50 protein-coding genes and 1 other RNA gene (1 of these 51 running past the window's edge) are annotated in these 55,280 nt (G+C 69.9%); 28 read left to right on the forward strand and 23 right to left on the reverse strand.

The features are described 5' to 3' along the window. An RNA gene (gene rnpB, locus ACJ8AT_RS02395) (RNase P RNA component class A) lies at positions 1-144 on the reverse strand; the annotation flags it as partial. Between the two features lie 220 nt (positions 145-364). Between rnpB and ACJ8AT_RS02400 the strand changes: the two genes are divergently transcribed. After that, a complete protein-coding gene (locus ACJ8AT_RS02400; RefSeq protein ID WP_407735893.1) occupies positions 365-2,218 on the forward strand; it encodes an ATP-binding protein in 1,854 nt (617 codons plus the stop codon). After that, positions 2,215-3,834, forward strand: coding sequence for an ATP-binding protein (locus ACJ8AT_RS02405; protein ID WP_407735894.1), 1,620 nt, complete (start codon positions 2,215-2,217; stop codon positions 3,832-3,834). Before ACJ8AT_RS02400 ends, ACJ8AT_RS02405 begins: the two co-directional genes overlap by 4 nt. A 15-nt stretch (positions 3,835-3,849) precedes the next feature. Here the strand turns inward: ACJ8AT_RS02405 and ACJ8AT_RS02410 are convergent, their stop codons facing one another. The 6 genes from ACJ8AT_RS02410 to ACJ8AT_RS02435 form a co-directional block, all read right to left on the reverse strand. Continuing rightward, on the reverse strand, positions 3,850-7,413 hold the full coding sequence (locus tag ACJ8AT_RS02410) for an efflux RND transporter permease subunit (RefSeq protein ID WP_407735895.1): 3,564 nt from the start codon (positions 7,411-7,413) through the stop codon (positions 3,850-3,852). Continuing rightward, a complete protein-coding gene (locus ACJ8AT_RS02415) occupies positions 7,410-8,747 on the reverse strand; it encodes an efflux RND transporter periplasmic adaptor subunit (RefSeq protein ID WP_407735896.1) in 1,338 nt (445 codons plus the stop codon). The genes ACJ8AT_RS02410 and ACJ8AT_RS02415 overlap by 4 nt, the downstream gene beginning before the upstream one ends. Continuing rightward, a complete protein-coding gene (locus ACJ8AT_RS02420) occupies positions 8,744-9,970 on the reverse strand; it encodes a TolC family protein (protein ID WP_407735897.1) in 1,227 nt (408 codons plus the stop codon). The genes ACJ8AT_RS02415 and ACJ8AT_RS02420 overlap by 4 nt, the downstream gene beginning before the upstream one ends. Positions 9,971-10,128: 158 nt before the next feature. Further along, positions 10,129-10,497, reverse strand: coding sequence for a hypothetical protein (locus tag ACJ8AT_RS02425; RefSeq protein ID WP_407735898.1), 369 nt, complete (start codon positions 10,495-10,497; stop codon positions 10,129-10,131). Positions 10,498-10,557: 60 nt separating this feature from the next. After that, positions 10,558-11,181 (reverse strand): ribonuclease HI family protein, encoded by a 624-nt coding sequence (locus ACJ8AT_RS02430; RefSeq protein WP_407735899.1) that lies wholly within the window; start codon positions 11,179-11,181, stop codon positions 10,558-10,560. 21 nt (positions 11,182-11,202) lie between these two features. Further along, entirely contained in the window at positions 11,203-11,928 is a 726-nt protein-coding gene (locus tag ACJ8AT_RS02435; RefSeq protein ID WP_407735900.1) for a zinc ribbon domain-containing protein, read from the reverse strand. A 157-nt stretch (positions 11,929-12,085) separates the two neighbouring features. Between ACJ8AT_RS02435 and ACJ8AT_RS02440 the strand changes: the two genes are divergently transcribed. Both ACJ8AT_RS02440 and ACJ8AT_RS02445 read left to right on the forward strand, forming a co-directional pair. Beyond that, positions 12,086-12,865 (forward strand): hypothetical protein, encoded by a 780-nt coding sequence (locus ACJ8AT_RS02440; protein WP_407735901.1) that lies wholly within the window; start codon positions 12,086-12,088, stop codon positions 12,863-12,865. Positions 12,866-13,059: 194 nt separating this feature from the next. Then, the gene (locus ACJ8AT_RS02445; protein ID WP_407735902.1) at positions 13,060-13,212 is read left to right on the forward strand and encodes a hypothetical protein; all 153 of its coding nucleotides are present in this window, start codon (positions 13,060-13,062) and stop codon (positions 13,210-13,212) included. A gap of 128 nt (positions 13,213-13,340) precedes the next feature. Here ACJ8AT_RS02445 and ACJ8AT_RS02450 read toward each other — a convergent pair whose 3' ends face one another. Continuing rightward, the gene (locus ACJ8AT_RS02450; RefSeq protein ID WP_407735903.1) at positions 13,341-13,622 is read right to left on the reverse strand and encodes an FYDLN acid domain-containing protein; all 282 of its coding nucleotides are present in this window, start codon (positions 13,620-13,622) and stop codon (positions 13,341-13,343) included. 148 nt (positions 13,623-13,770) lie between these two features. On the opposite strand from ACJ8AT_RS02450, the gene ACJ8AT_RS02455 reads away from it, so the two are divergent. From ACJ8AT_RS02455 to ACJ8AT_RS02480, 6 genes are read left to right on the forward strand one after another with little or no spacing between them, the layout of a single operon-like run. Then, positions 13,771-15,603 carry an AgmX/PglI C-terminal domain-containing protein gene (locus ACJ8AT_RS02455; protein WP_407735904.1) on the forward strand — a complete coding sequence of 611 codons (1,833 nt, stop codon included), beginning with the start codon at positions 13,771-13,773 and terminating at the stop codon, positions 15,601-15,603. A gap of 9 nt (positions 15,604-15,612) precedes the next feature. Next, complete coding sequence (locus tag ACJ8AT_RS02460) at positions 15,613-15,876, forward strand: EutN/CcmL family microcompartment protein (RefSeq protein ID WP_407735905.1); 264 nt, start codon at positions 15,613-15,615, stop codon at positions 15,874-15,876. After that, a complete protein-coding gene (locus tag ACJ8AT_RS02465; RefSeq protein WP_407735906.1) occupies positions 15,873-16,142 on the forward strand; it encodes a EutN/CcmL family microcompartment protein in 270 nt (89 codons plus the stop codon). Before ACJ8AT_RS02460 ends, ACJ8AT_RS02465 begins: the two co-directional genes overlap by 4 nt. Then, positions 16,139-16,807: a class II aldolase/adducin family protein gene (locus ACJ8AT_RS02470; RefSeq protein WP_407735907.1), complete on the forward strand. Its 669-nt coding sequence runs from the start codon at positions 16,139-16,141 to the stop codon at positions 16,805-16,807. Before ACJ8AT_RS02465 ends, ACJ8AT_RS02470 begins: the two co-directional genes overlap by 4 nt. Further along, a complete protein-coding gene (locus ACJ8AT_RS02475) occupies positions 16,791-17,981 on the forward strand; it encodes an MFS transporter (RefSeq protein ID WP_407735908.1) in 1,191 nt (396 codons plus the stop codon). Before ACJ8AT_RS02470 ends, ACJ8AT_RS02475 begins: the two co-directional genes overlap by 17 nt. A gap of 13 nt (positions 17,982-17,994) precedes the next feature. Further along, positions 17,995-19,368, forward strand: coding sequence for a hypothetical protein (locus ACJ8AT_RS02480; protein WP_407735909.1), 1,374 nt, complete (start codon positions 17,995-17,997; stop codon positions 19,366-19,368). Between the two features lie 39 nt (positions 19,369-19,407). On the opposite strand, the gene ACJ8AT_RS02485 is transcribed toward ACJ8AT_RS02480, so the two are convergent. The 5 genes from ACJ8AT_RS02485 to ACJ8AT_RS02505 form a co-directional block, all read right to left on the reverse strand. Continuing rightward, positions 19,408-20,754 (reverse strand): hypothetical protein, encoded by a 1,347-nt coding sequence (locus tag ACJ8AT_RS02485; RefSeq protein WP_407735910.1) that lies wholly within the window; start codon positions 20,752-20,754, stop codon positions 19,408-19,410. After that, positions 20,738-22,165, reverse strand: coding sequence for a hypothetical protein (locus ACJ8AT_RS02490; protein WP_407735911.1), 1,428 nt, complete (start codon positions 22,163-22,165; stop codon positions 20,738-20,740). Before ACJ8AT_RS02490 ends, ACJ8AT_RS02485 begins: the two co-directional genes overlap by 17 nt. Positions 22,166-22,301: 136 nt before the next feature. Then, positions 22,302-22,538 carry a DUF3006 domain-containing protein gene (locus ACJ8AT_RS02495; RefSeq protein ID WP_407735912.1) on the reverse strand — a complete coding sequence of 79 codons (237 nt, stop codon included), beginning with the start codon at positions 22,536-22,538 and terminating at the stop codon, positions 22,302-22,304. Positions 22,539-22,548: 10 nt separating this feature from the next. Beyond that, positions 22,549-23,877, reverse strand: coding sequence for a ComEC/Rec2 family competence protein (locus ACJ8AT_RS02500; RefSeq protein WP_407735913.1), 1,329 nt, complete (start codon positions 23,875-23,877; stop codon positions 22,549-22,551). Beyond that, entirely contained in the window at positions 23,874-25,109 is a 1,236-nt protein-coding gene (locus ACJ8AT_RS02505) for a ComEC/Rec2 family competence protein (RefSeq protein WP_407735914.1), read from the reverse strand. The genes ACJ8AT_RS02500 and ACJ8AT_RS02505 overlap by 4 nt, the downstream gene beginning before the upstream one ends. Before the next feature lie 110 nt (positions 25,110-25,219). Between ACJ8AT_RS02505 and deoC the strand changes: the two genes are divergently transcribed. From deoC to ACJ8AT_RS02525, 4 genes are all read left to right on the forward strand, one after another. Continuing rightward, positions 25,220-26,179: a deoxyribose-phosphate aldolase gene (deoC, locus tag ACJ8AT_RS02510; protein ID WP_407735915.1), complete on the forward strand. Its 960-nt coding sequence runs from the start codon at positions 25,220-25,222 to the stop codon at positions 26,177-26,179. Between the two features lie 24 nt (positions 26,180-26,203). After that, on the forward strand, positions 26,204-26,596 hold the full coding sequence (locus tag ACJ8AT_RS02515; protein WP_407735916.1) for a TraR/DksA family transcriptional regulator: 393 nt from the start codon (positions 26,204-26,206) through the stop codon (positions 26,594-26,596). Positions 26,597-26,641: 45 nt separating this feature from the next. Continuing rightward, positions 26,642-28,396: a phospho-sugar mutase gene (locus tag ACJ8AT_RS02520; protein ID WP_407735917.1), complete on the forward strand. Its 1,755-nt coding sequence runs from the start codon at positions 26,642-26,644 to the stop codon at positions 28,394-28,396. A gap of 70 nt (positions 28,397-28,466) precedes the next feature. Then, a complete protein-coding gene (locus ACJ8AT_RS02525; protein ID WP_407735918.1) occupies positions 28,467-29,141 on the forward strand; it encodes a hypothetical protein in 675 nt (224 codons plus the stop codon). A gap of 7 nt (positions 29,142-29,148) precedes the next feature. Here ACJ8AT_RS02525 and ACJ8AT_RS02530 read toward each other — a convergent pair whose 3' ends face one another. The 5 genes from ACJ8AT_RS02530 to ACJ8AT_RS02550 form a co-directional block, all read right to left on the reverse strand. Further along, on the reverse strand, positions 29,149-29,712 hold the full coding sequence (locus ACJ8AT_RS02530) for an ATP-binding protein (protein WP_407735919.1): 564 nt from the start codon (positions 29,710-29,712) through the stop codon (positions 29,149-29,151). Between the two features lie 283 nt (positions 29,713-29,995). Continuing rightward, positions 29,996-30,925: an ABC transporter permease gene (locus ACJ8AT_RS02535; RefSeq protein ID WP_407735920.1), complete on the reverse strand. Its 930-nt coding sequence runs from the start codon at positions 30,923-30,925 to the stop codon at positions 29,996-29,998. Beyond that, positions 30,918-32,030, reverse strand: a complete 1,113-nt coding sequence (locus ACJ8AT_RS02540; protein ID WP_407735921.1) for an ABC transporter permease — start codon at positions 32,028-32,030, stop codon at positions 30,918-30,920. Before ACJ8AT_RS02540 ends, ACJ8AT_RS02535 begins: the two co-directional genes overlap by 8 nt. After that, on the reverse strand, positions 32,023-33,480 hold the full coding sequence (locus ACJ8AT_RS02545) for an ABC transporter ATP-binding protein (RefSeq protein WP_407735922.1): 1,458 nt from the start codon (positions 33,478-33,480) through the stop codon (positions 32,023-32,025). Before ACJ8AT_RS02545 ends, ACJ8AT_RS02540 begins: the two co-directional genes overlap by 8 nt. A gap of 53 nt (positions 33,481-33,533) precedes the next feature. After that, positions 33,534-34,739 carry a BMP family protein gene (locus tag ACJ8AT_RS02550; protein WP_407735923.1) on the reverse strand — a complete coding sequence of 402 codons (1,206 nt, stop codon included), beginning with the start codon at positions 34,737-34,739 and terminating at the stop codon, positions 33,534-33,536. A 59-nt stretch (positions 34,740-34,798) separates the two neighbouring features. Between ACJ8AT_RS02550 and ACJ8AT_RS02555 the strand changes: the two genes are divergently transcribed. Then, positions 34,799-36,103, forward strand: a complete 1,305-nt coding sequence (locus ACJ8AT_RS02555) for a thymidine phosphorylase (RefSeq protein ID WP_407735924.1) — start codon at positions 34,799-34,801, stop codon at positions 36,101-36,103. Positions 36,104-36,243: 140 nt separating this feature from the next. Next, a complete protein-coding gene (locus tag ACJ8AT_RS02560; protein ID WP_407735925.1) occupies positions 36,244-37,131 on the forward strand; it encodes a hypothetical protein in 888 nt (295 codons plus the stop codon). Between the two features lie 25 nt (positions 37,132-37,156). Here ACJ8AT_RS02560 and ACJ8AT_RS02565 read toward each other — a convergent pair whose 3' ends face one another. Together ACJ8AT_RS02565 and ACJ8AT_RS02570 are read right to left on the reverse strand one after the other, a co-directional pair. Then, complete coding sequence (locus tag ACJ8AT_RS02565; protein ID WP_407735926.1) at positions 37,157-38,224, reverse strand: hypothetical protein; 1,068 nt, start codon at positions 38,222-38,224, stop codon at positions 37,157-37,159. Next, positions 38,221-39,120, reverse strand: coding sequence for a VanW family protein (locus ACJ8AT_RS02570; RefSeq protein WP_407735927.1), 900 nt, complete (start codon positions 39,118-39,120; stop codon positions 38,221-38,223). The genes ACJ8AT_RS02565 and ACJ8AT_RS02570 overlap by 4 nt, the downstream gene beginning before the upstream one ends. Before the next feature lie 152 nt (positions 39,121-39,272). Between ACJ8AT_RS02570 and ACJ8AT_RS02575 the strand changes: the two genes are divergently transcribed. From ACJ8AT_RS02575 to ACJ8AT_RS02605, 7 genes are all read left to right on the forward strand, one after another. Next, a complete protein-coding gene (locus tag ACJ8AT_RS02575; RefSeq protein WP_407735928.1) occupies positions 39,273-41,396 on the forward strand; it encodes an ATP-binding protein in 2,124 nt (707 codons plus the stop codon). Positions 41,397-41,648: 252 nt separating this feature from the next. Continuing rightward, the gene (locus ACJ8AT_RS02580) at positions 41,649-43,616 is read left to right on the forward strand and encodes an ATP-binding protein (protein ID WP_407735929.1); all 1,968 of its coding nucleotides are present in this window, start codon (positions 41,649-41,651) and stop codon (positions 43,614-43,616) included. A gap of 100 nt (positions 43,617-43,716) precedes the next feature. Beyond that, a complete protein-coding gene (locus ACJ8AT_RS02585) occupies positions 43,717-43,992 on the forward strand; it encodes a type II toxin-antitoxin system RelE family toxin (protein ID WP_407735930.1) in 276 nt (91 codons plus the stop codon). A 67-nt stretch (positions 43,993-44,059) separates the two neighbouring features. Next, the gene (locus ACJ8AT_RS02590) at positions 44,060-44,890 is read left to right on the forward strand and encodes a purine-nucleoside phosphorylase (protein WP_407735931.1); all 831 of its coding nucleotides are present in this window, start codon (positions 44,060-44,062) and stop codon (positions 44,888-44,890) included. 17 nt (positions 44,891-44,907) lie between these two features. Further along, positions 44,908-45,264, forward strand: a complete 357-nt coding sequence (locus ACJ8AT_RS02595) for a PilZ domain-containing protein (protein ID WP_407735932.1) — start codon at positions 44,908-44,910, stop codon at positions 45,262-45,264. A 14-nt stretch (positions 45,265-45,278) separates the two neighbouring features. Further along, positions 45,279-45,683, forward strand: a complete 405-nt coding sequence (locus tag ACJ8AT_RS02600) for a cytidine deaminase (protein ID WP_407735933.1) — start codon at positions 45,279-45,281, stop codon at positions 45,681-45,683. 34 nt (positions 45,684-45,717) lie between these two features. Then, positions 45,718-47,049, forward strand: coding sequence for a 5'-deoxyadenosine deaminase (locus ACJ8AT_RS02605; protein WP_407735934.1), 1,332 nt, complete (start codon positions 45,718-45,720; stop codon positions 47,047-47,049). Between the two features lie 12 nt (positions 47,050-47,061). Here ACJ8AT_RS02605 and ACJ8AT_RS02610 read toward each other — a convergent pair whose 3' ends face one another. Continuing rightward, entirely contained in the window at positions 47,062-48,453 is a 1,392-nt protein-coding gene (locus ACJ8AT_RS02610) for a sensor histidine kinase (RefSeq protein ID WP_407735935.1), read from the reverse strand. 239 nt (positions 48,454-48,692) lie between these two features. Between ACJ8AT_RS02610 and ACJ8AT_RS02615 the strand changes: the two genes are divergently transcribed. Genes ACJ8AT_RS02615 through ACJ8AT_RS02625 form a run of 3 tightly spaced genes read left to right on the forward strand, consistent with a single transcriptional unit; the run spans position 48,693 to position 51,479 of the window. Beyond that, entirely contained in the window at positions 48,693-49,427 is a 735-nt protein-coding gene (locus ACJ8AT_RS02615; RefSeq protein ID WP_407735936.1) for a PspA/IM30 family protein, read from the forward strand. Between the two features lie 27 nt (positions 49,428-49,454). Then, positions 49,455-50,642: an ABC transporter substrate-binding protein gene (locus ACJ8AT_RS02620; protein ID WP_407735937.1), complete on the forward strand. Its 1,188-nt coding sequence runs from the start codon at positions 49,455-49,457 to the stop codon at positions 50,640-50,642. Positions 50,643-50,672: 30 nt separating this feature from the next. Further along, positions 50,673-51,479: a hypothetical protein gene (locus ACJ8AT_RS02625; RefSeq protein WP_407735938.1), complete on the forward strand. Its 807-nt coding sequence runs from the start codon at positions 50,673-50,675 to the stop codon at positions 51,477-51,479. 21 nt (positions 51,480-51,500) lie between these two features. Here the strand turns inward: ACJ8AT_RS02625 and ACJ8AT_RS02630 are convergent, their stop codons facing one another. Further along, positions 51,501-51,647 carry a hypothetical protein gene (locus tag ACJ8AT_RS02630; protein ID WP_407735939.1) on the reverse strand — a complete coding sequence of 49 codons (147 nt, stop codon included), beginning with the start codon at positions 51,645-51,647 and terminating at the stop codon, positions 51,501-51,503. Between the two features lie 216 nt (positions 51,648-51,863). Here ACJ8AT_RS02630 and ACJ8AT_RS02635 point away from each other — a divergent pair, with 216 nt between their 5' ends. Then, positions 51,864-52,565 carry a Uma2 family endonuclease gene (locus tag ACJ8AT_RS02635; protein WP_407735940.1) on the forward strand — a complete coding sequence of 234 codons (702 nt, stop codon included), beginning with the start codon at positions 51,864-51,866 and terminating at the stop codon, positions 52,563-52,565. Positions 52,566-52,622: 57 nt separating this feature from the next. On the opposite strand, the gene ACJ8AT_RS02640 is transcribed toward ACJ8AT_RS02635, so the two are convergent. After that, positions 52,623-53,726: an alpha/beta hydrolase gene (locus ACJ8AT_RS02640; RefSeq protein ID WP_407735941.1), complete on the reverse strand. Its 1,104-nt coding sequence runs from the start codon at positions 53,724-53,726 to the stop codon at positions 52,623-52,625. Between the two features lie 178 nt (positions 53,727-53,904). Here ACJ8AT_RS02640 and ACJ8AT_RS02645 point away from each other — a divergent pair, with 178 nt between their 5' ends. Beyond that, on the forward strand, positions 53,905-55,280 hold the 5' portion of the coding sequence (locus ACJ8AT_RS02645) for a hypothetical protein (protein ID WP_407735942.1). It continues 334 nt past the right edge of the window; the window shows 1,376 of its 1,710 coding nt (coding positions 1-1,376); the start codon lies at positions 53,905-53,907; its stop codon lies beyond the right edge, outside the window.

Genomic DNA, 55,280 nt, shown 5'->3' on the forward strand with positions numbered 1-55,280 from the left:
CTTTCGGAACGGGCGGTTTGTTTTCTGTGGCACTGTCCTGCGAGTCACCTCGACTGGCCGTTAGCCAGCACCCTGCCCTCTGGAGCTCGGACTTTCCTCCCGCCACCCATTCCTGCGGTGGCCGGCGTTCACCCGGGCCGCTCCGGCACCTGCCTCTTACAACAGGTGGGGGGCCGGGGCCACTCCGTCCGAGACGGAGCGTGCCAGAGGCCCGCCCTCTCCGCTCTGTAACGACTCCAGTCTGCCCGCCTGCCCTCCCCGAGCAAGCATTCACGGGCGGAGGGTGGTACGTACTCTCCCGAAGAGCGCCTGGTGTGCCGCCTCCGGCTGTTCAGCTCGTCCCGTAACCCTCTCGTACCGGATCATGTGGCTCTCGCGTCTCGGCTCTCGCCGCCCCCGAACCCTGCGCTGGCACCTTACCCTGCTGATCGCCGGGGCCATGCTCCCAGTGGTGGTGTTCTCCGCGCTGGTGGTGCTGCAGCTGGCCAGCCAGATGCAGAGCGCCATTGAGCTGCGGCTGCAGCGCTCGGCGCAGATGATGACGCTGACGTTCGATCGCGAGATCTCCGCGAGCATCCGCACGCTGCAGGCGCTGGCCGAGTCCGCCTCGCTCGACACGGGAGAGCTCGAGCACTTCCGCGCCGAGGCCGAGCGCGTCTGGAAGTCGCAGCCGTCCTGGCTCACGGTCATCCTGCTGACGCCGGAGGGACAGCAGCTCGTCAACCTGCGCCGCCCGAGAGAGGCGCCGCAGGTGCGCGTCACCGAGCCGGAGAGCCTGCGCCGCACCGTCGAGACGCTCCAGCCCATCGTGGGAGATTTCACGCGCAGCCCCGCCACCGGCGAATGGGCCTTTCCCATCCGGGTTCCCGTGCTGCGAGACGGCCAGCTGCGGTACGTGCTCACGGCGGTCATCCCCGCGGAGGCCCTGGCGGACATCGTGGCGCACCAGCAGTCGGTGGAGAGCGGAGAGCTCACCCGCACCCTCGTGGACAGCCAGGGCACGGTGGCCTTCCGCACGCTCAACCCCGAGCGCTTCGTCGGCAGGCCCGCCACGCTCCTGCTCCGCGAGCACATGGAGGCCGCCCCCGAGGGGGTGTTCCGCGGCATCACCCTGGAGGGCCTCTCCTCGTACGTGGCCTACCGCCGCTCGGCCCTCTCGGGGTGGACTTCCTCGGTGGGGATTCCCGTGGAGACCATTGACGCGCCCTTCCGCCGCTCGCTGCTGGCCATCGCCTCCTCCGGGGTGCTGACGCTCCTGGTGAGCGCGGCGGGCGCGTTCTTCTTCTCCCGGCGCTTTGCCCGGGGCATCCGCTCCCTGGCGTCCGCGGCGCAGGCCCTGGCCCACGGCGAGCAGCCCCTCGTGGCAGCCTCGGCCATCTCGGAGGTGGATCGGGTGGGCAGCTCCCTGGAGCTGTCCGCCCAGCGCTTGCACCAGCACGCCCAGGAGGAGCAGCGCGCCCGGGAGGGGCTGGAGCAGGCCGTCCGCGCCCGGGATGAGTTCCTCTCGCTCGCCTCGCACGAGCTGAAGACGCCGCTCACCTCGCTGATGCTCCAGACGCAGCTGCTCCAGCGCAGGCTCGAGCGCGGCGAGCCCCTGCCGCCCGCGGCGGCCCGCAAGCTCCTGGATCAGACGGCCCGGCAGACCCAGCGCCTGGCGCGCCTGGTGAATGACATGCTCGATATCTCGCGCATCTCCGCCGGTAAGCTCTCCCTGGAGAGAGAGACGTTTGATCTGGTGGCGCTCGCGAGCGAGGTGGTGGTGAAGCTGGGGCCTCAGCTGAGCGAGGCCCACTGCCAGGTGTCGATCCGAGCCGAGGGGCCCGTGGTGGGAGTGTGGGATCAGTACCGGCTCGAGCAGGTGCTCACCAACCTCCTGACGAACGCGGCGCGGTATGGCGCGGGCACGCCGGTGGAGCTCTCCGTGCGCCGCCTGGAGGGCCAGGCCGAGCTGCGGGTGAGCGACCAGGGGCGAGGCATCGCCCAGGCGGATCAGGAGCGCATCTTCCGCAAGTTCGAGCGGGCCGTGGGAGGCCATGAGGTGAGCGGGCTGGGCCTGGGGCTCTTCATCGTGCAGGAGATCGTCCAGATGCACGGGGGCACCGTCCGCATCCAGAGCGAGCTGGGGCAGGGGGCCACCTTCATCGTCCTGCTGCCCACCGCGGAGGGCTCCGGAGAGGGCTCGGCCCAGGCGGGCGTGTCCGAGGAGACGCCTGGATGAAGCTCACCACCAGCGTTCTGCTGGTCGCGGGCCAACCGCCCGACCCCGTGCTCCTGTCCACCGTCCAGCAGGTCCTGGGCGGCAGGGCCGTGCACGCCACCTCGGGGGCCGAGGCGCTCTGGTGGGCCCAGCAGGAGGACTTCGCCGCCATCCTCATCGAGGCCTCCGGGGCGTCCGCGCGGCGTGTCTTCGAGCTGGCCCGGCAGCTCTATCAGCAGGAGCGCTCCCGGCTCACGCCGCTGCTGCTGCTGACGGACGCGCCCCAAGACACCCTGCAGCCCTTCGAGGGGCAGGAGCTGGGGATGGTGGATTTTCTGGCCCGCCCGGTGGCGCCCGAGCTGCTGCGCGCGAAGGTGGCGGTGTTCGCGGAGCTGTTCCGGGCTCGCGAGGAGCTGAGGCAGCAGGCGGTGCGGCTCCGGGAGGAGGAGCAGGCGCGGCGGCAGTCGCTGGCGGAGGAGCGGCAGCGCTTCTTCGCCCTGGTGGAGAACTCGCCGGACTTCATCGGCATCGCCGACGTGGCGGGAGTGCCGGTGTACGTCAACCCGGCGGGCCGCCGCATGGTGGGGCTGCTCCCGGACGAGGACGTGGGCCGCACCCGCCTCGTCGACTACTACGCGCCCGAGGCCCAGGCCCAGGCCCAGGAGGTCATCATCCCGGCGATGGTGCGGGAGGGCCGCTGGGAGGGGGAGACGCGCCTGCGGAACTTCCAGACGGGGGCCTCCCTGCCGGTGTCCGACACCCACTTCAGCATCCAGGATCCGGGCACGGGGCGGGTGCTGGGCTATGGCACCATCACCCGGGACATCTCCCAGCAGCGGCAGGGAGAAGCGGAGCGCGAGCGCATCCTCAACGAGCTGAACGAGGCGGTGCGGCTGAGGGATGAGTTCCTCACGGTGGCCAGCCACGAGCTGAAGACGCCGCTGACGCCGCTGAGCCTGAAGCTGCAGGCCCTGGAGCTCGCGGCGAAGGCGGAGCCGGGCTCGCGGCTGGCGCAGCGGCTGGGCAAGGAGCTCGAGGTGATGCGCCGCCAGGTGCGGCGCCTGGCGGAGCTGGTGAATGATCTGCTGGACGTGGCGCGCATCACCACCGGGCGGATGACGCTGAGCTACGAGCCGGTGGATCTGCCGGCGCTGGTGCAAGAGGTGGTGTCCCGGTTCGATTCCCAGGCGGAGAAGGCGGGGTGCCGGGTGGTGCTGACGAGCGAGAGCACCATTGTCGGCGAGTGGGATCGGCTCCGGCTGGAGCAGGTGCTGACGAACCTGCTGTCCAACGCGCTCAAGTACGGGGCGGGCAAGCCGGTGCACGTGCAGGTGCGCTCGGGCGCCCGCCGGGCCTGGGTGGTGATCCGGGACGAGGGGATGGGCATCGAGAGCGAGGCGCTCGAGCGCATCTTCCAGAAGTTCGAGCGGGCCGTGCCCGCGCAGCAGTACGGCGGGCTGGGGCTGGGGCTGTATGTCACCCGGCAGATCGTCGAGGCGATGGGCGGCGAGGTGCGAGCCGCGAGCACCCTGGGGCAGGGCGCCACCTTCACGGTGGAGCTGCCGCGGCACCCTGGGCGCGAGCAGCGCAACCGGAGGGAAGGCCCCCCGGGCGGCGGCGGCTTCGAGCCCGCGTAGCGGGGCCGACCGAGCTCAAGGCGGGGGCGGGGCTGCGTGGGCCAGCCGGCCATGCCGGAGCTGCCACAGCCGCCAGTAGGTGTAGACCACGGGGATGATCTCCAGCGTGAGGAACGCCGAGGACAGCAGGCCCCCGACCATGGGCGCGGCGATGCGCTTCATCACGTCCGCGCCGGTGCCGTGGCTCCATAGCAGCGGCACCAAACCGAAGAGCATGGTGGACACGGTCATCAGCTTGGGGCGCACGCGCTGGACGGTGCCCTCCAGGTGCGCCCAGATGATGTCGTTCAAGTCACGCACCTTGCCCGCGCGCAGGCGCCGCTCGAAGGCCGCGTCCAGGTAGACGATCATCACGATGCCCGTCTCGGCGGCCAGCCCCACCATGGCGATGAGCCCCACGTAGCTCGCGGTGGACAGCCGGTAGTCGAGCAGCCACATCAGCCACACGCTGCCCACGAGCGCGAAGGGCACCGAGAGCAGGACGATGAGCGACTCGGTGAGGTTGCGGAAGTGGGCGGCGAGCAGCAGCACCACGAGGAGCACCGTGAGCGGCACCACCCACTGCATGCGCGCGAGCATCTTCTCCAGCAGCTCGTATTGCCCCGTCCACTGGAGGTAGCCGCCCCTGGGCAGGTGCAAGCGCCCCTCCTGCACCCCACGCTCCACGGCCTCCTTGGCGTCCCGGACATATCCGCCGATGTCGCGCGAGCCCGTGTCCACGTCCACGTAGAGGTAGCCCACGAGCAGCCCCGCCTCGTCCCTCAGCATGGGAGGCCCCTGCACCACCTTCACCTCCGCCAGCTCGGACAGCGGCACGAAGCTCCGCCCGGGTGGCGCACGGGTGGCGGGGCTCTGCGCCGAGGACCGAGCGCTCGGCATCGTCTCTCCCGTCGGCACCATGGCTCCACCCAGCGGCATCGGGCGCATCTCCATGCCGCTGTCGGAGGCCACCTGGGCAGGGCGCTCCGGTAGCCGCAACTCCGAGCCCCCCGGCATTCCCCGGGAGCCAGCGCGGTCCATGCCGCCCATCTCCGCCTGCGCCAGCGCGTAGGGGCCGGAGAGCAGGCGGCGCATGTCCATCCCGGTCTCGCCCATGCCCCCCATCCCCGGAGCGCCCGCCGCCCCAGGCCCCAAGCGGATGGGGACGAGCACGCCGCGCAGCGCCTCCACATCGCCGCGCACATCGCGCGGGTAGCGGACGCTGATGCTGAAGCGGCTGCGGCCCTCCACCGTCATCGTCACGGGCTCGCCGCCGATGGCGCCCTCGATGATGTCGTTGAGATCTCCCACCGTGAGGCCATAGCGCGCGAGCGCATCGCGGTGGGGCAGGATGTCCACGTACAGCCCGCCCTGGGAGCGCTCGTAGAAGGCGCTGCGCGTGCCCGGGACGGAGGAGAGCAGCCGCTCCAGCTCCTCGCCCGCGCGCTCGAGCTCCGAGAGCTCCGTGCCGAAGATCTTCACGCCCACGGGAGTGCGGATCCCCGTGGTGAGCATGTCCAGCCGGTTCTTGATGGGCATGGTGAAGGCGTTGGTCCAGCCGGGCAGTTGGAGGGCGGTGTTCATCTCGGCGAACAGCTCCTCGGTCGTCTTCGGGCGGCTGTCGGGGAAGAGCGGGCGCAAGGGCGCCTGGAGCCACGAGGGCCAGCGCTGGTAGAAGCGGTCCACGGGCACCGCGCGCCACTCGGAGGGGGGCTTGAGACGCACCACCGTCTCGACCATGGAGAGGGGAGCGGGATCGGTGGCGGTCTCGGACCGGCCCACCTTGCCGAAGACGGACAGCACCTCGGGGAAGCCGCGGAGGATGCGGTCCTGCACCTGGAGCGCGCGCCGGGCCTCCTCGATGGAGACGTTGGGCATCGTCACCGGCATGAAGAGCAGATCTCCCTCATCGAGCGCGGGCATGAACTCGCTGCCGAGCCTGGGGATGAGCGGCAGCGCGGAGAGGACGGCCAGGGCGCCGATGGCGAGCGTCGTCCGAGGCTTGCGCAGCGCGACGAAGACGAAGGGCTTGTAGAGGCCGATGAGGAAGCGGCTGACGGGGTGGCGGTGCTCGGGGACGACGCGGCCGCGGATGAAGAGCGCCATCAGCGCGGGCGCGAGCGTGACGGACAGCAGCGCGGCGAAGCCCATGCTGAACGTCTTGGTGAACGCCAGCGGGTGGAACAGCCGCCCGGCCTGCCCGTTGAGCGCGAAGATGGGCAGGAAGGCCGCGGTGATGATGAGCAGCGAGAAGAAGATGGGAGGCCCCACCTCCCGGCTCGCGGCGGTGATGGCCTGGAGGCGCTCGCGGGGAGGCGCGTCCTCGGGCAGGTGCTCCAGGTGCTTGTGCGCGTTCTCCACCAGCACGATGGCCGCGTCCACCATGGCCCCGAGAGCGATGGCGATGCCGCCCAGGGACATGATGTTGGTGGACAGGCCGAGCGCGTGCATCGGCACGAAGGCCAGCAGCACCGCCACCGGCAGCGTGAGGATGGCCACCAGCGCGCTGCGCGCATGCAGCAGGAAGGCGAAGATGACCAGGGAGACGACGAGCGCCTCTTCGATCAGCGTGCGGTTCAGCGTGCCCACCGCGCGGTCAATGAGCCCGGAGCGATCATAGACGGGCCGCACCTCCACGCCCTCGGGGAGGGAGGACTTCACCTCGTGGAGCTTCTGCTCGATGCGAGCAATGAGCGCCCGGGCGTTCTCTCCATGGCGAGCCACCACGGTGCCGCCCACCGCCTCGCCCTCACCATCGAGCTCGGACGCGCCGCGCCGGATGTCTCCGCCGAAGGAGAGGGTGGCCATGTCCGCCAGCCGCACGGGAGTCCCAGTGGCGCTCGTCTTGAGCACCACCTTGCCGAGCGTATCCAGGTCCTGAAGGTAGCCGCGGCCCCGGATGAAGTATTCGCGTCCGCTCATCTCCAGCACACGGCCGCCCACGTCCGCGTTGGAGCGCCGGATGGCCTGCGTCACATCGCTCAGCGTCAGCCCCAGCGCCTGGAGCCTGCGCGGGTCCACTGTCACCTGGTACTGCTTCTCGAAGCCGCCCACGCTGGCCACCTCGGCCACGCCGGGGACGCTCTCGAGCGCATAGCGCAAGCTGAAGTCCTGGAGGGTGCGCAGCTCGGCGAGATCATGTCGGCCGCTCGTGTCCACCAGCGCGTACTGGTACACCCAGCCCACTCCGGTGGCGTCCGGGCCCAGCGAGGGGCTGACTCCCGGGGGCAGCCGCCGCTGCAGCGTCTGGAGGTACTCGAGCACGCGGCTGCGCGCCCAGTACACGTCGGTGCCCTCCTCGAAGAGGACGTAGACGAAGCTCATTCCGAACATGGAGACGCCGCGCACATCGGTGACTCGGGGCGCGGCGAGCAGCGACGAGGTGATGGGGTAGGTGACCTGGTCCTCCACGAGCGTGGGGCTGCGGCCCATCCACTCGGTGAAGACCACAACCTGCGGATCCGACAGGTCCGGGATGGCGTCCACCGGCACCGCGCGCAGGGAGAAGAAGCCCACGGCCGCGGCGGCCAGGGAGGCGGAGATGACGGTGTACGGGTGGCGAGCGCACCACTCGATGAGGGCTCCGAGCAGGCGGCTCATGGCTGCCTCCTCTCGCTGGGGGTGGCCGGGGGTGGCGCCGGGGGCGGCGCCGAGGTGACGGAGGCCCGGAGCCGGCTCTCCGAGTCGATGAAGAAGTTGCCGCTCGCCGCGACGCGCTCGCCCTCGGTGAGGCCGGAGAGCACTTGAACCCGCCCGCCCGCGCGCACTCCCACCTGGACGGCCCGAGGCTCGAAGCGGCCGGCCTTCACCTCGACGAAGACGTAGCGGTGCTCGCCGGTGTCGATGACGGCCTCGGTGGGGACGGTGAGTCCCTCGGAGGAGGGGAGCTCCACCTCCACGGTGCCAAAGAGGCCGGGCTTGAGGCGCCCGTCGGGGTTGGCGAAGGCGACGCGCAGGGGCAGGGTGCGCGTCTGCGGGTTGAGCGTGGGATAGACGGAGTCGATGCGGCCGGAGAAGAGCTCGCCCGGGTAGGCCTCCAGGCGGAGCTGGACGGGGAGGCCCTTGCGGACCTGGGCGATGTCGCGCTCGTACACCTCGGCCATCACCCACACGCGCGAGAGATCCGTCACCTCGAAGAGCTGCCGAGCCGGCTCCACCCGGTCTCCCTGGGCCACGGCGAGCGCGGTGACATAGCCACTCACCGGGCTGTGGAGGGTGAGCGCTTGCTGCGGCTCGCCGGCGGCCTCGAGGGCGGAGATGTCCGAGGGGGAGATGCCCAGCAGGCGCAGCCGCTCGCGGATGGGACCGGCGGTGTCTCCGCCCCATTGCCTGGCTTGCAACAGCTCGCGCTGAAGCAGCAGCAGCTCGTCGCTGGAGATGGCCGCGAGCGGCTGTCCCTTCGTCACCCGCGCCCCCTGTTCGGCGACGAAGAGCTTCTCGATGTAGCCGCTCACGCGCACGGACACGCGAGCCACCTTCGACTCATCCACCGTCACGCGGCCGGACAAGGAGAGCCGGTTGCCGAGCGGTTGCCGCCGCACGGCCTCGACGCGCATGCCCAAGGCTTGGACTTGCGAGGGCTCCACCTCCACGGGAACGAGCCCAGGAACGCTGGAGCCGCCTGGGCTGGAACCCTGGGCCTGCGCCGCGCCACTCGCCGTGCTGGGAGCCGCGGGCTTCATCGGCACGAGGTTCATGCCGCAGATGGGACACTGGCCGGGCTTGTCCGAGAGGACCTGCGGGTGCATCGGGCAGGTGTACCGGGTGGCCTCGGGTTCGGTGCGTGAACCTCCGAAGAGGGCCAGCCCTCCGGTGTAGAGCGCCGCGAGCGCCATGAGCCCCAGCAGCCCCCAGCGCACGGCGGCCATGAAGCGAGTGCCACGAGGTGGTGCTTCCTCACCCTCGGGGAGAGGGGCCTGCGGGAGCGGGCTCATGGCTGGCCCTCCGGAAACAGAGAGAGTCCCAAGGCCCTGCGCAGGTCCGCGATGGCATCCCCGAGCGCCGCCCGCTGGCGAAGCCGGGAGAGCTGCGCATCGAGCAGGGCGCTCTCGGCCTCCAGGAGGGCGACGAGCTCCATCTGCCCGGTGGAGTACGCGGCGCGTGTGGCCTCCAGGGTTCGCTCCGAGCCCGGGATGATCTTCTCCTCGGTGACGCGGAGCTGGGCGGCGGCGGCGGCGGCGCGAGCCCGAGCCTCGGCGGCCTCGTAGCGAGCCACGTTCTCCGCGGACGTCTGGGCAAGGTGCGCTGCCTCTTGCAGGCGCAGCGCCTGGGCGGCCTCGGCGGCGCGTCGCTCGGACAGCCAGGGCAGGGGCACCTGGAGCATGACGGCGAAGGCGTCCGGCATGCCCGGCATCAGCATGTAGTCAAAGCCGACCATGATCTCCGGGAAGCGCCGGGCCTGAGCGGCGAGGGCGGCGCTCTCCTGGGCTCCGGCGGCGCGGAGCTTGGCCGCGATCACCTCGGGGCGCTCGGCCGAGCCCGAGGGCAGCTCAGCCTCTGGAGCCGCGGCGGGAGGCAGCGGAGCCTCCACGGGCCGGCCGAGCAGCGCGTTGAGCAGGGCGCGGGTGCCCTCGAGGTTCTCCCGGAGCCCCTCGATGCTGGCGTGTTGCCGGTGCAGCTCCGTCTCGGCGCGCAGCAGGTCCGCCTGACGGGCCTGACCGGCGGCGTAGCGGGCGCGCACGGCGGCGAGGGTCTGCTCGCCCAACTGCAAGTGGCGTCCATGAGCCTCCAACTCCTGCTCCATGAGCCAGGAGCCGGTGAGGGCATGAGCCACCTGGGCCTCCAACCGCAGGCGCGCGGCCACGGAGTCAGCCTCACGAGCGGCGACGGCTGCCTCCGCCGCCTTGCCCGCCTGGGCGAGCTGTCCGGGGAAGGGGAGCGTCTGGCGGATGCCCACCATGTGCATGTTGGTGGCGGTGGGATCGAAGGGCCGCGCCAGGGGCTGTTGCCACGCCTGATAGGAGAGGCTGGGCATGGGCCAAGCTTGAGCGCCCGCGGCACCGGCCCGCTCGGCCTCGGTGGCCACCTGGGCCTGAGCCACCTCGGGGTTGTGTTGCAGCGCCTCGTGGACGGCGCTGCGCAAGTCCATCACCTCTGCGGGCTGGGCCTGCGCGGACACCACCAGCGCGAGCCCGCCCATGACGACTGACAAGGACATGTACGTTCCTCCAGCGGCGTTCCCTGGGGAGCACCGCCCGGTAGAGGGCAACCCGGGCACGGAGGCGCGCAGAGCGGAGCTCGAACGGACAGCTCAAGCCTGGGCGGAGCGCTCCATCCATGCCGCAGCACACGGGAGACCGGATGCTGCCGGTGGGCTCATCTCAGCAGCGGGCGGTTGAGCTGGAGGGGCGGGGAGGCGGCGGCCAGCCGAGGCGGTTCGCGCGGGGTGCTGCGAGCCACGACCGGGAGGAAGACGGCCGGGCGCGTGACGACAGCGGCCTCAGTGCCCTGGAGCTGGCGGGCCTGGAGCGCGGCAGGAGGCGTGGCGGGCGCGGCGCGCACCACGCAGCACTCCTGTCTCAGGCTGGGGCCTGCCGCGGGCGCGGCCTTCTTGCAGTGGGGGCAGGAAGGAGGGCACGCGGCGCGGACGGACATGGCCCGGCACTCCACGGACGCCAGCGCGGGAGTGGCGATCCACCCCGTGAAGGCGAGCAGCAACAGAGGAGTGAGGGCGCGCGACCACATCCGAAGAGCGAGCTTAGGAAGCCCTCTCGAAGCGCTTCAAGAGAAACCGGCGGCTCGGACTCAGAGCCGCTCGTCGATGGCGCGGTTGCTCATCTCATCCGCGGCGGCATTCATCTCGCGCGGCACGTGAACGAGCTTCACCCGGGAGAAGTCGTTGAGGAGCTTCACCGCCTCCTCATAGAGCGGGCGCAGGGTGGGGCTCTTCACCTGGTAGCGGCCGCCCAACTGGCGGATGAGCAGCTCGCTGTCGGCGAAGATTTCAATCTCCTTGGCGCCCAGGGACTTGGCGTGCTTCAGGCCGATCAGCAGCCCCATGTACTCGGCATAGTTGTTCGTCTGGGTGCCCAGGTACTTGCCGAGCTTGGCCACCACCTGTCCGCCCGGCTCCACCAGCACGGCGCCCGCGCCGCTGGGGCCTGGGTTGCCGCGCGCCGCTCCATCCGAGTACAGCCGGAGCCGAGGCGTGGCCCCGCGAGCGGTGGACTCCTCGGCGGTGGGGAGCGAGCCCGGAGCCGCGGCCGGGGCCTCGGCCTCTGCCGAGTTGGCGTCCAGCCGCTCGGCGGCCTCCTCCAGCATCTGCCCCAGCCGCTCGCGGGTGAGCCCGCGAAACGCCCGCACCGTCGCCGTCAGGGGTTCCTCTCGCGCGATGTGGCGGAGGAGGTCGGCCTCGGAGGGCTTCGGCATGGCGGGCGTGGAGGGACGAGCCTACTTCGCGGTGGGCTCGGCCAGCGCCTCGACCGCATAGATGATGCGGTGGCACGAGGGACACACGTCCGTGCCCAGCGAGGTGCGCAGCTGGTTGTAGAGCTGCGGGGGCACGTTCATGTTGCAGCCCTGGCAGGTGCCGGCCACCACGCCGACCAGCGCGGGCAGCTTCTTCTTGCGGATGGTCTCGTAGCGCCGCAGCAGGTTGGCGTCCACGGTGGCGGCGGCTCCGGAGCGCTGGCCCTCGAGCGCCTTCACCTGGCCCTCGGCGTCGGCCAGCTTGGTGCGCAGCTCGGCCATGCGGGCCCCCAGCTGCTGCTGCCGGGCGGAGAACTCCACCTCCTTGCCCTTGACGGCCTCTCGCGCGGCGGCGAGCGTCTTGGTGAGCTCCACCAGCTCGTCGGCCATGGTGAGGTTCGCCTTCTTGGCGATGTCGATCTCCCGGGCCAGGGCGGAGTACTCGCGGGTGGAGCGCTGCTCCGCGAGCCGCGCCTCCCACTTCTTCACCTTGTCCTTCTCGTCGGCGATGTTCTGCTCGAGCTGGAGCTTCTGCCGCTCGATGTCCGCCAGCCGGTTGCGCTCGGCTTCGATTGCGCTCCGCGCCGCGCCAAGCTCACGCTCCAGCTCAGCGATCTGCCGGGGATGGATGTCCGCGGCCTTGCGCAGGGCGGCCGCTTCCATGTCCACCTTTTGCAGCTCCGCCAGAGCCTTCAGTTTCTCCCGCAAATTTGCTGCCTCCCACGAGGACCACACCGCAGGTGCGGCCTGCGCTCATCTACCAACAAAACGTATTGGGGTCCAACGCCCAGATCATTCCAAGTTCATCCCCCCGTCCGAATCGGTGGGGTTTGAAACGGACCGCCGGAACCATTAGACGAACCCCGTGCGACCCTTTCCCTCTGTCTCCGCGCTGGTGCTGCTGGCACTGGCGCCCGCCTGCCGGCCTTCCTCAGAGTCCAACCCTGCCCAGCCCGCCCCGGCTTCCACCTCGGCTCCGGCGCCCGCCCCGGCCGCGCCTGCCGGGCGGGGGATCGTCGAGGGCACGGTGCGGTTGGTTGGCACCCCGCCCCCTCCCATCCTCTACGAGACCACCGCCAGCGCGGTGGGCGCCTGTGGAGAGAAGGTGGCCGATCGCTCACTCTCCTTAGGGAAGCAGGGCGCGCTGGCGAACGTGGTGGTGTCGCTGGGGGACGGGGCCTCGCTGCCGTCCGAGGGCGTCACCCCCGCGCCGGCCGTGCTGGACCAGAAGAGGTGCGCCTACGAGCCCCCAGCCCTGGCGGCCCGAGCGGGCTCCACCCTGGAGGTGCGCAACTCGGACCCCGTCATGCACAATGTGCGCGCCGTGTCGGGGGCCCAGTCCGTCTTCAACGTGGCCATGCCGCTGGAGGGGATGAGCCTGAAGAAGCCGCTGCCGGCCGCTCCGGGCACCGTCCAGGTGAAGTGCGACGTCCATCCCTGGATGCACGCGGTGGTGCGCACCTTCGATCATCCCTTCTTCACCACCACGGACGAGCACGGCCACTTCCGGCTCGAGGTCCCCGAGGGAACGCACACGCTGGTGCTCTGGCACGAGCGGCTGCCCGAGGTGTCCAAGCCCTTCACCGTGAAGGCGGGGCAGACCGTGCAAGTGGGGCAGGACTGGGCGGTAGAGGCGCTTCATTAACCCAGGTGAGTCAAAACCGACGCCCCCCTGTCTGATCCGGGCACAGTATTCCCCGACTATGTCCTAAATCTGGAGGGGGTATGGGGCCCCCCTCCCGGCAAGTGGCCGGAATGTCGAGAAACCGAAACCCCATTTTGGTTCTGGCGGAAAAATTGCTATGGAGTAGCCCGAATCGCTTGGGGGAGAAAGCCCGCATGCAAGCCAAGAAGAACGCACAGACCGGGGCTGACATCCGCACCGAGGACACCAAGGCGCCACGCCCGGTGGGGATGCAGGCCATGGGACCGACGCTGTACGAGCAGATCCGTCGCGTCCTGGTCGAGATGAAGCTGGTGTCCGAAAACTGAACAGGCCCCTGTAGGGGTATGGCGTGCCGGGCCCCGCTCGCTAAGAGGGGGCTCTGCCCGCGAGGCCCCTCTTTCTGGGGCCCCGTCATCACCCTGAGGACAGGCTGGGGTGGGGAGGACCCCCCCGGTTAGATGTCCTCTTCCTCGGCCGGCTCTTCCGCCGCGTCGTCGTCGAAGGAGTCGAGATCCTCCTCCTCCTCGGCGGCCTCGGGCTCCTCCGGCTCCGGCTCAATGACCTTCGGAGCAGCGGCCAGGCGGCCACGGCGCCCCTCGGAGGCCGGCTTGAGGGCCGGGCTCTCGCGCTGGTCCGCGCCGCATTTCGGGCAGAGCGGATCCGGCTTCTTCATGTCATAGAACTTCGTGCTGCACTTGAAGCAGACGTACTTTGATCCGAGGTCCTTCGCCGGCATCTCGCCACCTTCTGGAAACGAGGAAAGCTGAAACCCAAGGCGCGGGTGTGTAGTTGTCCCTCGCGAACGTGTCAACGGGACGTTTTGCACCTGTACCTTCTGGAGTAGCATCCCCCACCCGTTTCCCCAGCGCGCATCGGTCGCTCCATTGAACTTCTCGTGTGACAATTGTCAGAGGCGGTACTCCATCGCGGACGAAAAGGTCCGCGGGAAGACCGTCAAGGTCCGTTGTAAGAACTGCCAGAACCTGATCTCGGTCCAGGGTCCGCCCTTTGAGATGGAGGAGAGCACCCGCGTGGTGTCTCTCGCGGACGTGGAGAAGATCCGGGAGCAGGAGCGAGCCATGGCCGCCGCCGCGCCCGTGGCCAGCGCCAACCCCTGGGAGAACGAGCCCACCCGGGCCGCCCCCGGGCGCCCGCCGAGCGCTCCCTGGTTCGTGATGGTGAAGAGCAAGCAGGAGGGCCCGCTGGACGAGGCCGGCCTGCAGGCGCTCGTGGAGAGCGGCGCCGCCAACGCGCGCAGCTTCTTCTGGCAGCAGGGCATGGCCGACTGGAAGCGAGGCTCGGACATTCCGGAGCTCGCCAACGTGTTCGCCGCGCCCCCCGCGCCCGCCCCCGCCCCCGCGCTGGACGCCGAGCCCGCCACCGTGGCCATGCGAGGCCAGCGTGGCGCCGCCGCGCGAGCCCAGCCGGAGCCGGAGCCCCAGGCGGATCAATCCTGGGACGACGTGCCCACCACGGTGGGGCGCGCTCCGGCGACGAAGGAGGCGTGGGATCTGGATCCGGTGCCCGCCGCCGCCGCCGCCCAGCCTCAGCAGCGGCAGGCGCAGCGCCAGCAGGCGGCCTGGGACATGGAGCCCGAGCCTCAGCCGCAGCAGGAGGAGCAGCCCGCGTGGGAGGACTCGGCGCAGCAGCCCGAGGCCTATCAAGAGGAGCAGCCCGCGTGGGAGGACTCGGCGCAGCAGCCCGAGGCCCAGCAAGAGGATCAGCCCGCGTGGGACGAGCCGGAGCCCGAGCAGCCCGCGGCGCGTGCGGCGAGCAGCAACGCGGGGGTGGGCGATGATCTGTTCTCGGATCTGGATCTGCCGGACAAGAACGAGCAGATGGATGAGGCCGAGCCGTCCACGGTCGTCACGGGAGACAACACGGATCCGCTGGCGTCGGTGCGAGGTGCCAAGGGCGAGCGGAAGCCCGTCGAGGACACGAACTACTACGTGGCGAAGTCGGGCGTGAAGAAGCGCAACCCGGTGTGGAAGGTGGCGCTCTTCATTCTGATCCCCCTCTTCATCGTGGTGGGCGGGGCGTTCGCGCTGGACACCCTGAACTTCGTGCCGAAGGTGAAGGTGGTGAACGCGCAGGGGCAGACGGTGGAGAAGTCCCTGCTGTTCTCGGGCGAGGGCCGCAGCGAGCTGCGGGATCGGCTGCTGGGGACCCAGAAGCCTCCGGCTCCGGCTCCGGCTCCCGCGCCGGCCACCAACGACAAGAAGCCGCAGCCGGGCGGCGCCGCGCCCAAGCCCGAGCAGGGCTCTCCGGAGGAGACGAAGGCGGCGCCGGGCACGGGCCGTTCCCCCGAGGAGCTCCAGGCGCTCATGGGGGATGGGGCGAAGACGGAGGTCAACCCCACGGTGCGCAAGGACACCGAGGTGGCGCCCAAGGACGCGGCGAGCACGGGCGGGCCGCCGGCCGAGGACATCCAGAAGGTGGTGGAGAAGTCCCAGGGCGCCTTCCAGGGTTGCGTGGAGACGGAGCTGCGCAAGAACCCGTCCTTCAAGGGCGGCAAGGTGGTGCTGGTGGCCACCGTGGGCACCTCGGGCGTGGTGAAGAGCGCCAAGCTGGACCGCAAGGAGCTGGACGCCTCGAACGTGGGCGACTGCATCAAGAAGAGCGCCAAGCGGATGGTGTTCCCGGCCTTCAAGACGGATGACGGCTCGGGCGAGGTGGATCTGGAGATCCCCCTGGTTCTCTCCTCTGGGGCGATGTAACAGGCGCTTATGTACCTGGGACGCGTCCTTGGCACGGTGGTGTGCGAGCGGAAGTACGAGGGGCTCGAGGGCAAGCGCTTGCTCGTGGTCCAGCCGTTGGACCACAAGCGCGAGCCCATGGGCAGCCCCGAGGTGGCCGTGGACACGGTGTCCGCGGGCCGCGGCGAGCTGGTGTACCTGGTGGGCAGCCGCGAGGCGGCGCTCGCGCTGGAGCCCTGGTTCGTGCCGGTGGACGCCGCGATCGTCGGCATCGTGGACGCGGTGGACGTATGAACCTGTGCAAGGTGCTCGGCAGCATCACCTCCACCCTGAAGCACCCGGCCTTCGAGGGCCGCAAGCTGATGGTGGTGCAGCCGCTGGATGAGAAGCAGCAGCCCCAGGGCAAGAGCTTCATCGCCGTGGACCACACCTCCTCGGCGGGGCCGGGGGACGTGGTGCTGGTGATGCGCGAGGGCACCGGGGTGCGGCAGATCCTCGGAGACAAGACGCTGCCCATCCGCTCGCTGATTGTGGGAGTGGTGGACGGGGTGGACGCGTGAGCGAAGGGTTCGTGCCGCTGCCGAAGCTTCGGGCGGACGTGGTGGACACGTCGCGCCGCATGCACGAGAACGGCTGGGTGGCCAACCACGACGGCAACGTCTCGGTGCGGCTCAAGGGCGAGCGGTTCTTGATCACCTGCACGGCGGTGTCCAAGCGGGACATCGACGACGCGTCGCTGCTGCTGGTGGACGCGCAGGGCAAGGTGCTGGAGGGGCGGCGCAAGCCCTTCAGCGAGCTGGAGCTGCACCTGGCCATCTACCGGGCGCGTCCGGAGGCCATGGTGGTGCTGCACGCGCACCCGCCGGTGGCCACGGCGTTCGGGCTGGTGGGGCAGGAGCTGTCGCCCATCGCGCTGCCGGAGATGGTGGTGTCGCTGGGAGACCGGGTGCCCACGCTGCAGCGCGCGCTGCCGAGGGATCCCGAGGGCGTCAAGCGCGTGGAGGCCGCGGCCTCCGAGTACGACGCCTTCCTGATGACTGGCAACGGCGCCCTCACCCTGGGCGAGGATCTGACGCAGGCGCTGCTGCGGATGGAGCTCGTGGAGCACTACGCGAAGATCCTGATGGCCGCGCGCTCGCTGGGCACGGTGCAGCCGCTGGCGCCGGCGGACGTGCAGAAGCTGCTCGAGGCGCGCAAGAAGGCGGGACTTGGACCGCGCCGCTAGTCCACCGGCGCGGACGTCGAGCCGGCTGCCGCGCACGGTGGTGGTGCTCGGCCTGGTGTCGCTGCTGACGGACGTGAGCGGCGAGATGATCTTCCCGCTGCTGCCGGCGTTCCTCGCGGCGAGGCTGCCGGCGGTGCCGCTGCTGCTGGGCACGATGGAGGGGCTGGCGGACCTGGTGTCCGCGCTGCTCAAGTACCAGTCGGGCGCGTGGGCGGACCGGGCGCGGAAGCTCAAGCCGCTGGTGCTGCTGGGGTACGGGGTGTCGAGCCTGGCCCGGCCGATGATGGCCTTCATCACCCAGGTCTGGCAGCCGCTCTTGATTCGCTCGTTGGATCGGGTGGGCAAGGGCGTGCGCAGCAGCCCGCGCGACGCGATCATCGCCCACACGGTGTCCGAGGGCATGAGGGGCCGCGCCTTCAGCTTCCACCAGGGCATGGACCATGCGGGAGCGGCGCTCGGTTCGCTGGCGGCGCTGCTGCTCGTGGCGGCCGGGCTGAAGGCGGAGCAGGTATTCCTCGTGGCGGCGGTGCCGGGCTTTCTGGGCGTGCTGGCCATCCTCCTGGCCTCCGAGCCGGAGCGTGAGCCGCCCCCCGCGCAAGCCAGTGGCACGGCTCGCGAGCCTGTGCCGAGGCGGCTGGCGTACTACCTCGTCCCGGTGGCGCTCTTTGGGATCGCCAACTCCACGGATGCGTTCATCCTGCTCAAGCTGAGCGAGGAGGGCGCCAGCCCGGCGCTCCTGCCGCTGGGATGGCTGCTGCTGCACGTGGTGAAGGCGGCCGTCTCCTATCCGGCGGGGTGGCTGGCGGATCGGCTCGGCGCCGCGCGGCTGGTGATGACGGGGTGGGTGCTCTACGCGCTGAGCTACGTGGCGCTCTCGTGGGTGCACGGGTTGACGGGCACGCTGATCGTCATGAGCGTGTATGGGCTGTATTACGCGCTCTCGGAGGGGGCGGAGAAGTCGCTGCTCGCCTCGCTGGTGCCGGCGTCGGCGCGGGGGCGCTCGTTCGGTCTGTTCAACGCGCTGACGGGAGGCGCGTCCCTGGTGGCGGGGCTGCTCTTCGGAGCGGTGTGGACGCGCTGGGGGAGCTCCTCCGCCTTCCTCGCGGCGGGGATCCTCGCGGCGCTGAGCGCCCTGCTGCTCGTGGTGCTGCTCCCGCGCGCCCGCGCTTCGTGAATCGAGGCAGTGCATGGAACGGAACTGGCGCAGGAGAGGTGTGGGGCTGGGGCTGCTCACCGGGGCCTTGGTGCTGGGGCTGTGGTACGTGAGCATGAGGGCTGAACCGCTCCAGGACCCGGCGGGTTCGCCGCCCGCGAGCGTGGCTCCCACGCAGCGCGAGGCGGATGAGTTTGCCCAGCATGCCCTGGAGGCCATGAGAGCCGCGGGCGTCCGCGGTGAGCTGCGGTACGATCCAGAGCACTTCACCCTCCACGTGCCGGAGCTCGAGGGCCAGTCAGCCCTGACGATCTCGCTCAGCAACTTCTATGACGAGTACCGTGCCAGCCCCCCCGAACAGCGCATGCACGCGCTGGAACGGCTGGCGCGCTTCAGCGCTTCGCAGCCGAAGGGCCCCACGACGTATGCCGCGGCGCGCTCCGCGCTCCTGCCGGTGGTGCGCCCGCGCTCCTACTTCGAGCTGCTCAAGCTGGGGGAGCTCGGTAGCCCCAAGGACGGGGGAGTGGGGAGCGGCGAGGTGCCCGTGGTCTGGCGGCCCCTGGGCGAGGTGCTGAGCGTGGCGCTCGTGCTCGATACAGAGGAGGCCATGAAGTACGTCAGCCCCGAGGATCTCTCAAAGTGGGGAGCCACCTTCGAGCAGGCCTCCGCTGACGCTCTGGAGAACCTGCGCCGAAAGAGCTCGGAGGACCTGGAGACGCTGGCTCCAGGGACGTGCCGCGCCCGGTGGGGGGACAGCTATGCCTCGTCGCGCCTGGTGCTGGACGAGGTGGTGGGCCGCTGTCCGGTGCAAGGCGAGCCTGTCGTGCTGGTGCCCAACCGGGACGAACTGCTCGTGACGGGCTCGAAGGACGACGAGGGGCTGTTCAAGGTGGCCGAGTGGGCCCTGGCGGCCTACGAGGCGCCGCGCCCGGTGGATGGGCGAGCCTTGCGCAGGACGGCCCAGGGCTGGGTGCCATTCCTTCCTCCCAAGGGGAGCAAGTCCTGGCCGGCCTTCCGCAAGCTCCTGGTGGAGAGCCAGCAGCGCGACTACGCCGCCCAGGGCGCGGAGCTGGATCAGCGGAACCAGCAGCAAGGCGTGGACGTCTTCGTGGCCGAGTTCATTCCCTATCAGGACGAGCACGGCAATGTCTTCAGCCAGGCGACGTGGATCCGGGGGAGCGACACGCTGTTGCCGCGCGTGGACATGGTCATCTTCATGGACTCGGAGAAGGGCCCCGAGGCTCCGCCGGTGGCGGTGGTGCGCTGGGAGGTGGTGGAGCGGGACGTGGGAGCGCTGCTCTCACCGGTGGAGGGGCTCTACCCCGTGCGTTACCGGCTCAAGGGGTTCCCGTCGGAGGCACAGCTTGCGCGCTGGAAGAAGGACCCGAGTGTCATGGATGTGCCGTGAGCGGACGGAGCACGGAGCGCCCGAGGCGTCGCCGGAGCTTCAGTGGGCCTGCTGCTGGGCGAACCGCTGGGCCTCGCGGAAGAACTGGGTGCAGGAGTAATCGAGCGGCGCATCGAGCCCGTTGAGGGCATGGGCGGCGCGCAGGAAGGGCAGCCAGGCCCGGTCGCCGATGATGACGGCGGACTCCATGAAGTTCTCGCGAGGCACCCACTGGCCGCCGAGCATCTTCACGAGGTAGTGGCCGAGCCAGGCTCCCAGCAAGGTGATGAGCTCGACCTTCTGCGCGCGGGTGATGTCTTTTCCCCAGCGGAAGTGCCACAGGCGCCAGTCCAGCCGGGGCAACGCCTCCAGGGTGCCGTCCAGGACGGCGGGCACGTCTTTGTGGAACAGGGCGATGAGCTGTTCGGCCCAGAGGTTGCGGTAGCTGTTGATGCGCTTCTTCACATCCGCCACGTCCGGAGCGGGAGCCTGTGAGGCGGGGATCCACTCGGAGACGGGGGGAGGGCGGTAGCGGTTGAAGAGTTCGACGTTCTGGCGCTTGTCCTGGAGGCCTCGGAAGTCCACCTCCCACATGATGATCTCGGCCACATCCGGGTGGAACTGGATGGGGATGGGCGAGAAGACCAGGGAGCGCTGGCGCAGCGTAGCGAGGGTGGAGTCCAGGTTGAGCTCGGGGCGCAGGTGCACGAGCGCGCGAGCCTGCGCGAGCCGAGCCTCCTCGGAGTCGAAGTCCGCGGGAGTGGGGCGGGTGAGGCAGAGGAAGGCGCCGTGGGGCAGCTCCTCCATGAGGTAGCACGGGGTGGAGAGCAGGCGCTGGCGGCCGATCCGCTCCACCATGTGCGGGCCGAAGACGTTGAGCCAGAATGTCTCGTAAACGGGGCGAGCCAGGCTCACGTCCTCCGCGGTTGGGTCTGTTCCCATGCGGAGTTCGGTGAAGCTGTGGCCCAAGCCAAAGGACAGGGGGATACTTGCAGCCAAGGCACGAACGAGAGAGAGCAGGTGCCCCGCGCGCTTCTCGGCTTGGCCCGATTCGCGAAAGAAGGCGAAGGGCCTCAGGTGGAGCGTCACGAAGAAGTGGGGACCGATGTCTTGCCCCCAACCCGTGAGCGACAACCTGCCTTCGGGCAGCTTGGAGCGCACCAGCATGAGACTCCGGACACCACCAGCGTTGTCTGTCTCGTGGAAGCGCTTGTGGAGCGTCTGCCGCGAGTACTTCAGACGGCGATTGAGATACAGCTTGTCCAGGCGCAGTTCCGGATCGAGGGACTCAATAACCTTCAGCACGGGCTCCAGCCCCTCGAAGCCCCGATCAAACGGGTTGAAGGGAGAGAAGAGCTTCAGGATGAGCTCGTCGGACTGGTTCCAGTCGTCAGGGGACGTTGACATGGAAATGGAGGTCAACTCCACGATCCTTGGCTTCTTCGAAGAGAGCCTCCCGGATTTCGTTCGAGAGGTTCGTTCCGTCATAGACGATGTGCACCCGAGAGACGACGACCTTCTGCCCGAAGAGCGGGTGGCCGCGTCTGCGCACCTCGACGGTGCCTCCATACTTCGTCTTGGCTTCCTCGGCATCCACCTTGAATTGCTTGACGGCGTCGTCTGGGCTCTTGCGGGAGAAGTCGTGCTGCTTGTCACTGTAGGAGTGGGCAGTAAGCGTGCGGCCCTTTCCCACGGTGGTCTCATCCACGACGAACTGGTCCGAGTAGGTGATTGAAGCGCTGTCCTCGTGCGCCAGCCCCAGGTTGTCCGCTACCAGCGGGCGTTTCATCCCTTGTGGCAACAGCCGCTCCCCACCCGCTGCTCGTGCCTCCTGCTGCATCTCCCGTGTCACGCCGCGCTGGAACTCCAGGGAGCGCTGGAAGCGGCTCAGCAGGGCGTCGTAGCTCTTCCAGGTCAGCGGCGGCTGGGTCTCCGTCTCGCCTGGGGGCAGAGGCCGCTTGCCCGTGAGTTCCTCGTACCGTCGCTCCCAATAGGCCACGTACTGGCCCCACCGCGGGTGGTCTGTGGCCACTCCCTGAGGTGGCCGGCCGCGCTGGGGACGGTAGCGTGCGAGCTCCTCCACGCGGGCCGGTTGCCGGGGGCCTGGCTCCAGCGCTTCGGCCTCGGCCAGGCGAGCCGCCTCAGCCGCGGCCTCTTCCGCAGCGAGCGCCCCTTCCGCGCTCGGAAGTGCCACCCGCTGCTCGAGGGTGGCCTCTCGGGCCAGCCGCTCCGCTTCCTCCGCAAGAACTTTCGCCTCGGCCGCTCCTGCTTCCGACTCCGCCAGGCCCGCAGGGCCCGTCTTCAGCGCGGTGCCGGCCACCAGCACGTTCAGCGCCGCGTCGAGCACGGCATTGCGCACGCCCTGGAGCTTCGCCTGCCGGGAGAAGCTGCCGGCCAGCAGTCCTCGCAGGCGCAGTCCTCCCGCCCCGCGCGAGGGGATGAACTCGTCCAGGAAGCTCCACTGCACCGTGCACGCCGGTGCCGTGGCGCACTTGAAGCCCAGCGCTTCTTGCGCCAGCACGCTCCCGCTCTGCTGGATCGCGCTCTCCAATTGGCCGAACAACGCCCGCGCTCGCGCATCCCCCGCCAGCGAATCCGCGTACACCCGCTCCAGGTGCTCGGAGCGGTGCACCAGCAGCACCGCCGAGCGTTCCCCCTCCAACCTGCCCGCCGTATCGCAATAGAGGCTGTAGTCGAAGGGAGGCGCCACGTCGGCGCGCAGCTCCTCCAGGGGCACTGCTCCGGGCTCGCCACAGTCGCTGCCGAGCAACGCGGTGGACAGCAGCAGGAGCAGCGCCAGCGGGACGAAGCGAGGCATGAGGCCAAGCCTCACACCCCACCCCCTGTGGCCAGAAGAACCCTAGGGATCCAGCCCGCAACGGCTCAGCTCGCGCGGGCTGTAACCATGAAGCGCTCGGGGGTTGCGCGGGCGCGGCAAACCCGAGAGGGAAGGCTCAGAGGTCGAAGTTCCCCGGCGGGGCCTGCTTCTTCTTCGCTCGCTTCCGGGCCTTGCGCACCTCTTCGCGCAGCGCCTCGGTGGCCTGGGCATCCACCTTGCCCGTGTCGAGATCGATGACGTCCCCCTCGCGCACCTCGGGCGCCAGCTCGGCCCGAGGCCGGGTCACTTGACGGCCATCCACGACGAGCACGGCCAGTCCTTCCTCGAAGCGATCCACGGTGGCCTTGGGCATGGGGCTCTCCTCAGGGGTGGCAATCGTCAGAGGGCTTGCGCTCTCGCATGGCCTCTTCACGGGAGTCGTAGGTGATCAGGTTCTGGGGGGAGATCCTCTTGACGGTGCGGCAGCTCGCCTTGTGGAAGATCTGGCTGTTCTTGCTGGCGTAGTACTTCTCGCCCGCTGGCGCTGGCCTCTTGCCTGGGTGGCTCGCGTGCTCGTCGGAGTCATCCGGGGCGGCCTTCGCCACCTTCTTGAAGTGAGAGAAGTCCACGTCGCCCTCCGCCTTCGCGCTCACCGCTTTCACGGGGACGGCCTTCACGGGCTCCGGCTTCGCGACGGCCGGGACTGGCGGAGGCGGGACGGCGGGGGTGGGGTTCTTCGCCTCGGGAGAGAAGGCGTATTGGGTGGTGGGCGCCTCGCCCGGGTGGAGCTTCTGCGGGGTGAGCACGAACTGCTGGCCATCGCTCACCGCGTGCACCTCGCCATCCTCGTCGGTGCGGAACAGGTGCGCATTCGTGGCCTTCAGCCGATCGAGCACGGACGGGGCCGGCATGCCGAGCTTGTTGCCCGCGCCCACGCTGAGGATGGCCGCCCGCGGGTTGACGGCCTGGAGGAACGCCTCGCTCGTGGCGAAGTCCGCGCCGTGAGCCCCCACCTTGAGCAGCGTGGAGCCCAGCCCCGCTCCGCCCTTCAACAGCGCCGCCTCCGTCTCGGCCCGAGCGTCGCCCGCGAAGAGCACGGACGTCTTTCCATAGGTGAGGCGCAGGACGATGGAGTTGGCCGCTGGCTCCCCGGGGACAAGCGGTTCGCTGGGCGCGCGAGGCCACAGCACCGTCAGCTCCGCGCCCTTGCCCAGCGGCAGGCGCGTCAGCTCCTTGGGCTGGGACGGGTTGGGCGCGGGCGAGAAGATCTCCACCCCTCGCGAGCCGATGGCCGTGAGCAGCGCGTCATACTCGGAAGGCGTCCCGGGAAGCTGCGGCTCCAGGAGCCGGCGCGGATTGGCCACCTTCTGGACCGCGTCCAGCGCTCCATAGTGGTCCGCCGCCGGGTGGGTGAGGACCACGAGATCCAGCCGCGTGACGAGCAGCTCCGGCAGCCGGTTGACCAGGTGGTTGACGGCCGAGGCCGGACCCGCGTCCACCAGGACAGTCCGTCCCTCGGGAGAGACGATGAGCGCGGAGTCCCCCTGGCCCACGTCGAAGAAGTAGACGTGGAGCTTTCCGTCCGGCGCGCTCCCCAGGAAGTGCTCCGCCGCGCTGGGGCGAGGTGCCGGGGACGGAGCGGGAGCAGGCGGCTCCTTCTTGCACGCCGTGACGAGCAGCAGGCCCAGCAGTGGCAGCAGGCGCGCTTTCATGGGTTGCAGTCCTCCGCGGGGCGGTGCTCACGAGCGGCGGCGGCACGGCTGGTGTACACCGTGCGCTCCTTCGTCTTCGCCCGCTTGAGGGTGGCACAGTCCTCGCGGTGGAAGACCTCGCTGCCCTTGAGGCTCACGAAGCGCAGGTTGCTCAAGGCGGCGGGAGCAGGGGGGCTCTCGGAGGGGGCAGGTGTCTTCCCCGAGGCCAGGACGGTAGTGCCCTTGCCTCGAGCCGTGGCCAGCGCCGCGCCCGAAGGGCCCGGCGGGGCCGTGGAGCTCGTGAGCGCTGAGCTGGCACTCGCGGTGGAGGGCCGCACCTCGCCCTGAGCGACGAAGCGGGAGGTGTCCCCCTTCTCGGCCTGAAGGGTGACGGTGTTCCCGTCGCTCACGGCTTTGACTTCACCCTGTTGATCCGTGCGGAACACGTGCGCTCCCACTGCCGAGAGCCGCGAGAGCGCCTCCGCGGTCGGGTGGCCGTAGTCATTGCCCACGCCGCAGGAGATGACGGCGGCCTTGGGCTTCACCGCCGCCAGGAACGGCTCGGTGGAGGAGTACCGCCCGCCGTGGTGCGCCACCTTCAGCACGGTGGAGGTGTAGTCCACCTGCTTGCGGAGCAGGGCCGCCTCGGTGTCCGGCTCCGAGTCCCCACTGAAGAAGAACGCCGTCCGGCCATAGCTGAGCCGGGTGACAACGGAATTGGAGTTCGGATCCGAGCGCGTGTTCTTGAGGAACGGCTCCAGCGGATAGCGCGGCCAGTACACGGTGAGCACGGCGCCCTCGCCCAGGCCCACCGTGAGGAAGCTGTCCGGCGCCTGGGGGTTCGGCTCCGGAGACATCACCTGGCCCACCTGCTTGCCCACGAAGTCGAGCAGATCGCGGTACGCCGCGCTCGGGTGATCAAAGCCCGAGTCCATGAACCGCTTGGCCCCCACCGCCTGGATGGCCTCCTTCAGGCCCCCGAGGTGATCCAGGTGCGGGTGCGTCAGGATGACGAGATCCAACGGCTCATGGACGAGCTGCCGCAGCCGGCTGGCCAGACGCTCCCGGGCCTCGGGAGGCCCGCCGTCGATCAGCACCGTCTTGCCGGTGGGCGAGACGATGAGCGCGGAGTCCCCCTGGCCCACATCCAGGAAGTACACCGTGAGAGGCTTGCCGGAGGAGGCTGGCTGCGCCAGGGCTGGCAGGGTCGCGAGGAGAAGGACGAGGAGGCTAAGCAGCCGGGAGGGGGCCATCACAGGGCGACTCTAGCCCCAGCGGCGCCCTGTAAGGCACCCGGCAAGCACCCGGGCAGGCTCGTCCGAATGCTTCCCGAGGGACCCCCTTCTGGGCTACATCCCGCCTCATGGCCGAGGCTGATGACGTGAACCAGGTCGTCGACGAGATCGCCGACCGTGTACGCCGCAGGATGCAAGCCCTCCGAGCAGGCAAGGAGCAGCCCTGCACCACCTCTCCCGGACCCGGGGCCCGGGATGACTCCAGCTCCTCCGCGCAGCGCGCGGGCGATGGGCCCAGCAACAATGGGAGCGCCGGATCATGTGCGCCCTCCTGCGACGTGTGCCCCAACGTGAGCAGCTGCGGCACGGTGGGCGCGGTGAAGGCAGGCGCGGCGCGCATCTCGCCCGAGTCCATCCGCACCAGCGCGGACATCGCGCCCTATATCGATCACACGCTGCTCAAGCCCGAGGCCAGCCGGGAAGAGGTCATCAAGCTGTCCGAGGAGGCGCGCAAGCACGGGTTCGCCACGGTGTGCGTGAACTCGGTGAACGTGGCGCTGGCGGCGCGAATCCTGGCGGGCTCCAAGACGGTGCCCATCGCCGTGGTGGGCTTCCCGCTCGGCGCGGCGCTGCCCAGCGCCAAGGCCTTCGAGGCGCGCGAGGCCATCCGCTGCGGCGCGAAGGAGATCGACATGGTGATCAACCTCGGCGCGCTCAAGGCCAAGGACTACGCGCTGGTGCTCAAGGACATCTCCATGGTGGTGGAGGCCAGCCGCCCGCACCCGGTCAAGGTCATCCTCGAGACGAGCCAGCTCCAGCACGAGGAGAAGATCGTCGGCTGCGCGCTCTCCAAGGCCGCGGGCGCCGCCTTCGTGAAGACGTCCACGGGCTTCAGCTCCGGAGGCGCCACCGCCGAGGACGTGGCGCTGATGCGCAAGGTGGTGGGCGATGACGTGGGGGTGAAGGCCTCCGGCGGCGTGCGCTCGTCCGAGGACGCGATGAAGATGATCCAGGCGGGCGCCAACCGCATTGGCGCCTCGGCCTCGGTGGCCATCATCACCGGCCAGAAGTCCACCGCGAAGTACTGAGAGCGCGAGGCCCGGGGGAGCACCGTGACGGATGCCCAGCGAGAGGAACTGCGCAAGCTGCTGCTCGGGCTGCACGGCCAGCTCACCGGCAAGGCGCCGCTGAAGATCGAGCCCAACCGGACCGATGACTCGAAGGTGGGCGGGGACGAGGACGAGCAGCCGCTCAACGAGATGATGCAGGCCATCGCCTCGAGCCGGAACCGGAACATGGACGGCGTGCTGGCGCGGGTGGTGAAGGCGCTGGGCAAGCTGCGCAACGAGCCGGACAGCTTCGGCGAGTGCGAGGACTGCGGCGACGCGCTGCCCTATGGCCGGCTCAAGGCCATGCCGTATGTGGAGTACTGCGTGGAGTGCCAGGGCAAGAAGGACCGGCCCAAGGGCGGGCCCACGCGCAAGAAGCTCACCGACTACACCTGACGCGCCACACGGGGCCACCCCTCGCGGGTGGAGAGGAGGCGGGACATGAACAGTACCGAGCTGAGGAAGCAGGCGGAGATCTGGCGCAGCGCGGATCCGGACCCCACCACGGCCAAGGAGCTGGAGCGGCTGCTGATCGCCGAGGATGACGCGGAGCTGGCGGACCGCTTCGCGGGCAACCTGGAGTTCGGCACCGCGGGCCTGCGCGGCGTGCTGGGGGCGGGGCCCAACCGGATGAACCGGGCCGTGGTGCGCCGCACCACCGCGGGGCTGGCCCGGTACCTCAAGGCCCAGGTGCCGGAGGTGGCCACTCGCGGCGTGGTGGTGGGCCGGGATGGCCGCCGGATGAGCGCCGAGTTCGCCGAGGACACCGCCTGCGTGCTCGCCGCCGAGGGCATCCCCGCGCTGGTGTTCTCCACGCTGGCCCCGACGCCGCTGACGGCGTTCGCCGCGCTGCACCTGGGCTCCGCCGCGGCGGTCATGGTCACCGCCAGCCACAACCCGCCCGAGTACAACGGCTACAAGGTCTACTGGGGCAACGGCGCGCAGATCGTCCCTCCTCACGACAAGGGGATCGCCGCCGCCATCGACGCGGTGGAGCCGGCCAACCAGGTGCGGCTGCTGACTCCCGCCGAGGCTCGCGCCAAGGGCCTGTGGCGGGACATCCCCAAGGAGGTGGGCGAGGCCTACCTGCAGGCCATCCTCGGGCTGCGGATGTACGGGCGCGGCTCGGACACGCTGTCCATCGTCTACACCGCGATGCACGGCGTGGGCGGCGTGTGGGTGGACCGGGCCATCCATGCGGCGGGCTTCTCGCGCTTCTTCCCCGTGGCCGAGCAGCAGCAGCCGGACGGCGCCTTCCCCACCGTGCGCTTCCCCAACCCCGAGGAGCCGGGCGCGATGGATCTCTCCATCGCCACCGCCGAGCGCCAGAAGGCGCAGCTGGTGCTCGCCAATGATCCGGACGCGGACCGGCTCGCGGTGATGGTGAGGGACTCGGCGGGCAAGCTGCGCATGCTCACCGGCAACGAGGTGGGCGTGCTGCTGGGCCACTACCTGCTCACCCAGGGCACCAAGAAGGCCCGGGCCTATGTGGCCACCACCATCGTCTCCTCGGTGCAGCTGGGGCAGATCGCCCACGAGCTGGGCGCCGCGTATGACGAGGTGCTCACCGGCTTCAAGTGGATCGCCAACCGGGCGCTGGAGCGCGAGCGCGGCGAGAGCGTCCAGTTCGTCTTCGGCTACGAGGAGGCGCTCGGCTACACCGTGGGCACGGTGGTGCGAGACAAGGACGGCATCAGCGCGGCGCTGGTGTTCGCGGATCTGGCGGCGTGGTGCGAGTCGCGAGGGACGACGGTGCTCGGCTACCTGGAGGAGATCCAGCGCCGGCACGGCCTGTTCGTTGGGGCCCAGCGCAACTTCACGTTCAAGGGCGCCGAGGGCGCGCAGACCATCGCGCGCATCATGGACGGCTTCCGCGCCAGTCCCCCGGCGCGCGTGGGCGAGTACGCCGTGCGCAGCAGCAAGGACTACAAGAAGGGCGAGGCCCGGGTGGGCGGGAAGGTGGAGAAGCTCACCCTGCCGCCCTCGAACGTCATCGCCTACGAGCTGGAGGGCGGCCACCGCGTCACCCTGCGGCCCTCCGGCACCGAGCCCAAGATCAAGTACTACTTCGAGCTGAAGGAGACGCTGGGCTCCGGCGAGCCGATGGCCCAGGCGCGCTCTCGGGCGGAGGGGCGGCTGCAAGCGCTCATCGACGCCTTCGTGACACTCGCGCGTGATCGCGGGCAGCCGGCCTGAGTCTTCTCGTACAACCGCGTTCCAGTTCCCACTGGCCGCGTCCTTCGCGGCCCTTCTCCGAGGGTGCTTCGTGAAGCGTGTCGTTCCTGGGTTGTTCCTCTGCTGGGTTCTTGCTTCGACGGCCGCGCTGGCGCAGGACGAGGGCGTCTCCTATGGCCGAGGGCAGGGCTGGTCCCTGCTCGCCGGTGACACCGTGGGCCAGGGCCAGAACGTCCTGTCCGCGCAGCTCGGCTGGCCGGGCCTCTCGCTGGGCCTGCTGCACGGGGCCACCTCCCGGTTCGATCTCGGCGGCAAGTTCACCTTCAACTACGGGCAGGAAGGCATCGTCGAGCTCGTGAGGCCGGGCCTGAAGTTCCAGGCCTGGGTGCGGCTGATGCTGGCGCGCACTCCGCAGGCCACCCTGGCGCTCGTGTTCCAGCCCGGGCCGCTCTTCTACTTCCACGATGGAGGCACGGACGTGGGCCTGGCGCTGCCGGTGTCCCTGGTGGCCGGCATCCCCGTGGGCAGCGCCATCATGCTCAACCTGGCGCTGGACGTGCCCTTCCACGTCTACTTCGGCACCGGCGGCGGCCCCGTCTTCCCCCTCCTGGTGGGAGGAGGGCTGGAGTACTTCATCGACCGCAGCCTGGAGGTGAACTTCAACGTGCGGATGGGGCCCTCCATCTTCCCGGACTCGGGCACCCGAGGGCGCAATGACGCGTACTTCACCCTCGAGGCGCTGATGGGCGTGGGCTGGCGCTTCTAGGCCGCCGCTACCAGGAGCGGACCTGCTCCGCTGGCAGCTCGACGGTGAAGATGTTGCCGCCGGTGGGGCGGTTCTTCACCGTCAGCTTCGCGCCCAGCGTCTCCGCGCGCTCGATGGTCTGTCGCAGCGCGTCCTCGACGATGACGCTGGCGCCCGTGTCCTGCACCCGGACGCGCGGGCCATAGTCCCCGAACGGATCCGACGCCTCGACAATCACTCGGAGCACGTGCGCCCGGCCCGCCAGCGCCTTCATGGCCGCGGCCGCCGTGCTCACCATCTGCGCGATGATCGGCGCGAACTGCCGCCGCGGCAGCTCCACGCTCACCGCCTCGTCCGCCAGGTGGTACTGGATGTCCACCCCGTCCAGCTGGCCCTCGGTGAGCAGCTGCGCCACCACGTCCTGCGTCAGCTCGCTCAAGTCCAGCGGCAGCGTCTCGCGCAGGTACGCATCCAGCGAGACGACGTTGTCCATCCGGGCCGCGGCCGCGGCCGTGGGCGGGGCCACCTCGGCCTGGGACTCCACCGACAGGGTCTTCCGAGCAGTTGCCGTCGTCGCCGGGCTCGCCATCATCTCGCTACCTCCACCGAGTGCCGCCCCATGGGCGGACGGGCAGGAGAAGTTCCAAACCGTATAATTCCTCCTGCTAGATGCGTGCCTGCTTTTCCGTCCCCGGTTTCCACGCAAGCTCCGGGCGGAAAAATATTTCAGGCCTGGAAAATCGCGGATTTGCGAGAACTCACCTACACCCACCGTCCTAGAGTGGAAAGACCCTTCAGACTTGAGAGGTGGGTCAACTGTGAATCCTGGTCATGCTGGACCCGGGTGTTAAGCACCCCTCGCATGGAGGTGGGGATTAGCGGGATTCCTGCTCATAGGGGGTGCCGAGCGCGGCGGGAGCACTGCTGCGCTGGCCCTGCACGGTGAGCAGCAGCAGGGTGAGGACATAGGGCAGCGCGAGCAGGAAGCCCTGGGGGATGACCTCGAGGATGTGGGGGGCGCTGGAGGCCAGGCCTATCCGCAGGGCGTTGCCGAAGGCGAAGAAGGAGGCCGCCCCGAAGGCGCCCAGGGGGGTCCATCGGCCGAACACCATGGCGGCCAGGGCCATGAAGCCCAGCCCCGCGGGGGTGTGCTGCTCGAAGCGGTCCAGCACGGCGGTGGAGAGCACCGCGCCGCCCAGGCCCGCCAGCAGGCCGCCTCCGAGCACCGCGCCCCAGCGCAGCCCCGGCACGCTCAGGCCCAGCGTGGCCACCGCGTGGGGCTTCTCTCCCACGGCGCGCAGCCGCAGGCCGATGGCGGTGTGGTTGAGCACGGCGTGGAAGGCCAGGGGCAGCACCAGCGCCAGGTACGTGAGGCCCGAATGGTCCGAGAGGGCTCGCAGGAAGGGCACGGCCTCAATCAGCGGCAGGTGCCAGCGGGGGAGCTGGGCGATGGGCGGCGTGCCGTTGGGGCTATAGAGCGCCTCCAGGACGAAGGTGCCGCCAGCGAGCGCCACCAGGTTGATGGCCATGCCGGAGACGACCTGGTCCGAGCGCCAGCGGATGCTCAGGTAGCCGTGAATCGAGGCGAGCCCCGCGCCCGCCAGCATGCCCACCACCACGCCCAGGGGCGTGGGCATGGACAGGGCCGCCACCGCGGCGACGAAGGCGCCTGCGCGCATCTGCCCCTCCACGCCCACGTTCACCACGCCCGCGCGCTCGGAGAGCACCCCTCCCAGGGTGGCGAAGATGAGCGCGGGGGCCGCGTCCAGGGTGGAGTAGAGGAGCGCCTCGAGGATCTCAAGCACGGGGCACCTCGGCGGAGGCGGGTGGGGTGCGGCGTTTGCGCAGCAGGGTGAGCCACACCAGGCGGCCCGCGACGAAGAGCAGGGCCAGGCCCTGGATGAGCTCCGGGAAGCTCTTGTGCACGCCCAAGAGCTGCATCCGCGTCCCGCCCGCGCGCAGGGCCCCGAAGAAGACCGCCGTGACGATCACTCCCAGCGGGTGGTTGTTGCCGATGAGCGAGATGGCGATGCCATCGAACCCGTAGGGCGCCCCGAGCACTCCGGGGTAGCGAAACTCGGTGCCCAGCACGAGCACCGCGCCGGCCAGCCCCGCCATCGCGCCCGCCAGGGCCATGGCCTCGGCGGCTCGCTGCTTGACGGAGATGCCCGCGGCCCGCGCCGCGTCCGGGCCCAGGCCCGAGGCGCGTGTCTCGAAGCCTCGCCGCGTCCGGGTCAGCCACACCCAGATGAGCAGGGCCACGCCCAGCGCCACGGGGAAGCCCAGGTTCAGCCGGGAGATGTCTCCCAGCAGCCGGGGAAGCTCCGCGGTGGCGTGGATCTGCGTCGTGCCGGCCACGGACTGGCCTCCAGCGGCCACGGCGCGCAGCGGGCCCACCACGAGCCAGTTGTCCACCAGGCTCACCGCCACCCAGTTGAGCATGATGGTGGAGATGACCTCGTGGACGCCGCGCCACAGCTTGAGCGCCGCGGCCAGGAGCGCCCACGCCCCCCCCGCCACCGCCGCCGCCAGGAAGGCCAGGGGAATGTGCAGGGCCGCGGGTGCGCTGAGCTGCGCGCCCACCACCGCCGCCGCGAGCGCGCCCACCACCATCTGCCCCTGCGCGCCGATGTTGAACAGGCCCGCCTTGAAGGCCACCGCCACCGACAGGCCGGTGAGGATCAACAGCGCCGCCTTGCCCGCGGCCTCACCCAGCGGCCGGGCGAGGAGCACCCCATCCCCGCTCTCCAGGAACCGCGGCCACTGGCCCAGCCCGCCATACAGCATCTGCAGGTAGGCCTCGCCGGCGGTGCGCGCGTCCCGAGTGATCGTGATGGCGACCCAGCACACCACCAGCGCCAGGGCCACGGACAGGATCGACGGCAGCGCCGATCTCCACTTCTCACCCATGGCCTGACTCCGCTCCCAGCATGCACCGGCCAATCTCGCGCTCGTCGTACTGCTGCCGGGTGAAGGTGCCCGTCACCCGCCCCTCGAAGAGCACGTAGACGCGGTCCGACAGCGTCAGCACTTCCTCCAGATCCAATGAGATGAGCAGCACGCCTCCGCCGTTGTCCCGCTCCTGGCGGAGCCGCGAGTGCACCTGCGCCACCGCGCTGATGTCCAGCCCGCGCGTGGGCTGCACCACCACCAGCAGCTTCGGCCGCGGATCCATCTCGCGCGCCACCACCACCTTCTGCTGGTTGCCTCCCGAGAGCGCCTGGATGGGCAGCAGCGGATCCGGGGGCCGCACGTCATACGCGCCCATCAGCTTCTGCGTGCGCTCCCGCCGCCCCTTGAAGTCCAGCCATGGGCCTCGCGCGAAGGGCGGCTCGCCCTGCCGGCCGAGCGCCACGTTCTCCTCCACGCTCATGCCCTTCACCACCGCGCGCCGCAGCCGATCCTCCGGCACGTGGCCCACGCCGCGCCGCCGGGCCTCGTACGCAGACAGCCCCTTCAGCGGCTTGCCGAGCAACGTCCCGTGCCCCTCCTCCAGCGGCCGCAGGCCGGTAATCACCTCGGCCAGCTCCCGCTGCCCGTTGCCGTCCACGCCCGCGATGCCGACGATCTCGCCCGCGTGCACGCTGAGCGTCACCCCGTTCAGCGCCGAGCGCCCATCCTCGCCGCGCGCCTTCAGGCCCTGGGCCTCCAGCACCACCGCTCCAGAGGGTGGCTGGTAGGGCGCCACCACCGCGGAGCTCGGCCGGGACTCGCCCACCATGAGGTTGGCCAGCACGTCCACGGTCGTCTCCGCCGCCTTCACCTCGGCCACCAGCTTGCCCCGGCGCATGACGGCGATGCGCTCGGCGATGCTGAGCACCTCGCGCAGCTTGTGGCTGATGAAGACGACGGTGTGCCCCTGCTCCTTCAGCCCGCGCGCCACGCGGAACAGATCCTCGGCCTCCTGGGGCGTGAGCACGGCGGTGGGCTCGTCGAGGATGAGCACCTTCGCGCCGCGGTGCAGCGCCTTGACGATCTCCACCTTCTGCTGCGAGCCCACCGTGAGCGAGTCCACCGGCGCCCGCGGATCCAGCGTGAAGCCGAAGCGCTTGCAGGTGTCCGCTACCTGGGCGCAGGCCCGGTCCAGATCCAGCCGGCCCCAGCGCGTGGGCTCGCGGCCGAGCACCACGTTCTCGGCCACCGTGAGCGTGGGCACCAGCATGAAGTGCTGGTGCACCATGCCGATGCCCCGGGCGATCGCGTCCCGAGGGCTCTTGAAGCTCACCGGCTGGCCGTCCAGGGCGATCTCACCCTCGTCTGGGTGATACAGCCCATACAGGACGTTCATCAGGCTGGACTTGCCCGCGCCGTTCTCGCCCACCAACGCGAGCAGCTCGCCCGCGTGGATGTCGAGCGACACGTCGTCCAATGCCGCGACGCCGCCGAACCGCTTGTGGATGTGCCGGAGGGAGATCAGGGCGTGGTTTGGAATGCGGAGAGCTCTTCCATGGTCGCCGGAACCTTCAGCTCCCCGGAGGTGATGCGCTGACGCAGCGCCTCCACCTTCTGGAGGGCCTCGGCCTTGCCCGGGAAGTCCACGCGGATCTCGGCGTAGCCCACGCCGCCATCCTTCAGCCCGAGCACCTGATCGCCCGGGCTGAACTTGCCCTGGGCCAGATCGCGGCACGCGTTGTAGATGGCCAGGTCCACGTGCTTGAGCATGGAGGTGAGCACCACCTCGGGCGCCACGTGCGACTGATCCGAGTCCACGCCAATCACGTACACCGGCGAGCCGGAGGCCTTGGCCTCCTTCACCGCCTGGATGACGCCCAGGCCGTCGGCGCCCGCCGCCTGGAAGATGACGTCCGCGCCCTTCTTGAGCAGATCCTGCGCCACCTGCTTGCCGGCGGCCACGTTGTCGAAGCTGCCGGTGTAGACGGACATCAGGCCCTCGGCGGCCTTCGGGTTGGTCATCTTCACGCCCGCGCGGAAGCCGGCCTCGAAGCGCTTGATGATGGGCACCTCCATGCCGCCCACGAAGCCCACCTTGCCCGTCTTCGACGCCAGCCCCGCCAGCGCGCCCACCAGGAAGCTGCCCTCGTTCTCCTTGAAGGTGACGGTGCGCACATTGGGCAGGCTGTACGGGGTGCCCTTCTCGTCCAGCAGCACGCTGTCCACCAGGAGGAACTTGTTGCCGGTGTTCTTCTTGGCCACCGACTCCACCGCGTTCTCCAGCAGGAAGCCGTTGCCGATGGTCAGCTCCGCGCCCTGCTCCACCAGCAGCTGCAGGTTGGGCTCATAGTCCTCCGGGCTCTTGCTCTGGATCACCAGCGGCTCGATGGGCTGCGCGGCGATGGGCGGCTGCAGGCCGGACAGATCCTGGGTGATGGCCTGCTTCACCTCCTCGGAGCTGGCCGGAGCGTACTTGCCGCCCTCGTACCGCACGCCAGCGGCGAAGGTCTCCAGGCCGCGCAGCGCGGCGTCATTGAACGAGTGGTCTCCGCGGCCGCCCACGTCGACGACGAGGCCGACCTTGTGCGTCTTGGCGGCTGGGGGCTGAGCCTTGGTGGCCTCCGCTGGCTGCGTACCGGACGCGGCGGGGGCAGGGGGAGCTTCCTTCTTGCAGGCTCCAAGGAGCGCCACAAGGGTCAGGGCAGACAGGCGGAGGGTTCGGGTCATAATCAAGCGTATCTAGCAGATGATGGACCCGATGGAAGGGGTAGGCTATGGCCAGAGGCGTGCGACCCTACGAGCTCATCAAGTCCAAGCGTGAAGGCCGGGCGCTGGATCCGCAGGACATCCGCGAGTTCATCGCCGCCTACACCCGGGGCGATGTGCCGGACTACCAGATGTCCGCCATGTGCATGGCGGTCTTCTTCCGTGGGTTGAACTCCGGGGAGCTGGGGGCATGGACGCAGGCCATGCTCGAGTCCGGCGAGGTGCTGGATCTCTCCGAGACGCCCGGCGTCAAGGTGGACAAGCACTCGACGGGTGGGGTGGGGGACAAGGTCTCCCTGAGCCTGGCGCCCCTGGCGGCCGCGTGCGGGGTGCCCGTGCCGATGATCTCCGGCCGCGGGCTGGGCCACACCGGAGGTACGCTGGACAAGCTGGAGTCCATCCCCGGCTTCCGGGTGGACCTCTCGGTGGCGGACTACCGGCGGCTGGTGCGGGAGGTGGGCGCGTGCCTCATCGGCCAGACGGCGACGCTGGCGCCCGCGGACAAGAAGCTCTACGCGCTGCGGGACGTGACGGCCACCGTGGACTGCCTGCCGCTGATCGCCAGCTCCATCATGAGCAAGAAGCTGGCGGAGGGCATCGACGCGCTCGTGCTGGACGTGAAGACGGGCAGCGGCGCCTTCATGAAGCGCCTGGAGGACTCGCGCGCCCTGGCCAAGACGATGATCGGCATCGGCACCGCCATGAAGCGCAAGGTGACCGCGCTGATCACCGACATGGATCAGCCGCTGGGCCGCGCCGTGGGCAACGCGCTCGAGGTGATCGAGGCGGTGGACATGCTCCGCGGCCAGGCCCCCGAGGACTACACCGAGGTGACGCTGGCGCTCACGGCGGAGATGCTCGTGCTGGGTGGCAAGGCGGCCACCGCGCAGCAGGCCCGGGAGCAGCTGAAGCGCGCGGTGGACAATGGCAGCGCGCTGCGCAAGCTCAAGGAGATCGTCCAGGCGCAGGGCGGCGACCCGCGCGCCATCGATGACTCCTCGCGGCTGCCGCAGGCCCGGGCCACCTCGGACGTGCTGGCTCCCAGTCACGGCTTCGTCACGGGCATCGACACGGAGGGGGTGGGGCTGGCGGCGGTGGCGCTGGGCGCGGGGCGGCAGCGCGTGGACAGCCTGATTGATCCCGCCGTGGGCTTCACGCTGCTGCGCAAGGTGGGCGAGCCGGTGAAGGCGGGCGAGCCGGTGGTGCGCGTGCACTACAACAACGAGGGGCCGCTGAAGGACGTGAAGGAGCGGCTGCTCGCGGCGTATCGCTTTGGGCCCCAGGCTCCCGCGCCGCGCCCGCTCATCGTCGAGCGGCTGGAGTAGGCCCCTCCAGGGCGCACGGCTCCTGGGAAGGCGTGATTTCGCGGCCGGTACGCAGCTCTCTAGCACGGCATGTGTCATGAATCCTTGATGGCGCGGGGGGTCTCGTGCGAGATCGCCCGCGCCTCTCGGGAGGGGTACTCATGATTCGCAACCTGCTGTTCGTCGCCGCACTCGCCGCAGTCTTCCTCGCTCCGCTGCAAGCCAGCGCCGGAGTGACGTTCGAGCTCCTCTACGCGCCGTGCTGGACGGGGGACAAGAACAACGTGGTTCACCCCACTCCGAACGATCTCACGTACGGCCGCTACCGGGGCGCCATCGACTGCTACAACGATGACTTCAACGGCCGCGGCTCGCGCACCGTGCTGACGATCAAGGGGTTCCAGGCGTGGGAGTACGGGACGGTGTTCCTGTACTACGACATCACCGGCCCGTGGAACGGAGCCAACTCCACGACGGACGGCGAGCAGGATCGCGCCAACGAGCGCGGTGGCTTCTTCGGCGGCATCACCACGACGGTGTCCCCCAAGAAGATCGCCGAGAAGATCCGCGGCCAGCCGCTCGACTGGGGTCCGCTGGTCGATCTGGAGGTGAAGTACGAGATGGAGCACGTCGCGAAGTTCGGCATGCTCAACTACTACGGCCTGCAGTGGGACTTGAAGATTCCCCACATGGACTTCGTGGCGGTGACCACGGTGATCCGCGATGACAGCGTGTTCAAGGGGGTCGACTTCCAGATTGGCGGGGCGTGGCAGGCGTCGTTCTCGCTCCTGTCCCAGGACTTCATCTTCGACGGCTTCATCCAGGTCGGCCTCTTCGGCGAGGGCGCCGGCGTGGGCAACTTCGAGGGCCTCAAGGGCAACCAGTTCCTGACGAGCCAGCCCCAGCTGCTCTGGGACTTCGGCAAGCCCATCGGGTTCACCCCGGGCAAGCTGTACGCGGGCTTCGAGTACCAGATCGCGCTCAACCGCTACCTGATCACCGGGAAGACGGAGAACACGCTCTCGGGCATGATCCGCTGGAACATCTGATTCGCGTAGGAGCTCCGCCCTGGGCTCACTCGGAGCTCAGGGCGTCCAGCTCGGCCACCAGGGCGGCCACGTTGCCCCGAGGTATCGTCTGGCAGGGCAGGAAGCCCGAGGCTCGATCCGTGGCGATGACCGGGATGCCTCGCGCCACCGCGTGCGCCAGCTCGGGCGGGTGGCTCTCGCACCAGGAAGGGGCCAGCACCACGTCCACTCCCTGGAGCGTCCGTTGCTCCTTCGCCGTCACCCGCCGCACGCGGGGATGCGTCAGGTGCTTGGGATCCGTTCCCTCGGCGGGGCGCACCCACAGGCTCCACTGGGGCCGCGCTTCCACCGCGGCCAGCGCCTCCCGCAGTCCGCCACGGGCGAGCGCGGGCCCGGCGAGCAGCGCCACCCGGTGAGTCTGGGCTCCGGGCTTGTGCCGCGGAGGTTGTCTGGCCGGCTCCGAGCCCTCCAGGAGCGGAGAGAGCTCGCGGATTCGCTCCGGGGGGTGCCCGGCGGATAGCAGCCGCTCGCGGCAGAACTCGCCGCGCACCCAGAGCTCATCCGCCAGCAGCCGCTCCGCCTCCTGCCGCGCCACATCCTCGGCCGAGGCGCGGTGGTTGCGCAGGAAGTTCTCCTCTGGGTGCCTGGAGGCCGCCTCGTCCAGATCCGCGTGCAGGGCTCTCAAGGAGGGCAGGTCCTCCACCAGCACGCAGCGCGCGCCTCGGCTCCGGGCCATGGCGAAGATCTCGCGAGCGCACAGCGACGGCGCGAGCACCGTCTCCACGGAGCCAGGCAGCAGCGCCGCGGCCGCCTGGGCCACCCGCCTGCGCAGCGCGAAGCGGGTCCGGAAGGTCGCCGCCGCCGAGGGCGCCGCCAGCCGCAAGCCCGCCTCCACCGCCGTCCACCCGGGAAGCCCCCACACCCGGAAGCCGTGAGGCACGGGGAGCGTCCTCCGCCCCCACGCCGCGCGCAGCCGGCTCGGAGCCGGCAACCATCCCTTGAGCAGGGGAGGCAGGGCCCACGGGGCCAACACCTCTCCCTGCTCCACCGGCCCCAACACCAACGAGAGCAGCTGGAGCCACGGCGCGGGCTCTGGCGCGAGAATCAGGTTCATGAGGCCGCGGCCCTCTTCTCCGGCACCTCCACCCGGGCGTGGCACTCCGTCTCGCCGCAACTCAAACACGTGCGCTTGCGCGCCTCGGGGTTCAGCATGCGCCGGCGGTTCTCCGCGATGGTCCGCTCCTCCACCACCGCGCCGGTGGCCACCGCTTCCACCCGCCGCACAATGCGGTTGGTGCGCACCGGGCCCTCGGGCGTCTCCAGCACGGCGTCATCCTCGGACCACAGCCGCGTGCGTGTCCGCGGAGCCGCCTCCCCGTGGAGGGTCAGCCGCAGCCTCCCGTTCTGCACGCGGGCTCCCAGCCGCACCGGCCCTTCGCGCGGCGCCACCACCAGGTCCACGTAGGGCCAGGCCACCGTGGCGTCCATGCCCCACAGCGCTCCCTCGGGCGGAGGCACCGCCTCCATCGTGTGCCCGTAGCGCTCCAGGATGTGCCAGCCCTGGCGCGCGGCCAGCTCGAAGAGCGCGTTGGCCACCAGGCAGATACCGCCGCCAATGGAGGGGGTGAGGCACCCGCCGCTCAGCGCCAGCCCGTGCCGGTAGCCCGCCTGCTCCGTCAGCCGCCCCAGCGTGCGCCAGAACGAGAGCGGGCGCTCGGGCGTCAGCAGCAGCCCCTCGAAGGCGGGCGCGGCCAGTCGGACATTGTGTTGCTTGCCGGCCTCCAGCACCGGCTCCGCGTCCGGGTCCGTGCGCGCCAGCTCCACGGTGTGCGAGGCCAGCAGCACGCTCATTCCGCGTGCGGGAGCCAGGACCGGCCGCGGCCAGCGCTCGGGAGTGGCGGCCCACCGCACCAGCCGGTTCGCCTGGAGCGCCAGCTGCTTGCTCCGGCGCCACAGCAGCTCGGGCGCGGAGAGCTCCACCAGGCGGGCAGCGACGGTTCGCGAAGTCATATCCGCCTCCGATGCAAGGGGGTGGCCAGAGGGCGCAGCGCCTCCAGTCGTTGGGAAATGGACGCTTCTATCTTCCCGCAGGTTCCGGGGTGATCCAAAGGCCCGGGGTTTGTCCAAGAGCAGGAAAGGACACCGTGCTTCAACTATCCCACATGCGAGGCACCCAGGGCGCGCCGGAGGCGATGGAGGGGGCGCTGGCGGAGAAGGTGGATGCCGCGGAGCGAGGCATCGCGCTGCTGCGCGTGCTGGTCGTCGCCACCGGCTGCATCAGCTACCCCCTGCTGGACAAGGCGGGGACGAACCCCCGGGAGGTGTATCCGCTCCTGGGCTTGCTGGCGCTCTACTCGCTGGCCGTCTTCCTGCTGGAGCCCTACCGGAAATACCCCGTGCTGCCCCTGGCCGTGGGCACGTCCCTCTCGGACGCGCTGGGTACCTTGGGGTGGCTCTGCGTCACTGGCGGCATCCACTCGCCCTACGGCCCGATGCCGCTCTTGTTGGTGACGACGGTGGGGATTCGCTTCACGCCCAGAGCCACCCTCATCGCCGCTGGGAGCTTCATGGGCGCCTACCTGGCGCTCCTGCTGGGCCTGGGCCAGCTCGTGGACCATCTGCCCATGGTGTTGATCCACGTCTTCTTCATCCTCATCGCGGGGGTGCTGGGGCGGCTCGTGTCCTGGCTGGTGCTCGAGCAGCTGGTGGCGAAGCGGGAGCTCCAGAAGCGGCTGCGGATGGAAGAGCGCCTGTCGAGCAGCGAGGCGGCGCTCGCCGAGGCCCAGGCCATTGCCCACCTGGGAAGCTGGAGCTGGGAGTTCTCCACCCGCCAGCTCACCTGGTCCGCCGAGCTGTTCCGCATCCTGGGCCTTGCTCCTGGAGGGACGGCCCGCCACGAAGATTTCCTCGCGAGCATCCACCCCGAGGAGCGCCAGGCGGTCCACCAGATGCTGATGCGGGCGTGGGAGGAGCGCCAGCCCTTCCATGGTGAGTACCGGCTGCTGCGGCCCTCGGGCGAGGTGCGCTGGGTCCACTTCCAGGGGCAGGCGGTGCTGGACGCGAGCGGGCAGCCGGTGCGGGTGAGCGGCACCCTGCAGGACATCACCGAGCGCAAGCTGATGGAGACGCGGTTGATGATGACCGATCGCATGGCCGCGCTGGGAACGCTGGCCGGGGGCATCGCCCACGAGATCAACAACCCGCTCACGTTCATCACCAACAACCTGTCCTACCTGGAGGAGAGCCTGGACTCGGCGGAGGCGAAGCAGCTGCCCTCGCTCGAGGAGTTCAAGGGCGCCGTGTCCGATGCGCGCGAGGGCGCCAACCGCGTGCGCCACATCGTGAGGGACCTCAAGGCGTTCTCCCGCGTGGAGGAGGCCCGGCTGGAGCCGATCGACGTGCACCAGGGGCTGGAGTTCGCCCTCAACGTGGCGGCCCACGAGATCCGCCCTCGGGCGCAGGTGGTGCGCGACTTCGAGCCGATCCCCTCGGTGCTCGGGGACGAGACGCGGCTGGGGCAGGTCTTCCTCAACCTGCTGGTGAACGCGGCCCAGGCCATCCCCGAGGGCCATCCCGAGGCGAACATCCTCACGGTCCGCACCCGGGCCGGGGAGGGCGGCCAGGTCTTCGTGGAGATCCGCGACACGGGAGTGGGCATTCCGCCGGAGATCCGCGAGCGCATCTTCGAGCCCTTCTTCACCACCAAGCCCGCCGGGGTGGGCACGGGGCTGGGCCTGCCGATCTGCCAGCGCATCGTGACGTCGCTCGGAGGGAAGATCTCGGTCCAGAGCGAGGTGGGCCGGGGAACCACGTTCACGGTGACGCTGCCGGGCATCGAGGCGCCGCGGGTGGTGCAGCCGGAGGTGGCCCCCGTGGCGCTCAGCCCCGTGCGGGCCCGGGTGCTGGTGGTGGACGATGAGCCGATGCTCGCGGCCTCGCTCAGCCGGTCGCTGCGCAGCGAGTACGACGTCACCACCAGCTCGGGCTCCGAGGCCCTGCGCCGGCTGCTCGCGGGGGAGGACCCCGATGTGATCGTCTGCGATCTGGCCATGCCGGACATCACCGGCATGGACCTGTACTCGCGGCTGAAGGAGCAGCGGCCCGCCCTGGCCGCGCGGATGATCTTCCTCACGGGGGGCGCGTTCACGCAGCGGGCCCAGGACTTCCTCGATCAGGCGCAGTACTGGCTCGAGAAGCCGGTGGAGCTGCCCGCGCTGCGCACGCTGTTGCAAGAGGTGGTGGAACAGTCCCCGGTGGTTTACACGCAGGCGAACTCTGCGCGGTGAGCCAGACACGGCATGGCGTGTGATGTCAGAGCCCAGGCCGCTGCTCAGCTCAGCGGCCGAGCGCAGCTGAGCCGTTGAGCGCGCTTGCAGGCGAGCGGCAGTGCATCCGCTTGAACTGGCCCAGGGCCGAGAGGTGTCTCCATATTGTTGCTCGTAATGACCGAGGACGCGGGACCTGCCGGGCAAGCACGCTGTCGTCTGTGCGACTTCATCCGAGGCCGCCTCCCGGTCATCCTTGCGCGCTGGTCGCACATGGTGCGGACCCTGCCCGTGGCCAATGCCCTGTCCACTCCCCGGTTGCTCAACCACATGCCGGATGTGCTGGAGCGCATCGCGGCGGTCGTCGAAGCCGCGGAGCACAACCAACGGGCGGGCCTGGACGGTACTCCCGAGATCCACGCGCTGGACCGGCTGGACGAGGGCTTCGATCTCAGCGCTGTCACCATGGAATATTCCCTGCTCCGCACCTGCGTGCTGCGCCTGTACGGCGAGGAGCACGCCGCGGAGCTGCCCCTGGCGGAAGTGGAGCGCTTCAACACCGCCATCGATGAGGCCATCCGGATCTCCGTGGTCCGGTACACGCAGGCCCGAGAGCGGACGCTCGTGGCGTTGGACCGCATCGCGGAGGCCGCCCTGGCCTCCGACGATGTCCCGAAGTTCCTCTCCAAGCTGCTCCAAGTCCTGCTGGAGACCACCGCCTCGATCGACAGCGCCGCCATCCTTCTGCGCGACGGGGAGCGCCTCCGGTTGGAGGCGAGCGTGGGGACCGAGGAGGATGTGCGGGCTGGCTTCTGCCTGAGGAAGGGGGAGGGGTTGGCGGGGAAGGTCGCGCTGGAGCGCAAGCCCATCGAACTCCACGACGCGGCGAATGATCCGATCGTCAAGAGCGCGGCGATCCGCAGACACAGGACCCGTGCGCTCTATGGCGTGCCCCTGCTGGATGGAGAGAACCTGATCGGTGTGGCGCAGGTGGGCTCCCGGACGGCGTTCGAGTTCTCGGCCACGGACAAGCTCGTCATCCGGACGATGGCCCACCGGGCCACGGCGCTCATCTCTCGCGCCCAGCTCGCCGCCCAGGAGCGGGTGGCGCGGCGTGAAGCCCAGGAGGTTCGCCAGCGCCTGGAATCCATTGTCCAGCAGATGCCCGCGGGAGTAGCCATCGCGGAGGCTCCCTCCGGCCGGCTGATCACGGGCAACGCGGAGTTCGAGCGCATCTGGCGGCGCCCGTTCACCCCCGCCAACGACATCTCCGAGTACCGGCGATACCAGGGCTTCCACCCGGATGGGCGCCCGTATGCTCCCGAGGAGTGGCCCCTCTCCCGGGCGCTGGTGCAGGGGGAGACGGTGGTGGACGAGGAGATCCTCATCGAGCGCAGTGACGGCACCCGCAGGTACACGCTCCAGAATGCGGCTCCGGTCCGCGACTCCGAGGGGGGCATCCAATGCGCGGTGGTGACGCTCCTGGACATCACCGATCGCCGGCAGGCGGAGGATGCGGTGCGGCGCGCGGCGGAGTTCCGCGAGCGCTTCCTGGGCATCGTCAGCCATGACTTGCGCAATCCGCTGAGCGCCATCCTCGCCTCCGTGGCCTACCTGCGTGATGACGAGAGCCTGGACCCGCGGCACCTGCGCGCCGCGCAGCGCATCTCCCGGAGCACCGAGCGCATGGTGAGGATGATCGCGGAGCTGCTGGACTTCACGCGCGGACGGCTGGGGGGCGGCATCCCCCTCACGCGCCGGCCCGCCAACCTGCGCCATATCTGCCGGCACGCCCTTGACGAGCTGGAGGCCAGCCACCCCGAGCGGGAGCTGCGCCTCGAGGCCGAGGGCTCCTTCCTGGGGGCGTGGGATGCTGACCGGTTGGCCCAGGCCGTGGGGAACCTGGGCAAGAACGCGCTCGACTACAGCCCCGAGGGGACACCCGTGGACTTCACCTTGCGCGACGAGGGCGGCACCGTGTGCCTGGAGGTCCACAACCAGGGTGCCCCCATCCCGGAGGAGCACCTCCCACATCTCTTCGAGCCCTTTCGGAGAGCCACCCAGGGCGAGAGCCCTCCTTCCAGCGGGCTGGGGCTGGGGCTCTACATCGTCCAGCAGATCATCGAGGGCCACGGCGGCAGGATCGAGGTGCGCTCGAGCGCGGCGGAGGGGACCACCTTCACCGTGCGCCTTCCTCGAAGCGCGGAGACTGCACGAAATTACAGAGTTCCGGCGCCGTGAGGCTGTAGCTCTTTCCGTTCTTCTCACCCTGGGGGGCGGCTAAGCGTTCGTTTCTCCTCAAAGCCGGTGTGGCGCATCACTTGCTTAGAGGTTGAGAGTGATGCCGCATACCGAAGATTCGTCATCGTTCTTCAGCAGAGAGATCGCGCCGACCGCCTGGCAGCAGATCTCCGAGCTTCCTCAAGAAGTGTTCGTGGCCTTGCTGGCGCGCCTTCGCGTCCTGGCGAGCCTGGCCTCCACAGGGCGGCATCCCGGGCCTGAGGCCCTGTGTGGCATGGAGATCGTGGGCGACTTTGCCGCCCTCTACGAAGCGGACTTCCACATGCGGGTGATCCGCCTGCTGGAGGTCTCTCGGCGCCGTCCCACCGAGGAGTAGGCTGACCGTCGTCCACGCGGTGCGATGAACTCGTCCATTCCCCGGCGGGGTATATGATGCCGGGATAATGGGGCTTTACGAACAGGTCCAGGAGACGGTGCAGGCCATCCGCCAGCGGGCAGGCGGACTGACGCCGCGCGTGGGCATCATCCTCGGCAGCGGGCTGGGGGCCTTCGCGGAGGGCTTCGGGCGCAAGGTGATCATCCCCTACCCGGAGCTGCCGCACTTCCCCCACTCGTCGGTCCCTGGGCACGCGGGCCGCATGGTGCTGGGCGAGGTGGGAGGCCAGCCCGTGGTGGCGATGCAGGGCCGCGTCCACTCCTATGAGGGGTACTCCCCCATGCAGGTGGCCTTCCCGGCGCGCGTGCTGTGCTCGCTCGGCATCAAGGCCCTGGTGCTGACCAACGCCGCCGGGGGCATCAACTCCCTGTTCGCCCCCGGGGACTTGATGGCGATTACCGACCACATCAACCTCTCCGGGTGGAACGCCCTCACGGGCCCGAATGAGGATCGGCTGGGGCCTCGCTTCCCGGACATGAGCCGGGCTTATGCCCCCTCGCTCCGGACGCTTCTGCTGGAGTCGGCCCAGCGCACGCAGGTTCCCCTGCGGCAGGGCGTGTATGCCATGGTGTCCGGCCCCTCGTACGAGACGCCAGCGGAGATCCGCATGCTCCGCACCCTGGGGGCGGACGCGGTGGGGATGAGCACGGTGCCCGAGACGGTGGCCGCCGGCCACATGGGCGTGCCCGTGGTAGGCATCAGCTGTATCACCAACCTGGCGGCAGGGGTGGGAGACAAACCCCTGACCCATGATGAAGTGGCAGAGACGGCGAACCGGGTGGCGGGTATCTTCTCGCGGCTGCTGACGGACTTTCTTCCTGTGGTGGCTCGCGCGTGAGCAAGGATTCGACAGCGATGGCGGAGAGGAACGATTCGACGGGGGCGAAGCCTGATGAGCGGAGGGATTCGCCTCGGGTGCCCATGAGGTTCCTGGTGCGGCGCGCCGGGAGCGGAGCGGAGTTCGCGCCCCACCAGGGCGACTTGTCGCTCGGGGGCTGTGCCTTCCTGGGCAGCTTGCTGGAGCCCGGGGCGCAGCTGGAGGTGCGCTTCATCCTGCCCTCGGGCTCGGATGAGCTGCAGGTGCGCGGCGAGGTGCTCGCCAGCTCGGATGCGACGGCCACGCGGGTGCGCTTCCTGGATCTGCCGGTGGACGCGGAGCTGACCATCGCCCGGTACCTGGATGACATGGAGCTGGCTGCACCGAAACGCTGAGGCCGGGAGGGCCCATGGCTGAGGACATCCCTTGGGAGGCGCTGTTCCAGCAGGCGGCGAAGGTGCGGGAGCGCGCCCATGTGCCCTACTCGCGCTTCCCGGTGGGGGCGGCCATCCTCTTCTCGGATGGGGCGGTGGTGGCCGGGTGCAACGTGGAGAACGCCACGTACGGGCTCACCGTCTGCGCCGAGCGCAACGCCTTCGCCGCGGCGGTGGCTCAGGGGCACACGCGGCCGGTGGCGGTGGCCATCGTGGTGGACACGCCCACGCCGTGCCCGCCGTGCGGCATGTGCCGGCAGGTGATGGCCGAGTTCTCCGGGCCGGAGCTGCCCGTGCGCAGCCGCAACCTCAAGGGCGAGGAGGCGCAGTACTCGCTCCGGGAACTGCTCCCCCACGCCTTTACGCGCGACTTCCTCTGAGACTGGCCTGCTCTGTGTTAAGAGCAGCCAGCGCGTGGACATCCTCCTCACCCATGGCACCGTCGTAACCATGAACCGCGAGCGCGAGGTGCTCGCGGACGCGGACGTCCTCATCCAGGATGGCCGGATTGCCCGGGTGGGCCGGGGCCTGAAGGTCCAGGGCACGCCCCGGCGGGTGCTCGACGTGACGGGGCAGGTGGTGCTGCCCGGCCTCATCCATGGCCACCTGCACGCCTGCCAGACGCTGTTCCGCAACCACGCGGATGGGCTGGAGCTGCTGGACTGGCTCCGCGAGCGCATCTGGCCGTACGAGGCGGCGCATGACGCGGACTCCCTGCGGGCCTCGGCGGATCTGACGTTCGCCGAGCTGATCCAGTCCGGCGCCACGGCGGCGCTCGACATGGGGACGGTGCGCCACTACGACGCCGTCTTCGAGTCCGCGCGGGACAGCGGGTTCCGGCTCACCGGCGGCAAGGCGATGATGGACACGGGCCAGGGGCTGCCCGCGGGCCTGCGCGAGACGACGGAGGCCTCGCTCGCCGAGAGCCTGGCGCTGCTGGAGCGCTGGCACGGCAAGCACGAGGACCGGCTGCGGTACGCCTTCGCGCCGCGCTTCGTGCTCTCGTGCACCGAGGCGCTGCTCAAGGAGGTGTCGAGGCTGGCGCGGGAGAAGGGCGTGCGCATCCACACGCACGCCAGCGAGAACGCCACCGAGTGTGACCTGGTGCGCCAGCGCATCGGCCTGGACAATATCGCCTACTTCCACTCGCTGGGGATCAGCGGAGCGCACGTGACGCTGGCGCACTGCGTGTGGCCCACCGCCGAGGAGCAGCGCCTGCTGCGCGAGACGGGGACGGTGGTGTGCCACTGCCCTAGCTCGAACCTGAAGCTGGCCTCGGGCATCGCCAAGATCCCCGAGCTGATGGACGCCGGCGTGCACGTGTGCCTGGGCGCGGACGGCGCGCCCTGCAACAACAACCTGGACATCTTCCTGGAGATGCGGCTGGCGGCGCTGCTGCACAAGCCGCGGGTGGGCCCGCTGGGCATGCCGCCGCTGCGCGTGCTGGAGATGGCCACGCTGGAGGGGGCCCGGGCGCTGGGGCTGGAGAAGGAGGTGGGCTCGCTGGAAGAGGGCAAGCGCGCGGATGTCACCGTGGTGGACGTGCGCGGCCTGCACACGCTGCCCACGCCCGAGAGCGTGCTGGGCGTGCTCGTCCACGCCGCGAAGTCCACGGACGTGACGCACGTGCTCATCGACGGAAAGCCGGTGCTGAAGGACCGGCAGTTGCTGACGCTGGACGCCGAGGAGGTGGCCCACAACGCCCGCAAGCATGCCGCCCGCATCGTCGAGCGCGCGAGCCTCTGAGCTGGCGGACCGTCAGGCCGCGCGGCTGGACTCGCCTGGAGCGCTGGGCAGCCGAGCGACGAACGAGGTGCCCCAGCCCGGCGCATCCTCCACCGCGATGCGCCCGCCATGGGCCTCCACCGCGAGCCGGGAGAAGTAGAGCCCCAGCCCATAGCCCTTGCGGGTGGTGCGCTCCTGCTCGCCCTGGACGTGCTTGTCGAAGAGGCGCGGCCGCAGCTCCGGTGCAATGGAGGGGCCGTCATTGCGCACGGCCAGGTAGGGCGCGCCTGCCTCTGTCCCCGCCTCCAGCCGCACGCGCCCCCCGGGCGGCGTGTAGCGCAGGGCGTTGGCCACCAGGTTCTCCACCACCCGCGTCAGCAGCGCCCGGTCTCCCTGGAGCATCAGGCCGGCGGGCGCCTCGACCTCCAGCGAGAGCCGCCGCAGCTGCGTGGCTCCCACGAAGGCCTGACGCACCTCCTCGAACACCGAGGCGGTGTCGATGCGCTGCGGGCGCAGCTCCAGCCTGCCTTCCTCCAGGCGGGGCAGATCCAACAGCTCGGAGATCATCCGCTCCATCCGCCCGGTGACGGCGAGCCCCGTGCGCACTCCCTGCAGGAGCGTCAGGTCTCCCTCGGCCAGCTCGCTCTCCAGCCAGGAGAACGTCATGCTCAGCGCCGACAGCGGCGAGCGCAAGTCATGCACGAGGAACTGGATCAGCAGATCCTTGTCCCGCTGGAGCCCCAGGAGCTGCTCGTTCTGGGTGCGCACCTCGGCCAGCATCTTCTCGATGGTGGCGCGGGCCTGCTCGACTTCCTGGAAGCGCCGCGCTTCAACCTGGCGCTCCACCTCCGTGCGGGTGAGGGCCAGGACGAGCTGGCGCAGGCGCTGGCTCCCGTACTGGCTCATGAAGGCCACCAGCACCAGCACCACGCTCGCGGTCGCCACCGAGCCGTAGCTCACATCCGCCTCGCGCATTAGCACCGCCTGGGCCACCGCTGACAGCACCGCAGTCGCGTAGGCGACACCCGGCACGAGCGTGAGGCTGCTGAGGACGACGACGAGCGAGAAGAGCCCGAGGCTGAAGCCCGCGATGCCCGCGGGGAAGCGGGAGAGGGGCAGCGCCGCATGCTGGACCCAGAAGACGAGCCCCACGTCCACCGCGGACTGCGCCACATCCAGCCACTGGACGAAGCGCTTGCCGTGCACGGCGAACAGGGCCACGGCGGCGAGCAGGTAGAGCGTGAGCGGCAGCGGGTAGGGCGCCCAGTCCTTGCGGCCCGCCAGCCAGAGCACCCCGACGATGAGGAGGAAGACGAGCGAGCCCGCGACTCGCACCGCCGCTCCTACCTTCAGGACGCGGCGGCGCTGCTGATCGACGGCCCCCTCGAGCAACGCATCGAAGGCTGTGGTGTCCTGCTGGCCCATGTGTGAGTGCCCCAGACACTATCACCCCGGCGGGAGACAGGAGACTGCCCCCCGGTCGGAGGGTGGGGGAGCACGGCCCTGCTCCTCTGCCCGAGGGCCGGGGTTCCAAGAGGAACGAATCTCGGGAAGGCAATGTCCTACCCTGGATATCCGTAGGGCAGGGAGATCGGTAGGCTGGCCCCCGTTAGGATCGTGTAAGGTCCAGTCATCCGAAGTCTCCGGAGGAGGTAGCAGCCAACATGTGGCAACGATTCAAGAGAGCAATGCGTAGCTTCGCGGGCTTCTTCGTCTCCTCCATCGAGGATCCGGAGCTCATCCTCGAGCAGAACGTCCGGGACCTGAACGATCAGGTGCCGAAGATGAACGAGTCCATCGCCATGGTGCGGGCGAACGTGACGCTGCTGGAGAAGGAGAACCAGAAGTACCAGCAGGACGTGCGCGAGCTCACCGCCAAGGTGAAGGCCGCCATCCAGGCGGGCCGGGATGATCTGGCGGGCCAGTACGCCTCGAAGCTGCAGATGCAGAAGCAGGCGCTCGAGCGCAACGAGCAGCAGCTGATGACGGCCCGCTCCGCCTACGACAAGGCGATGAACGTCAAGAAGCTCTTCATGCGCGAGAAGGAGCGGAAGACCCAGGAGGCGATGAACGCCATCCGGGACGCCCGCCGCGCCAAGTGGCAGTCCAAGGTGGCCGACGCCATGGAGTCCTTCCAGGTGGCCGGCATCGACGCCACCCACGACGAGATGCTCCGCAAGGTGCAGGAGAACGCCGCCGTCAACGAGGCGCGCATGCAGATGGCGCTCGAGTCGGTGGATACCCAGTCGCTGGCCATCGAGGAGGATGCCGAGAAGATCCAGGCCAACGAGCTGGTCAAGCAGTTCAAGATGGAGATGGGGCTGGAGAGCCCCGCGCCGGTGTCCGACGTGGGCGCGCCGGCGGAGAAGACCATCGGCAAGAAGGTGGAGGTGAAGTAGCCCTCCCGGAGGGAAGGGGCCGCACCCATGAAGCTGCATCGCGGGCCAGGCCTCTTCCTGTTCCTCACCCTGTGCCTGTTCGGCGCGGGCTACACGCTCGCGTCACGGCTGGGGTACCTGGATCGGCTCCAGGCGCGCCTGTTCCCGCCCGCCAAGGAGGTGATCCGCCTGTCCCCCGGTGACTTCCCCGCCGGGGTGGCGGCCCCGGTGGCGGATGTGGCCTCGGTGCCCCTGCGGCCGGTGTTGATTGGCTTCACCCCGAGGGGCTCCGCGTCCGCGCTGCTGCTGGCCACTGGAGGCTCCACCACGCTGGATGCGCCGGCGGCTCCCCCGGGCGCGGGCCAGGGCCTGCTCAAGACGGCCTATGCGCTGGAGGCGCGCGCCGTGCTCTTCGCTCGGGAGGAGGAGCTGCGGCAGGCGCTGGCCATTGGCGCGGAGAATGGGGGGGTGGACATGGCCTGCCTCTCCGTGGACCGGCTGGCGGCGTGGGCGCCCTCGCTGCGAGACGCGGCGCCGCGCACGGTGATGCTGCTGGGACGCAGCCGCGGGCAGGAGGCGCTGGCGGCGGTGGGCGTGGCGGATCTGGCCTCGCTGCGAGGCAAGCGCATTGGTGTGTACCCAGGGAGCTCCGCGCAGTACTTCTCGCTGTGGGTGCTGTCGCGCATGGGCCTGCGGACGACGGATGTGAAGTGGGTGGACCTGCCCTCCGCGCTGGACGCGGGCCGGGCGCTGCGCGAGGGCCGGGCGGATGCGGTGGTGGGGTTGTGGGGAGACGTGGAGCTGGCCGCCAGAGATCGAGGCGGGACGGTGCTGGCGACCACGGCGGATGCGCCGCACCTGATTGCCACGGTGCTGGTGACCCGAGGCGACTTCGCCGCGCGTTATCCGGATGCGGTGCGCCGGGTGCTGCGCGGGCTGCTGGATGCGGGGCAGAGTGTTCAGAAGGATCCAGCGCAGGCGGCTCGGATGCTGGGGGACGTGGCGCCGTACCTGGGAGACCCCATTGAGGCCATCCGCTCGGCGCCTCCGGCGACGCTGGCGGACAATCGTTCCTTCTTCGGGCTTTCCGGCGAGGCGCCCGTCACCTATGACGAGTTGTTCCAGAGCGCCTCGGCGCTCTTCCAGAAGCTCAAGCGGGCAGGCCCGGTGCCCCCCGCGGAGGACACGCGAGACCTGGGGGCGTTGAAGTACGTGTCGGAGGCTCGCGGACCCTGACGCCCCCTGGAGGGGCAGGAGAGAGATGCCGTGGCGGATTCGCCCAGCTTCATCAAGGCCGCCTTCTTGTTGCCCGCCAACCTGGTGGGCCTGCTGACGGCGGGAGCCTCGTCGCTGATGACGCAGCAGCCGCTGCCCGCGCTGGTGGCGCTGGGGGTGGAGGGGCTGTACCTGGGGATCGTCCCTTCCATGAAGCGCTTCCAGCGGGCGGTGCGCGCCAGGAGTGGGGAGGCCGGGCCGGACTCGGAGCGCAAGGAGATGGACTCGCTGCTGGGGGAGCTGGCGCCCTCGCAGCGCGAGCACTACCAGACGCTGGTGGGGCTCAAGGAGAAGATCCTGGAGAACTACCGCCGGCTGCCGGGGGGCAAGGTGCTGGTGACGGACAGCGAGCCTCGGCTGGATGCGCTGCTGACCTCGTTCCTGCGGCTGGTGTCGGCGCTCAACCACCACCGCACGTACCTGAACAGCACGGACCGGGAGCAGCTGGAGAAGGAGCTGCGCGCGCTGGAGTCGGAGGTGGCGCAGGAGGCCAACCCGCGGCTGAAGGAGGTGAAGGAGAAGCGGCTGGAGATCCTCCGCAAGCGCGTGGCGCGCTTCGAGCAGGCGGGAGAGAGCCGCGAGGTGGTGAGCCATCAGCTCGCGGGGATCGAAGACCTGATGCGGCTGACGCACGAGCAGTCCATCACCATCCGGGATCCCGAGACGGTGAACCGGCAGCTGGACGTGGTGAGCGCCGAGGTGGAGGCCACGGACGAGACGGTGCGCGAGATGGAGCGCTTCATGGACTTCCAGGACGAGGTGGGCAAGCCGCTGCCGCACGGCACGCGGGTGCGGTGATGCCCAGGCCCGCCGCGCTGCTCAGCGCTTGACGACGGCGCGGACCCGCTTGGCCATGGCGGCCTTGCGGCTCGCCTTGTCCGTCTTCTCGGCGCCCTGGGCCGCGCCGGACCCTGCACCATGGGCGGGGTCCTCCAGGGCGTCTCTCCCATGGCAGCAACCGTCCACGGCCGGAGACTCCGAAGACGAAAACGGAGGACATCCCGAGAGTCCCGCGCTCGGTGTGTCGAGGAGCGGACCGGGCGGCCCGTTCCTTGCTCTGGCAGCGCGTCGGGGGAGATTGACGTGCGCGTCTGCCCGCCACACGCTGGCGGTATGGGACGGCATGCACGCGAACGTGGAGGCCCTTTCCCCCAGGCCCCCACGCAGGCGGAGTGGGAAGCGATGGGGCCAGAGGAGCGGGCCCGGGTGGTGGAGTCCCTGCCCGGGGAGGTGACGTGGGACGAGATGGCCATGCCGGAGGGGGACAAGCACTTCCGGGGCAAGGTCCGAGCCCTGAAGATGCTGGAGAGCTACTTCCGTTATCAGCGGCGCAAGGTGTACCTGGGCGCGGAGTTGCCGATCTACTACCCGGGTGAGCGGCGTTTCGCGCCGGACCTGTTGGCCATGCTGGATGTGGAGCCCCACGAGCGGGAAAAGTGGGTGGTGAGCCACGAGGGCAAGGGGCTGGACTGGGTGCTGGAGGTGCACGTGGGCGGCGACCGGAAGAAGGACGCCGAGTACAACGTGGAGCGCTACGCCCGGCTGGGTATCCCCGAGTACTTCATCTACGACCGCTCCCGGGAGAGGCTGGAGGCCTACCGGCTGCCCACCCCCGAGGCGCGGCAGTACACGCGTCTGGAGCCACGGCAGGGCCGGTACGTGTCCGAGGTGTTGGGGCTGGAGTTCGAGGTCGTGGACGAGGAGCTCCGAGTATGGGCCGGCAACGCGCTGCTGTTTGAGCCGGAAGAACTGCTCGACCGCACCCGGGAGAAGTTGGATCAGGCGCAGCACAGAGCGGACGACGAGGCGCTGCGCCGTGAGGCGGCGGAACGTCGCCTTGCAGAACTCCAGGCCGAACTCGAGCGCCTCCAGCGCCGTCAGTAGCCAGGGCCGAGCGCGGCGACGTCCACCTCGGACGCAGCCGCGCTGGCACCGCCGCTCTCAGTACGCCGTGCTCTGCCAGGGGAACAGGTACGTCAGGGGGATGTTCAGCCGCGCGGCCCAGGAGGCCTCGTTGTGACTGCCCCCCTGCGCCACGTAGTAGTACAGGTCCTTGCCCTGCACGTAGCCGTCCGCGACGAGCGCATCCCGCATCCGCGTCGTCTCCGTCAGCCCGTCGTTGTTGGTCCCCGCGTCAATGTAGAAGTTCACCGCGACCTTCGCCGTGGACGCCTCCACCTGCTGCGTCAGCGCCTGGTTGTTCCACCAGAACGAGCTCGACAGCGCCCCCACCTTCGAGAACACCTCGGGGTGCCGCCGCCCCGTGTAGAACGAATCCAGTCCGCCCAGCGACGAGCCCATGATCCCCGTGTTCTTGTTGTTCGTCAGCGTCCGGTAGTTCTGGTCGATGTACGGCTTCACCGTCTCCAGCAGGAACCGCTCGTACACGTCCGCGCCGCCGCCCCCGTAATCCGGATCGCAGCACGGCGTGAGCTCGTAGATGCGGTTGGACCCGCCGTTGTCGATGCCCACCACGATGAGCTCGTCCATCTGCCCGTTGTTGATCAGGCTGTTGGCCGTCTCGTCCACGTTCCACTCCACGCCGCCGAACGACGTCGAGGCATCGAACAGGTTCTGCCCGTCATGCATGTAGAGCACCGGGTAGCGCTTGAGCGGGTTCTGCCCGTAGCTGGGCGGCAGGTAGATTCTCAGCGAGCGCGTGTTGCCCAGCTGCGGCGAGCTGAAGTTGTTGACGTACACCATGCTGCCGCCGCGGGCCTGGAAGAACGGGTAGATGTCCACCGTGGCGCCCGCCTTCACCACGTAGTTGGCGCCTACCGACCACGTGGCGTCGTTGATCAGCGGCTTGAGCTCCACGTCTCCCACGGTGTTGGACCAGGAGTACGTCCAGATGTTCCCCGTGGTCCACGTGGCGTTGATGCCCGTGGTCCACGAGAGCGGCGCCTTGCTGCCGCGCACGCTGATGCGGTTGCCATAGCCCACGTCGTAGTGGACCCGGATCGTGGAGGCCTCGGTGGCCGCCGCGACGAACAGCGCCAACAGGCAGACCAGGGCCCGGGCCTGGCTCGAGACGAACTTGTGCATGGTGTGATTCCTCCCAGTGAGTGGCGCTGGCTGGCGGGGAAACAGGCTCACCCGCCGCAGGCTCGCTGGCCCTGTTAACAGCGTGTCCAGCCTTGAACAAGCCGCCTACTGCGAATATCGCGCCCAGGTGTCAGGAAGAAATTGACTCTGGCCCCGGGTCCGTCTGCACTCCGCCCCCATGCTCCGCCGTGCCTCGTCCTGGTCCCTGCTCCTGCTCGTCTTGCTCGCTGGCTGCTCCCGCTGTGGGAAGGAGAAGGGGCTCACGGGCCCCTCCGGCCAGCCCGCCACCATCGAGCGCTTCCTGCCGCGCGAGGCCCAGGCGGCCATTGTCGTGCCGGATCTCGGGGCGCTCGGGGAGAAGCTGGCGCGCTTCCAGCACCTGAAGATCGCCTCGTTCCTGGCGCAGCTTCAGAACTTCCAGACGGCGGACGCCTATGTCTCCGCGGTGATGAGGCAGGTGGGCGTGGACCTGCGCAGCCGTCAGGCCATGGAGAAGGCCGGGATTGATCCCGGCAAGGGCGCGGGCGCGGCGTTCCTGGCCCAGAACCAGGCCTTCTCGGTGCTCGGGGTGAAGGACGCGAAGGCGCTGGAGGACACATTCGCCAACCTCGCGCGCAACCGCCTCGGCGCTCCCGAGCGCAAGGAGGAGAAGGCCGGAGGCGGCACGCTCGTCACCTTCAGCCGCAAGGGCGCGCCGGCTCCGCAGCTGGGCCTGCTGTTCATCGGCGATTTCGTCCTGGTGGCGCCCGGGACGATGGTGGAGCGGCTGCCGGCGATTGCCTCGCAGCCCTCCGAGAAGTCCCTGGCCGAGGAGCCCGTGCTGGCGGCCTCGCTCGCGCGGCTCCCCAAGGAGCGGGACTTCCACATCTTCCTCCCGGGAGGCACCGATCTGGTGCGCCCGGGCACCGTGCAGGGAGTGACGCTCACGGGGGTCATCGAGGAGGGCGCGGTGACGGTGCGCGCGGATGCGCCGTGGCCGGACACGCAGGAGGCGCTGGCGCCGCTCGTTCCCAAGGACGGGCCGGACCTGCTGGGCTACCTGCCCTCGGACAGCTTCCTGGTGGCGCGCTACCGCGGGGACCCGTCCACGCTCGGCGGCGTGTGGCCGTACCTCGTGGGCCCCTACGTGACTCGCGCGGTGCAGCAGAGCAACTTTGATCTCAAGGGCGAGGTGCTCGACAACCTCCAGAGCGGCGTGGCGATGGGCGTGGCGCTGGCTCCCACGGCCCAGTTCGGCAGCGGCATCCCGGAGCTGGACATCCGGCGCACCAGCCCGTTCCGCTACGTGCAGCTGATGGTCGTCGCCGAGGCCAAGGACGCGGCGAAGGCGGATGCCACCCTGGCGAAGGTGCCGGACATCTCCAGCCACTTCGGCGCGGAGGTGAAGCCCGAGGATATCGGCGGCAAGCGCGTGTACCTCACCTCGTACAAGGCGGGGGAGGGCGCGCACTTCGCGGACGTGGGCGGGAAGCTGGTGCTCGCGGCGCCGCGGGCTCGATTGGAGGCGGCGCTCACGGGCCTCGCGGGCAAGCCGGGGCCGGTTCCCCTGGCGCC

This window comes from Hyalangium sp. (genome assembly GCF_045802625.1).
Taxonomy (GTDB): domain Bacteria; phylum Myxococcota; class Myxococcia; order Myxococcales; family Myxococcaceae; genus Hyalangium.

Bases quoted from the DNA above. Each gene is read 5' to 3' on its own strand.
- ACJ8AT_RS02400 (WP_407735893.1), top strand. From the start codon at position 365: ATGTGGCTCTCGCGTCTCGGCTCTCGCCGCCCCCGAACCCTGCGCTGG.
- ACJ8AT_RS02405 (WP_407735894.1), top strand. From the start codon at position 2,215: ATGAAGCTCACCACCAGCGTTCTGCTGGTCGCGGGCCAACCGCCCGAC.
- ACJ8AT_RS02410 (WP_407735895.1), bottom strand. From the start codon at position 7,413: ATGAGCCGCCTGCTCGGAGCCCTCATCGAGTGGTGCGCTCGCCACCCG.
- ACJ8AT_RS02415 (WP_407735896.1), bottom strand. From the start codon at position 8,747: ATGAGCCCGCTCCCGCAGGCCCCTCTCCCCGAGGGTGAGGAAGCACCA.
- ACJ8AT_RS02420 (WP_407735897.1), bottom strand. From the start codon at position 9,970: ATGTCCTTGTCAGTCGTCATGGGCGGGCTCGCGCTGGTGGTGTCCGCG.
- ACJ8AT_RS02425 (WP_407735898.1), bottom strand. From the start codon at position 10,497: ATGTGGTCGCGCGCCCTCACTCCTCTGTTGCTGCTCGCCTTCACGGGG.
- ACJ8AT_RS02430 (WP_407735899.1), bottom strand. From the start codon at position 11,181: ATGCCGAAGCCCTCCGAGGCCGACCTCCTCCGCCACATCGCGCGAGAG.
- ACJ8AT_RS02445 (WP_407735902.1), top strand. From the start codon at position 13,060: ATGCAAGCCAAGAAGAACGCACAGACCGGGGCTGACATCCGCACCGAG.
- ACJ8AT_RS02450 (WP_407735903.1), bottom strand. From the start codon at position 13,622: ATGCCGGCGAAGGACCTCGGATCAAAGTACGTCTGCTTCAAGTGCAGC.
- ACJ8AT_RS02460 (WP_407735905.1), top strand. From the start codon at position 15,613: ATGTACCTGGGACGCGTCCTTGGCACGGTGGTGTGCGAGCGGAAGTAC.
- ACJ8AT_RS02465 (WP_407735906.1), top strand. From the start codon at position 15,873: ATGAACCTGTGCAAGGTGCTCGGCAGCATCACCTCCACCCTGAAGCAC.
- ACJ8AT_RS02480 (WP_407735909.1), top strand. From the start codon at position 17,995: ATGGAACGGAACTGGCGCAGGAGAGGTGTGGGGCTGGGGCTGCTCACC.
- ACJ8AT_RS02485 (WP_407735910.1), bottom strand. From the start codon at position 20,754: ATGTCAACGTCCCCTGACGACTGGAACCAGTCCGACGAGCTCATCCTG.
- ACJ8AT_RS02490 (WP_407735911.1), bottom strand. From the start codon at position 22,165: ATGCCTCGCTTCGTCCCGCTGGCGCTGCTCCTGCTGCTGTCCACCGCG.
- ACJ8AT_RS02495 (WP_407735912.1), bottom strand. From the start codon at position 22,538: ATGCCCAAGGCCACCGTGGATCGCTTCGAGGAAGGACTGGCCGTGCTC.
- ACJ8AT_RS02500 (WP_407735913.1), bottom strand. From the start codon at position 23,877: ATGAAAGCGCGCCTGCTGCCACTGCTGGGCCTGCTGCTCGTCACGGCG.
- ACJ8AT_RS02505 (WP_407735914.1), bottom strand. From the start codon at position 25,109: ATGGCCCCCTCCCGGCTGCTTAGCCTCCTCGTCCTTCTCCTCGCGACC.
- deoC (WP_407735915.1), top strand. From the start codon at position 25,220: ATGGCCGAGGCTGATGACGTGAACCAGGTCGTCGACGAGATCGCCGAC.
- ACJ8AT_RS02520 (WP_407735917.1), top strand. From the start codon at position 26,642: ATGAACAGTACCGAGCTGAGGAAGCAGGCGGAGATCTGGCGCAGCGCG.
- ACJ8AT_RS02530 (WP_407735919.1), bottom strand. From the start codon at position 29,712: ATGATGGCGAGCCCGGCGACGACGGCAACTGCTCGGAAGACCCTGTCG.
- ACJ8AT_RS02540 (WP_407735921.1), bottom strand. From the start codon at position 32,030: ATGGGTGAGAAGTGGAGATCGGCGCTGCCGTCGATCCTGTCCGTGGCC.
- ACJ8AT_RS02550 (WP_407735923.1), bottom strand. From the start codon at position 34,739: ATGACCCGAACCCTCCGCCTGTCTGCCCTGACCCTTGTGGCGCTCCTT.
- ACJ8AT_RS02560 (WP_407735925.1), top strand. From the start codon at position 36,244: ATGATTCGCAACCTGCTGTTCGTCGCCGCACTCGCCGCAGTCTTCCTC.
- ACJ8AT_RS02565 (WP_407735926.1), bottom strand. From the start codon at position 38,224: ATGAACCTGATTCTCGCGCCAGAGCCCGCGCCGTGGCTCCAGCTGCTC.
- ACJ8AT_RS02570 (WP_407735927.1), bottom strand. From the start codon at position 39,120: ATGACTTCGCGAACCGTCGCTGCCCGCCTGGTGGAGCTCTCCGCGCCC.
- ACJ8AT_RS02575 (WP_407735928.1), top strand. From the start codon at position 39,273: ATGCGAGGCACCCAGGGCGCGCCGGAGGCGATGGAGGGGGCGCTGGCG.
- ACJ8AT_RS02580 (WP_407735929.1), top strand. From the start codon at position 41,649: ATGGTGCGGACCCTGCCCGTGGCCAATGCCCTGTCCACTCCCCGGTTG.
- ACJ8AT_RS02585 (WP_407735930.1), top strand. From the start codon at position 43,717: ATGCCGCATACCGAAGATTCGTCATCGTTCTTCAGCAGAGAGATCGCG.
- ACJ8AT_RS02590 (WP_407735931.1), top strand. From the start codon at position 44,060: ATGGGGCTTTACGAACAGGTCCAGGAGACGGTGCAGGCCATCCGCCAG.
- ACJ8AT_RS02595 (WP_407735932.1), top strand. From the start codon at position 44,908: ATGGCGGAGAGGAACGATTCGACGGGGGCGAAGCCTGATGAGCGGAGG.
- ACJ8AT_RS02600 (WP_407735933.1), top strand. From the start codon at position 45,279: ATGGCTGAGGACATCCCTTGGGAGGCGCTGTTCCAGCAGGCGGCGAAG.
- ACJ8AT_RS02610 (WP_407735935.1), bottom strand. From the start codon at position 48,453: ATGGGCCAGCAGGACACCACAGCCTTCGATGCGTTGCTCGAGGGGGCC.
- ACJ8AT_RS02615 (WP_407735936.1), top strand. From the start codon at position 48,693: ATGTGGCAACGATTCAAGAGAGCAATGCGTAGCTTCGCGGGCTTCTTC.
- ACJ8AT_RS02620 (WP_407735937.1), top strand. From the start codon at position 49,455: ATGAAGCTGCATCGCGGGCCAGGCCTCTTCCTGTTCCTCACCCTGTGC.
- ACJ8AT_RS02635 (WP_407735940.1), top strand. From the start codon at position 51,864: ATGGGGCCAGAGGAGCGGGCCCGGGTGGTGGAGTCCCTGCCCGGGGAG.
- ACJ8AT_RS02640 (WP_407735941.1), bottom strand. From the start codon at position 53,726: ATGCACAAGTTCGTCTCGAGCCAGGCCCGGGCCCTGGTCTGCCTGTTG.